Origin of the sequence: Natrinema hispanicum (assembly GCF_900111485.1) — an archaeon.
Taxonomy (GTDB): domain Archaea; phylum Halobacteriota; class Halobacteria; order Halobacteriales; family Natrialbaceae; genus Natrinema; species Natrinema hispanicum_A.
On the sequence record NZ_FOIC01000012.1, the window covers coordinates 1 to 56,408 of the forward strand.

At 64.0% G+C, this 56,408-nt stretch carries 55 protein-coding genes and 1 pseudogene (1 of these 56 running past the window's edge); 28 read left to right on the plus strand and 28 right to left on the minus strand.

What is annotated here, in order from left to right; all coding sequences use genetic code 11:
• Positions 1-643, minus strand: a pseudogene (locus BSG09_RS11910) (Fe-S oxidoreductase); the annotation flags it as partial.
• 178 nt (positions 644-821) lie between these two features.
• Between BSG09_RS11910 and BSG09_RS11915 the strand changes: the two are divergent.
• On the plus strand, positions 822-1,412 hold the full coding sequence (locus BSG09_RS11915) for a conditioned medium-induced protein 4 (protein ID WP_092933388.1): 591 nt from the start codon (positions 822-824) through the stop codon (positions 1,410-1,412).
• Between the two features lie 278 nt (positions 1,413-1,690).
• Positions 1,691-2,377, plus strand: coding sequence for a hypothetical protein (locus tag BSG09_RS11920; protein ID WP_092933390.1), 687 nt, complete (start codon positions 1,691-1,693; stop codon positions 2,375-2,377).
• Positions 2,378-2,385: 8 nt separating this feature from the next.
• Here BSG09_RS11920 and BSG09_RS11925 read toward each other — a convergent pair whose 3' ends face one another.
• The 3 genes from BSG09_RS11925 to BSG09_RS11935 are packed head-to-tail and all read right to left on the minus strand — an operon-like array spanning position 2,386 to position 3,849.
• Positions 2,386-2,970, minus strand: coding sequence for an L-threonylcarbamoyladenylate synthase (locus BSG09_RS11925; RefSeq protein WP_092933392.1), 585 nt, complete (start codon positions 2,968-2,970; stop codon positions 2,386-2,388).
• Between the two features lie 52 nt (positions 2,971-3,022).
• On the minus strand, positions 3,023-3,538 hold the full coding sequence (locus BSG09_RS11930; RefSeq protein WP_092933394.1) for a redoxin domain-containing protein: 516 nt from the start codon (positions 3,536-3,538) through the stop codon (positions 3,023-3,025).
• On the minus strand, positions 3,538-3,849 hold the full coding sequence (locus BSG09_RS11935; RefSeq protein WP_092933396.1) for a glutaredoxin family protein: 312 nt from the start codon (positions 3,847-3,849) through the stop codon (positions 3,538-3,540). The genes BSG09_RS11930 and BSG09_RS11935 overlap by 1 nt, the downstream gene beginning before the upstream one ends.
• A gap of 112 nt (positions 3,850-3,961) precedes the next feature.
• Between BSG09_RS11935 and BSG09_RS11940 the strand changes: the two genes are divergently transcribed.
• Positions 3,962-5,365, plus strand: a complete 1,404-nt coding sequence (locus BSG09_RS11940; RefSeq protein ID WP_092933398.1) for a hemolysin family protein — start codon at positions 3,962-3,964, stop codon at positions 5,363-5,365.
• An 11-nt stretch (positions 5,366-5,376) separates the two neighbouring features.
• Here the strand turns inward: BSG09_RS11940 and BSG09_RS11945 are convergent, their stop codons facing one another.
• From BSG09_RS11945 to BSG09_RS11955, 3 genes are all read right to left on the minus strand, one after another.
• Positions 5,377-6,096, minus strand: a complete 720-nt coding sequence (locus BSG09_RS11945; RefSeq protein ID WP_092933400.1) for a hypothetical protein — start codon at positions 6,094-6,096, stop codon at positions 5,377-5,379.
• 246 nt (positions 6,097-6,342) lie between these two features.
• Positions 6,343-7,533 (minus strand): inorganic phosphate transporter, encoded by a 1,191-nt coding sequence (locus tag BSG09_RS11950; RefSeq protein WP_092933402.1) that lies wholly within the window; start codon positions 7,531-7,533, stop codon positions 6,343-6,345.
• 86 nt (positions 7,534-7,619) lie between these two features.
• The gene (locus BSG09_RS11955; RefSeq protein ID WP_092933404.1) at positions 7,620-8,342 is read right to left on the minus strand and encodes a DUF5828 family protein; all 723 of its coding nucleotides are present in this window, start codon (positions 8,340-8,342) and stop codon (positions 7,620-7,622) included.
• A gap of 237 nt (positions 8,343-8,579) precedes the next feature.
• On the opposite strand from BSG09_RS11955, the gene upp reads away from it, so the two are divergent.
• Entirely contained in the window at positions 8,580-9,257 is a 678-nt protein-coding gene (gene upp, locus BSG09_RS11960; RefSeq protein WP_092933406.1) for a uracil phosphoribosyltransferase, read from the plus strand.
• Positions 9,258-9,372: 115 nt separating this feature from the next.
• Here upp and BSG09_RS11965 read toward each other — a convergent pair whose 3' ends face one another.
• Positions 9,373-9,582 (minus strand): YgaP family membrane protein, encoded by a 210-nt coding sequence (locus BSG09_RS11965; RefSeq protein ID WP_092933408.1) that lies wholly within the window; start codon positions 9,580-9,582, stop codon positions 9,373-9,375.
• Positions 9,583-9,805: 223 nt separating this feature from the next.
• On the opposite strand from BSG09_RS11965, the gene BSG09_RS11970 reads away from it, so the two are divergent.
• The 3 genes from BSG09_RS11970 to BSG09_RS11980 are packed head-to-tail and all read left to right on the plus strand — an operon-like array spanning position 9,806 to position 14,043.
• Complete coding sequence (locus BSG09_RS11970) at positions 9,806-10,759, plus strand: TAXI family TRAP transporter solute-binding subunit (RefSeq protein WP_092933410.1); 954 nt, start codon at positions 9,806-9,808, stop codon at positions 10,757-10,759.
• 36 nt (positions 10,760-10,795) lie between these two features.
• Positions 10,796-11,341, plus strand: coding sequence for a DUF1850 domain-containing protein (locus BSG09_RS11975; protein WP_092933412.1), 546 nt, complete (start codon positions 10,796-10,798; stop codon positions 11,339-11,341).
• Entirely contained in the window at positions 11,338-14,043 is a 2,706-nt protein-coding gene (locus BSG09_RS11980) for a TRAP transporter permease (protein WP_092933414.1), read from the plus strand. The genes BSG09_RS11975 and BSG09_RS11980 overlap by 4 nt, the downstream gene beginning before the upstream one ends.
• A gap of 46 nt (positions 14,044-14,089) precedes the next feature.
• On the opposite strand, the gene BSG09_RS11985 is transcribed toward BSG09_RS11980, so the two are convergent.
• Complete coding sequence (locus tag BSG09_RS11985; RefSeq protein WP_092933416.1) at positions 14,090-14,704, minus strand: IMPACT family protein; 615 nt, start codon at positions 14,702-14,704, stop codon at positions 14,090-14,092.
• Positions 14,705-14,882: 178 nt separating this feature from the next.
• Between BSG09_RS11985 and BSG09_RS11990 the strand changes: the two genes are divergently transcribed.
• Positions 14,883-15,293 carry a DUF7522 family protein gene (locus BSG09_RS11990; RefSeq protein WP_092933418.1) on the plus strand — a complete coding sequence of 137 codons (411 nt, stop codon included), beginning with the start codon at positions 14,883-14,885 and terminating at the stop codon, positions 15,291-15,293.
• Positions 15,294-15,387: 94 nt separating this feature from the next.
• On the opposite strand, the gene BSG09_RS11995 is transcribed toward BSG09_RS11990, so the two are convergent.
• The gene (locus BSG09_RS11995) at positions 15,388-15,891 is read right to left on the minus strand and encodes an amino acid-binding protein (RefSeq protein WP_092933420.1); all 504 of its coding nucleotides are present in this window, start codon (positions 15,889-15,891) and stop codon (positions 15,388-15,390) included.
• Between the two features lie 150 nt (positions 15,892-16,041).
• On the opposite strand from BSG09_RS11995, the gene BSG09_RS12000 reads away from it, so the two are divergent.
• Positions 16,042-16,782 carry a hypothetical protein gene (locus BSG09_RS12000; protein ID WP_092933422.1) on the plus strand — a complete coding sequence of 247 codons (741 nt, stop codon included), beginning with the start codon at positions 16,042-16,044 and terminating at the stop codon, positions 16,780-16,782.
• Positions 16,783-16,803: 21 nt separating this feature from the next.
• Here BSG09_RS12000 and hisB read toward each other — a convergent pair whose 3' ends face one another.
• Complete coding sequence (hisB, locus tag BSG09_RS12005) at positions 16,804-17,391, minus strand: imidazoleglycerol-phosphate dehydratase HisB (protein ID WP_092933424.1); 588 nt, start codon at positions 17,389-17,391, stop codon at positions 16,804-16,806.
• Positions 17,392-17,655: 264 nt separating this feature from the next.
• Here hisB and BSG09_RS12010 point away from each other — a divergent pair, with 264 nt between their 5' ends.
• On the plus strand, positions 17,656-17,922 hold the full coding sequence (locus tag BSG09_RS12010; RefSeq protein WP_092933426.1) for a hypothetical protein: 267 nt from the start codon (positions 17,656-17,658) through the stop codon (positions 17,920-17,922).
• Positions 17,923-18,096: 174 nt separating this feature from the next.
• The gene (locus tag BSG09_RS12015; RefSeq protein WP_092933428.1) at positions 18,097-19,593 is read left to right on the plus strand and encodes a TrkH family potassium uptake protein; all 1,497 of its coding nucleotides are present in this window, start codon (positions 18,097-18,099) and stop codon (positions 19,591-19,593) included.
• A gap of 80 nt (positions 19,594-19,673) precedes the next feature.
• Here the strand turns inward: BSG09_RS12015 and hisA are convergent, their stop codons facing one another.
• Positions 19,674-20,426 (minus strand): 1-(5-phosphoribosyl)-5-[(5-phosphoribosylamino)methylideneamino]imidazole-4-carboxamide isomerase, encoded by a 753-nt coding sequence (gene hisA, locus BSG09_RS12020; RefSeq protein ID WP_092933564.1) that lies wholly within the window; start codon positions 20,424-20,426, stop codon positions 19,674-19,676.
• A 117-nt stretch (positions 20,427-20,543) separates the two neighbouring features.
• Between hisA and BSG09_RS12025 the strand changes: the two genes are divergently transcribed.
• From BSG09_RS12025 to BSG09_RS12040, 4 genes are all read left to right on the plus strand, one after another.
• Positions 20,544-22,406, plus strand: a complete 1,863-nt coding sequence (locus BSG09_RS12025) for an SLC13 family permease (RefSeq protein ID WP_175542195.1) — start codon at positions 20,544-20,546, stop codon at positions 22,404-22,406.
• Positions 22,407-22,493: 87 nt separating this feature from the next.
• The gene (locus BSG09_RS12030; RefSeq protein ID WP_092933430.1) at positions 22,494-23,675 is read left to right on the plus strand and encodes an inorganic phosphate transporter; all 1,182 of its coding nucleotides are present in this window, start codon (positions 22,494-22,496) and stop codon (positions 23,673-23,675) included.
• Between the two features lie 218 nt (positions 23,676-23,893).
• Positions 23,894-24,283 carry a ferredoxin Fer gene (gene fer / locus BSG09_RS12035; protein WP_092933432.1) on the plus strand — a complete coding sequence of 130 codons (390 nt, stop codon included), beginning with the start codon at positions 23,894-23,896 and terminating at the stop codon, positions 24,281-24,283.
• Positions 24,284-24,524: 241 nt separating this feature from the next.
• A complete protein-coding gene (locus tag BSG09_RS12040) occupies positions 24,525-25,526 on the plus strand; it encodes an A24 family peptidase (RefSeq protein WP_092933568.1) in 1,002 nt (333 codons plus the stop codon).
• Here BSG09_RS12040 and BSG09_RS12045 read toward each other — a convergent pair.
• The 3 genes from BSG09_RS12045 to BSG09_RS12055 form a co-directional block, all read right to left on the minus strand.
• Positions 25,521-25,724, minus strand: a complete 204-nt coding sequence (locus tag BSG09_RS12045; RefSeq protein WP_092933434.1) for a hypothetical protein — start codon at positions 25,722-25,724, stop codon at positions 25,521-25,523. The genes BSG09_RS12040 and BSG09_RS12045 overlap by 6 nt on opposite strands.
• 83 nt (positions 25,725-25,807) lie before the next feature.
• On the minus strand, positions 25,808-26,227 hold the full coding sequence (locus BSG09_RS12050; RefSeq protein WP_092933436.1) for an HIT family protein: 420 nt from the start codon (positions 26,225-26,227) through the stop codon (positions 25,808-25,810).
• Positions 26,228-26,692: 465 nt separating this feature from the next.
• Complete coding sequence (locus tag BSG09_RS12055; protein WP_092933438.1) at positions 26,693-27,373, minus strand: uracil-DNA glycosylase; 681 nt, start codon at positions 27,371-27,373, stop codon at positions 26,693-26,695.
• Between the two features lie 118 nt (positions 27,374-27,491).
• Here BSG09_RS12055 and BSG09_RS12060 point away from each other — a divergent pair, with 118 nt between their 5' ends.
• The 3 genes from BSG09_RS12060 (at position 27,492) to BSG09_RS12070 (ending at position 33,407) form a co-directional block, all read left to right on the plus strand.
• Positions 27,492-27,722, plus strand: a complete 231-nt coding sequence (locus tag BSG09_RS12060; RefSeq protein ID WP_092933440.1) for a hypothetical protein — start codon at positions 27,492-27,494, stop codon at positions 27,720-27,722.
• A 92-nt stretch (positions 27,723-27,814) separates the two neighbouring features.
• Entirely contained in the window at positions 27,815-31,021 is a 3,207-nt protein-coding gene (gene ileS / locus BSG09_RS12065; RefSeq protein WP_092933442.1) for an isoleucine--tRNA ligase, read from the plus strand.
• Between the two features lie 304 nt (positions 31,022-31,325).
• The gene (locus BSG09_RS12070) at positions 31,326-33,407 is read left to right on the plus strand and encodes a CARDB domain-containing protein (RefSeq protein ID WP_092933445.1); all 2,082 of its coding nucleotides are present in this window, start codon (positions 31,326-31,328) and stop codon (positions 33,405-33,407) included.
• 36 nt (positions 33,408-33,443) lie between these two features.
• Here BSG09_RS12070 and BSG09_RS12075 read toward each other — a convergent pair whose 3' ends face one another.
• The 4 genes from BSG09_RS12075 to BSG09_RS12090 all read right to left on the minus strand — a co-directional run bounded on the left by BSG09_RS12075 (position 33,444) and on the right by BSG09_RS12090 (position 36,475).
• Positions 33,444-33,908 carry a heme NO-binding domain-containing protein gene (locus tag BSG09_RS12075; protein ID WP_092933447.1) on the minus strand — a complete coding sequence of 155 codons (465 nt, stop codon included), beginning with the start codon at positions 33,906-33,908 and terminating at the stop codon, positions 33,444-33,446.
• 102 nt (positions 33,909-34,010) lie between these two features.
• Complete coding sequence (locus tag BSG09_RS12080; RefSeq protein ID WP_092933449.1) at positions 34,011-34,868, minus strand: ribose-phosphate diphosphokinase; 858 nt, start codon at positions 34,866-34,868, stop codon at positions 34,011-34,013.
• Positions 34,869-34,958: 90 nt separating this feature from the next.
• Positions 34,959-35,480 carry a hypothetical protein gene (locus BSG09_RS12085; RefSeq protein WP_092933451.1) on the minus strand — a complete coding sequence of 174 codons (522 nt, stop codon included), beginning with the start codon at positions 35,478-35,480 and terminating at the stop codon, positions 34,959-34,961.
• Between the two features lie 119 nt (positions 35,481-35,599).
• Positions 35,600-36,475: an HVO_0234 family beta-propeller protein gene (locus tag BSG09_RS12090; protein WP_092933453.1), complete on the minus strand. Its 876-nt coding sequence runs from the start codon at positions 36,473-36,475 to the stop codon at positions 35,600-35,602.
• Between the two features lie 179 nt (positions 36,476-36,654).
• Here BSG09_RS12090 and glmM point away from each other — a divergent pair, with 179 nt between their 5' ends.
• The gene (glmM, locus tag BSG09_RS12095) at positions 36,655-38,031 is read left to right on the plus strand and encodes a phosphoglucosamine mutase (protein ID WP_092933455.1); all 1,377 of its coding nucleotides are present in this window, start codon (positions 36,655-36,657) and stop codon (positions 38,029-38,031) included.
• A 42-nt stretch (positions 38,032-38,073) separates the two neighbouring features.
• On the opposite strand, the gene BSG09_RS12100 is transcribed toward glmM, so the two are convergent.
• From BSG09_RS12100 to serA, 6 genes are all read right to left on the minus strand, one after another.
• The gene (locus tag BSG09_RS12100; RefSeq protein ID WP_092933457.1) at positions 38,074-39,573 is read right to left on the minus strand and encodes a glycosyl hydrolase family 28-related protein; all 1,500 of its coding nucleotides are present in this window, start codon (positions 39,571-39,573) and stop codon (positions 38,074-38,076) included.
• Between the two features lie 2 nt (positions 39,574-39,575).
• Positions 39,576-39,719 carry a hypothetical protein gene (locus tag BSG09_RS20840; RefSeq protein WP_175542196.1) on the minus strand — a complete coding sequence of 48 codons (144 nt, stop codon included), beginning with the start codon at positions 39,717-39,719 and terminating at the stop codon, positions 39,576-39,578.
• Positions 39,720-39,771: 52 nt separating this feature from the next.
• Positions 39,772-40,443 (minus strand): DsbA family protein, encoded by a 672-nt coding sequence (locus tag BSG09_RS12105; RefSeq protein WP_092933459.1) that lies wholly within the window; start codon positions 40,441-40,443, stop codon positions 39,772-39,774.
• 96 nt (positions 40,444-40,539) lie between these two features.
• The gene (locus BSG09_RS12110; protein WP_092933461.1) at positions 40,540-41,718 is read right to left on the minus strand and encodes a DUF7118 family protein; all 1,179 of its coding nucleotides are present in this window, start codon (positions 41,716-41,718) and stop codon (positions 40,540-40,542) included.
• 3 nt (positions 41,719-41,721) lie between these two features.
• The gene (gene hisI, locus BSG09_RS12115) at positions 41,722-42,090 is read right to left on the minus strand and encodes a phosphoribosyl-AMP cyclohydrolase (RefSeq protein ID WP_092933463.1); all 369 of its coding nucleotides are present in this window, start codon (positions 42,088-42,090) and stop codon (positions 41,722-41,724) included.
• Between the two features lie 93 nt (positions 42,091-42,183).
• Complete coding sequence (gene serA / locus BSG09_RS12120; protein ID WP_092933465.1) at positions 42,184-43,770, minus strand: phosphoglycerate dehydrogenase; 1,587 nt, start codon at positions 43,768-43,770, stop codon at positions 42,184-42,186.
• 129 nt (positions 43,771-43,899) lie between these two features.
• On the opposite strand from serA, the gene BSG09_RS12125 reads away from it, so the two are divergent.
• The 3 genes from BSG09_RS12125 (at position 43,900) to BSG09_RS12135 (ending at position 45,657) form a co-directional block, all read left to right on the plus strand.
• Positions 43,900-44,355, plus strand: coding sequence for a universal stress protein (locus BSG09_RS12125; protein WP_092933467.1), 456 nt, complete (start codon positions 43,900-43,902; stop codon positions 44,353-44,355).
• 41 nt (positions 44,356-44,396) lie between these two features.
• Positions 44,397-45,062, plus strand: a complete 666-nt coding sequence (gene serB, locus BSG09_RS12130) for a phosphoserine phosphatase SerB (RefSeq protein WP_262488525.1) — start codon at positions 44,397-44,399, stop codon at positions 45,060-45,062.
• 199 nt (positions 45,063-45,261) lie between these two features.
• Positions 45,262-45,657 (plus strand): hypothetical protein, encoded by a 396-nt coding sequence (locus BSG09_RS12135; protein ID WP_092933570.1) that lies wholly within the window; start codon positions 45,262-45,264, stop codon positions 45,655-45,657.
• 96 nt (positions 45,658-45,753) lie between these two features.
• On the opposite strand, the gene metX is transcribed toward BSG09_RS12135, so the two are convergent.
• Both metX and BSG09_RS12145 read right to left on the minus strand, forming a co-directional pair.
• Positions 45,754-46,962, minus strand: coding sequence for a homoserine O-acetyltransferase MetX (gene metX, locus BSG09_RS12140; protein ID WP_092933471.1), 1,209 nt, complete (start codon positions 46,960-46,962; stop codon positions 45,754-45,756).
• Positions 46,959-48,356 (minus strand): O-acetylhomoserine aminocarboxypropyltransferase/cysteine synthase family protein, encoded by a 1,398-nt coding sequence (locus BSG09_RS12145; protein WP_092933473.1) that lies wholly within the window; start codon positions 48,354-48,356, stop codon positions 46,959-46,961. The genes metX and BSG09_RS12145 overlap by 4 nt, the downstream gene beginning before the upstream one ends.
• A gap of 158 nt (positions 48,357-48,514) precedes the next feature.
• Between BSG09_RS12145 and BSG09_RS12150 the strand changes: the two genes are divergently transcribed.
• Together BSG09_RS12150 and BSG09_RS12155 are read left to right on the plus strand one after the other, a co-directional pair.
• The gene (locus BSG09_RS12150) at positions 48,515-48,853 is read left to right on the plus strand and encodes a DsrE family protein (protein WP_092933475.1); all 339 of its coding nucleotides are present in this window, start codon (positions 48,515-48,517) and stop codon (positions 48,851-48,853) included.
• Between the two features lie 91 nt (positions 48,854-48,944).
• Positions 48,945-50,174 (plus strand): MFS transporter, encoded by a 1,230-nt coding sequence (locus BSG09_RS12155; protein ID WP_092933477.1) that lies wholly within the window; start codon positions 48,945-48,947, stop codon positions 50,172-50,174.
• A gap of 307 nt (positions 50,175-50,481) precedes the next feature.
• Here the strand turns inward: BSG09_RS12155 and BSG09_RS12160 are convergent, their stop codons facing one another.
• On the minus strand, positions 50,482-50,886 hold the full coding sequence (locus BSG09_RS12160; protein ID WP_217650122.1) for a hypothetical protein: 405 nt from the start codon (positions 50,884-50,886) through the stop codon (positions 50,482-50,484).
• Between the two features lie 267 nt (positions 50,887-51,153).
• Here BSG09_RS12160 and BSG09_RS12165 point away from each other — a divergent pair, with 267 nt between their 5' ends.
• The 4 genes from BSG09_RS12165 to BSG09_RS12180 all read left to right on the plus strand — a co-directional run.
• Positions 51,154-51,573, plus strand: coding sequence for a PPC domain-containing DNA-binding protein (locus BSG09_RS12165; RefSeq protein WP_092933481.1), 420 nt, complete (start codon positions 51,154-51,156; stop codon positions 51,571-51,573).
• A gap of 1 nt (position 51,574) precedes the next feature.
• Positions 51,575-55,192, plus strand: coding sequence for a DNA polymerase II large subunit (locus BSG09_RS12170; RefSeq protein WP_092933483.1), 3,618 nt, complete (start codon positions 51,575-51,577; stop codon positions 55,190-55,192).
• A gap of 216 nt (positions 55,193-55,408) precedes the next feature.
• Entirely contained in the window at positions 55,409-55,747 is a 339-nt protein-coding gene (locus BSG09_RS12175; protein ID WP_092933485.1) for a TFIIB-type zinc ribbon-containing protein, read from the plus strand.
• 432 nt (positions 55,748-56,179) lie between these two features.
• Positions 56,180-56,408: the 5' portion of an MFS transporter gene (locus tag BSG09_RS12180; RefSeq protein WP_217650123.1), read on the plus strand. 1,001 nt of this gene lie beyond the right edge of the window; only the first 229 of its 1,230 coding nucleotides appear in the window; it begins with the start codon at positions 56,180-56,182; its stop codon lies beyond the right edge, outside the window.

Sequence of the window (56,408 nt, forward strand, 5' to 3'; positions counted from 1 at the left end):
CGTCGAAGCCAAGCGCCATCCCGTAGGCGACGAAGCTGACGACCTCGTGGTCCGGAATTCCGGCGCTGTAGACGCGCAGCCCCTCGAGCAGGAAGCCACCGATACCGAGGGCGAACAACGTCCAGATGAACAGATCGTCCTCGAGAGAGGTGTGGCGGTCCCAGAGACGGTGATTGCGGACCCAGTAGCGCCGGTAGAGGGCCATGCCGATGCCGACGACGAACAGCAGGCCCATCGCATCGACCATGAACTGGTAGGCGAGATAGAAGTCACCGTTCCAAAATGAGAGGCCGAAGAGTTTCTTCGCAGCGTACTCTTCGACCATCAGGATGGAGGTCGCGATAAACAGCGTCAGGAACCCCCAGAGGATAAACGAGTGCATCAAGCCGCCGTAGAGGTCTCTGTTGAACTGCTTCTCGTTCGAAAGCACGATCTTGGCCGCGCTTACGACACGGCGTTGTAGATCATCGACACGAGGGAACGACTCACCATCGCCCTGTGTATACCGGGCGAACCGCTGGTAGACACCGTAGGTGAAGACGGCAACCGTAACGAACGCAAGGAAATAAAACACCGCGTACTCGACACTGGTGATTCCCCAGTATGTCTCCCTTGCGACGTCTGCCTGTGCTAACGTATTCATGCACAATGAGGTGGGTGGCTGTGACTTAATTCTTGTTACACTCGTAGCCGATCCCGTTGCAGTCTTGCGGAAATTCCATCACTATTTTTAGTTTATAACATCGGTCTGCGTTCGACTACCCGTTCTCAACGTTATCTGGCAACAGGCTTAAATAGACTCCCGTCGGGAGTGTCCACCCATGAACGAGAAAACTGAGGAACTCCGTGATATCTTCACCGACGTGACCGACGGCGAGGACACCATCACCGAATCACAGGAGGATACCCGCGGCTCGCTCGAGCGAGACGAGCGATCGGACGAAGAACGCCTCCGCAGCGTCGTCCAGCAGATGCGCGAGCGCTACGCGTTCGAGACGCCGCTGTCCGACGACGAGTTGATCACGGTCGCACGAGGGTTCTACGACGACCGAACCGACGCCGACCTCGCTGCCGAGTTGGCGGTCCACGAAGACGTGATTTTCGACGCGCGGCTGTCCTTGCATCTCATCGATGAGGACGACGCCGACGAAATCGACCTCGCGGTGATCCGCGATCGCGAGGAAGACGACGCGGCGCTCGCCGCAGAATACGACGTTAGCGAGTCTCAGATCCGTCGGCACCGCCGCGTCGCCGAGGCACAGACCCAGTCCCGAACGGCCAACGACCGCTACCGCGACGAGTTCGACAGCATCCTTGCCGACGCCGACATCACCGAGCGCATGACCACTGACGTCCGCGAAGACGGCCTCGAGGACGCGACGGAGGGCATGGAAACGGACGTGGACTTCTAGAACCAACCTTTTACCCTGCGGTCTGCCGCGAGCGAGGCGTTTCGCGCCTCGCTCGCAGCGTCCCTCGGTAAAATCTCGAGAGAGCGAAGCTCTCTCGGACCTCGCGGGAGCTTCGCTCCCGCTTAGGGTTGATCAAAAGCACTCTTCCCTCCGTTCCGCTCACTGCGTTCGCTCCACATCGGTCGTCGGCCCGCTCGCTCCCTTTAGTCGCTCGCGGATGCAACTCTGTTCTTTCACCTACGCGAGCCTTTATATAGGAAAGCGGGACCAGACGGCCCATGACCCAAACCCATGTCGCGTTCAGCGACCTCCGAACCGCCGCCTACTGTGCGCGAAAGTGTTACTATCAGCGCGCGCTGCCGGCCGAAGAGCGCGAGCCACCGCCGGAAGTCGAGGCGATCCGCGCACTCGAGCCTCGCTATGAATCCCTGCTTGAGGCCTCGCCGGATGCCCTCGCGTCGGAGCCGATCGCCATCTCGCCCGGTCGCTACCGCGAGCGGCTGGCGGCGACGAGACAGCGCCTCGAGGACACAGGCGACTGGGAACGGCTTCGGAATCCCGACGAGCGGGACGTGTTCGCGACTGGCCGCCACTGTCGTGGAATCGTTCACAAGGTGCTCGCTGACCCGCTCGAGCCGGTGGTGCTTTCGTCGGGTGCGCCGCCCGAAACCGGCGTCTGGCAATCGCAGTCGGTTCACGCGGTCGCGGCTGCGAAAGCACTCGCCTGGGAGCATCAAGAATCGGTCGAGCGAGCCTGGCTCGAGTATCCTGCCTACGGTGTGATCCGGTCGCTCGACATGACGACCAGACGGAAAGCCCAGTATCGCAGCGCACTTCGGACGGTGCGCGAGTTGGACGGGCCACCGCCGCGGACGACGGCCCGTTCGAAATGCAACGCCTGTGAGTTCGCTTCGGAGTGTGGGGTCAAAACGCGGACCTTGCGGTCACTGCTGGGACTCGGCTAACGGGTCGATCAGTGCGTCTCGAGCCAGGTCTCGATTTCGTCGGCTTGCGCGCCCCGGCGGTGGATCGTCGCCGACGAGACGTCGACGACGGTACTCTCGGTGCCGTCCGTTTCGCCGCCGTCGAGAACGACTGCGGCGGCCTCGCGGATCTCGGGATCGAGGTCGCCGGGTTCCCGGACGCTCGGTCGACCGCTCACGTTCGCGCTCGTCGCCGTAATCGGCGTGCCGGCGCGCTCACAGAGTCTGAGCGCGATGGGATGATCCGGCACGCGGACCCCGACGCGGTCGCGACCCGCGGTGAGTTCGTCCGGGACACTCTCGCGTCGCCGACAGAGGACCGTCACGGGTCCGGGCAGAAACGTCGCCATGAATTGCCGTTCCCGTTCGGTCGCGCGGACGTACTGCAGCGCCGACGGCACCGACGGCACCGCAAACGACAGTGGCTTCGATCGATCGCGTCCTTTCACCTCGAAGACCCGCTCGACGGCGTCGGGCTCGAGTGCCGCCGCGCCGAGGCCGTAGACGGTCTCGGTGGGGTAGACGACGAGATCCCCGGTGTCGATCGCCTCGGCTGCACGGTCGAATTCGCTCATTCGATTCGAACTCGGCCGATCTCGAGCAAAAAGCTGTCGCTCGGGGCTGTGCTCACTTGAGACCGAGGTCGGTCTCGAGGTGGTCGTAGTCGGGGAACTCGGGCCAGTCGGTGGCGACCCACGCACTCTCGACGGTGCGAGCCGCATCGATCGCGAAGAAGGCGATACGGGGTTCGCTGATGCCGGTCATCCCGTCGAGGTCGTGGGCGATGCCGTAGGACTCGGCGACCTCGTTTCCGGGATCGGCAAAAAACCGGAAGGGGTAGTCGTTGTCCTCGAGAAACCGCGTGACTTCGTAGGGAGTCGAGGCCGTGAGGCCGACGACTTGACCCACACGCTCGTCCCAGTCGCGGGCCGTGAGTTCGTCCCAGACGTACTTGGCGAGAAAGGAGCCCGTCATCGGCGTGAACACGAGGACGGTCGGCCCATCGTGCTCCTCGACGAGCGCTGCGAGCGATCGGTCCTCCCAGAACTCGTCGGTGACCAGCGGCCGAGTGAATGCGGGGGCGGAGTCGCCGGGTTCAGGATGGTCTGCTGGGCCGAGATCGACGACGTCGAAGCCGAGCATTAGTCCCCACCTCCTGCACTCGCTGCGGCTGCGTCGGGACGGTCGGCGTCACTGTCGCCGTAGGTCGTCTCGAGATAGCCGACGATGTTTTCGCTCTCGGCCATTGTGACGCCGGTAGTGGCGTCGACGATGACGGGGACGGTCCGAACGCCGGCGACGCGTTTGACGACGTCCCGGTCGGAATGCATCGGTTCGACGAACCGCGATCGGTAGTCGAGATCGTACTCGCCTAACAGCCGGGCGACCCGCTCGCAGAACGGACAGCCCTGCAGCCGGTAAAACGTAATCGGTGGCTCGGCGGTCTCACTCATGGGCGAATGTAGCGCCAACGACCGGGTAAACGTGTCGTCGGCGGCGGCGATGGCCGTTAGTGATCCTCGAATAGGAAACTGTTAACCGATTCAGGGATAAGGCTGTATATCAATGGCGTTGTCTCCGCCCCTCGAGGCCGTGTTGGCTGTCTATGAGGTCCCGCTGGTGGGACTCGAGATCGATCAGTCGGTGGTGACGATCCTCGGAGCGCTCGCCCTCGTCGGACTTGTTGGTCTCTCAGCGTTCTTCTCGTCATCCGAAATCGCGCTGTTTTCGATCCCGAAACACCGCGTGGAAGGAATGGCCGAAGACGGGATTCCTGGCGCAGAGCGCGTGAAGGCGCTCAAGGAGGACCCGCATCGGCTGCTCGTGACGATCCTCGTCGGGAACAACATCGTCAACATCGCGATGTCGTCGATCGCGACGGCGATCCTCGGGTTGTACCTCGGTGGTCTGACGGCCGTGACAGTTGCCACGCTCGGGATTACCGCTGTCGTCTTGCTGTTCGGCGAGAGCGCACCCAAGTCCTATGCGGTCGAGAACACCGAATCCTGGTCGATTCGCGTCGCCGGGCCGCTGAAAGTCGCCGAGAAGCTGATGTTCCCGCTCGTCGTCCTCTTCGATTATCTCACCAGACAGATCAACCGACTGACCGGCTCGACGGGGGCAATCGAGACGCCCTACGTCACCCGCGACGAGATTCAGGAGATGATCGAGTCCGGCGAGCGTGAGGGCGTCTTAGAGGAAGAAGAACACGAGATGCTCCAGCGGATATTTCGATTTAACAACACGATCGTCAAAGAGGTCATGACGCCACGACTGGACATGACGGCCGTCCCGAAAGACGCCGACATCGACGAAGCGATCGAGACCTGTATCCAGAGCGGCCACGCTCGCGTACCGGTCTACGAGGGCAGCCTCGACAACGTGCAGGGAGTCGTCCACATCCGCGATCTCGTCCGCGATCTCAACTACGGCGAGTCCGGCACCGACGAACTCGAGCTCGCCGATCTCATCCAGCCGACGCTGCACGTTCCCGAGTCGAAAAACGTCGACGAGTTGCTCTCGGAGATGCGCGAGAACCGGATGCACATGGCGCTCGTCATCGACGAGTTCGGTACCACCGAGGGACTGGTGACCATGGAGGACATGATCGAGGAGATCGTCGGTGAGATCTTAGAGGGTGGCGAGGAACAGCCGATCGAGGCGATCGACGAGGATACTGTCCTCGTCCGTGGCGAGGTCAACATCGAGGACGTCAACGAAACCCTCGAGATCGATCTGCCCGAGGGCCAAGAGTTCGAGACGATTGCCGGCTTTATTTTCAACCGCGCAGGTCGACTCGTCGAGGAGGGCGAGGAGATCACCTACGACGGTGTCCGCATTACGGTCGAGACCGTCGAGAACACGCGGATCATGAAAGCGCGACTCAAGAAACTGGCGGTGCCCGACGACGACGCTGCAGCGGAACACGACGAGACAAATCCGGTGGAGATCGACGAGAACAATACGTAATCGCGTCGCGGTTACTGCTCCCCGTTGACGATCGCTGCGACATCGCGTGCGACTGCGGGCGGGACGACGAGTCGACGCGGCCCTTGGACGTACTGTCCGCCCGGCTGGGCGTAGCGAAGCGACAACACGGCGGCATCGCCGATCGGGCGAACCGAGACGTCCTCGATCACCGCGAGATCGATCGCCTGTTTCGGCTCGTAGAGGTAGATCGTCTGCGCGTCGCGGTCGAACGTGCCGACCGACTGCAGAAACGAGGCCAGCACGAGCGCGACGAGCGCAAGCGGGAGTAACAGTGTGACCAGCGCGGTGAATGGGCTGGCACCGACAGCTAGCAATTCGTTCTGTGAGATGTATCGGCCGATACCCAGCAGCGAGCCGATAATGATTCCCATCACAACAGTGCCGACGGCAGCGTCCATTGCCCGATCCAGGCGTGTCCCCGACGGGACATCGCCCGGGAGCCACTCGAGATAGCGCTCGGGCTCGTCCGTGGCGGCGAGTGCGAGGACCGTCGTGGCCAGCGCTGCGAGGAGGGCGATGACGACGATGCCACCGCCGACTCCGCTGGCCATTCGGTACAGCCGCCAACTGACGACGATACTGATCGCGGCGAAGAACGTGCTGACGCCGAAGGTCCAGAGCAGCCGAACGGTACGCGAAGTGTTCGCGTCACGTCGCCACTGGACCGCATCGTCGGGGAGTTCGGTGCCGTCGACGGCGTCCTCGTCCATACTCGATGTCACGACCCGTCGTGTAAAGACCGTTCGATGTTGCTTGATACTACCGGACAACAGTCAGTGACTACTCGATCGCGTCTCGACGGCTGTCGCTGTCGGCGACAGCGTCTCGAGTGCGATCGATGTCTGCACCGTTTTATCCGGCAGTATGAGGACCGCATCCGATCTGCTGTCAGTCAGTGCCGGTGGGATCGCGACCCGGCCTGCGATTGCCCCGGGTAATTGGGACAGCAGCCCGTCTCACAGCAGGAGTGCGCTGACAGCGGTGTAGCCGACGTAGGCGACGACGATCGAACCGGCGAGCGAGCCAACCCATGCGAGGACGGTCACTCCCATCTTGCGAGCGCTGACGCCACCGCCAGCGCCGGCCGCCGCGTACCCGCTGCCGATGATCGCGCTGACGATGATCTCGTTGAACGAGACCGGGATACCGAAGAACACCGCGGCCTGTGCGATAATAAACGAGGGGATCAGCGCCGCGATCGATCGGCGCGGCCCCAGCGAGGAGTAGTCCTGCGAGATCGCCTTGATCATCCGCGGTGCACCGGTCCACGACCCGAGCAGTAAGCCAAAGCCGCCGCCGACGAGCATCGCGAGCAACGGTAACTCGAGTTGGTTCGTGAGCGGAATCAATGGGCCGATCGCGAGCCCGACCTGACTGCCGCCGGCCGAGAAGGCCACGAGGCCGCCGAGGACGAGTAGGAAGTGCCGTTCGCCGCGTTCGGTTCCGTTGCCGAGATCGAGCGCGATCGCGCCCGCCCACAGCGACGCGATGAGCAGCGTGGCCACAGCGGTACCGGCAGCCGCGGGGACGGGGAGCGACCTGCCAGATACCTGTGCGATCGATGCGCCGCCGGCCCCCGAGCCGAGGATCGCGAACTCGATGTTGGCGACGATCGCGCCGACGATGGCGGCCAGCCCGATCACGAGGTGTTCCTCTGCGATCGCGTCGGCCCGCAGGGCTCGAGCGACCGCGTACGCGATAGAGCCGCCGACGAACGGCGTCAGCACCCAGAGGGTGGCGATCTCGGTGTATTTCGCCCACGCTGGGTCGCCGCCCATGGCGAGGCCGGTCCCGATGACCGCGCCGGTGACGGTAAACGCCGTCGCGATCGGATACCCCGTGAATATGCCGGTCGCCACCAGCGCAGCCGCGATGAGCAAGGCGAGCGTGGCGGCGGTCGACGACAGTGTTACCCCACCGATGAGTTCGGTGCCGACCGCCTCGGAGACGTTTGCCCCCTGCAACACCGCGCCGGAAAAGCCAAGCAACCCGACGAGAAAGCCCGCTCGCATCACCGAAATCGCGTTTGCGCCGACTGCCGGGGCAAACGGTGTCGACCCGCTCGAGCCGGCACCGATCGCCCAGGCCATGAAGAGACTCGCGACCGCGGCCACGGCGAATGCGCCGGCTGTAGCGATATCGACCATCTACTCCCTTCCTATTGGATGTTCCTACAAGTGTGTGCCGACCTTCGGCTGGCGGTAGGGGCTCGCTGTCTCTTGTGCCGACGCGGTCAGTTCGTCGTCGACTTGGAGTTGTCGTCGGGTTCGGGTGGGGGCTCTGCGCCTTCGATGGCCTCGGCAGCGTCGGTATCTTTCTCGACTTCGACGTGCCAGCGGTCGATCTCGTCTTCGTACTCGGCGAGGCGATCGGAGACGGCCTCCTTGAGGGTGTCGTCGTTGACGTTGATCTCGAAGACGAACTGCTCGCCGTTGTCGGCGTTGCGTGCCGACTGCTGGATGTTTGCGCTGACGAGTTCGTTGTCGAAGTAGTATGGTGCGAGTTGGGTCATCACGTTCTGGTAGACCGTGTCTTCGACTCGTCGTAGCGCCTTGCGCCCTGCGGAGTCGGCCGCTCGCGCAACGTAGTCGATCGACTCCTTCCAGGTGTCGACTGCTGCCCCGGCTTCGTCCTCCTCGAGTTGCTCGTACGACTCCGACAGTTTCTCGCCGGCAGTCTTGATGTCTTCGTCGGGACCTTTCCCGGCCTTTTCACCCTTGCCCTCTTCGACGCTAGCCTGATCGGCCGTCTTCTCGCTGACGTCCGACTCGAGGGTCTCGTGGGCTTTTGGACGCCACTCGTCCCACTCCTCGAAGGCTCCAGTGTAGTCCGTGTCGGCGGCCTGTTCGGAGGCGTGGACATCGATCTCCCGAAGCGCGCGCGTGATGCGTTCGCCGTGTTCGACGATGTCGCCCCAGTCACCGCGAACCTTGAATCCCGAGATACTCTCTTCCATTCGGCTGGCCGACTGATAACGTGCGAACGAGTATAAACTTCTCTGCCGGCACCTGTCAGGGTGACAATGGCCTTGTTCTCGTTTATCTGGACTCGAGGCCCGCACCAGCCGTGGGGACATGACGGATCACCCATCGTCGAATGCGATCATGTCTCTCGTGACCGGTAGCCGAGGGGATCGGTGTGAGGCTTGTGGCTGATCGATACTGTGAACTATCCGGCGAGTGGCTGTACGGGTATGCCGATTGAAGACCGGGATGATGCCTATCTCATCACGCACGCACTGGCAAAGGATACGCTCTCGCGCCTGCGCGACGTCGAGACCGAGCAGGTCAGCTTCCGGAAGGGGCTGGTCAAACTCGGTCGGATCTGTGGCTACGAGATCATCGACGGGCGGATGGAAACCGAGTACGTCGAGATCGAGACGCCGCTCGAGTCGACGATGGGCGAGCGCGTCAAGGGACTTGACAACGTCGTCATCATCAACGTCTTGCGCGCTGCGACGCCGTTCGTCGAGGGCTTGCTGAAGGCGTTCCCGCGGGCACGACAGGGCGTCATCAGCGCCAGCCGTGACGAAGAAGCTGGTCGCGAGGAGGACGGCTCGTTCCCTATCACGGTCGACTACGTCAAACTGCCCGAGATCACCGAGGAAGACACGGTCATCATCGCCGACCCGATGCTCGCAACGGGAAGCACGATGTGTACCGTCCTCGAGCATGTCATCGAGAACTCACCAGAACCCGAGAACCTGATCGTTCTCTCGGCCGTGTCTGCCCCCGAAGGCCTGCTCCGTGTCGGCGAAGAACACGACGAGGCCGACCTGCTGACGGTCTCGATCGACGACCGCCTCGACGACGACGGCTTCATCGTTCCTGGTCTCGGCGATGCCGGCGACCGGGCGTTCCGGACGACGTGAGCCGCTTGCGCGCGCACTCTCACTGAACGGGAACCCGGACTTTTGATGATCGTCGTCAATCGAACTGCGATGAGCGACAGCGTCGTCGATCCGGGCTCGAGTGTCCGCTCTTCTACTACGGTGCCGTGTCGCAGGTATCGACCCTGAGCAGTGCGTTTACCGGGCAGCGCTGGATGACTGCGGTGGCGAGGCGGTCACTACCGGCGACGAACGCGAGCGTCTCGGGCGTCCGCTGTCGGGTTCGATAGCCGACGACGAGGTGTTCCCTCGCGAGACGCACACGGCCGGCCCGGTCGATTCCACAGCCGTTCCTGTCCCTGCGCAGTCGAACACGACGAAGTCGAGTCTAGATTCCTTTGCCTTCGTTAGGACCAGTCGGATCCGATCGCTACCGACAGTCAGAATACTAATTATATATCTTATATCATGTGATTTGGATAATATTGGTGAGCAAACATTTGTTAGTTGTCCATAACTGGCAACAAATGTGGAAATATGACCCTTTAAAATTGATAATGCATAAATAGCCTCGCTATTATCGTGGAAGTATGTCATACGATCTCAACAGACGACAATTCGTGACAGCAGCAGGTGCTGTCGGTTTGACGGCACTCGCCGGCTGTAGCGGCAGTGACAGTGGAGGCGGAAACACTCTCTCGTGGCACGCTGGTGGCACTGGCGGCACGTACTACCCACTCTCGAACAACTTCAAGACGATCGTCGAGGACAACACGGACTACTCGCTGCAGGTACAGTCGACCGGGGCGAGCCTCGAGAACGTCGGTAGCCTCAACCGCGAGGATGCCGACTTTGCGCTGATCCAGAACGACGTCGCGTACTTCGCGGTCAACGGTACAGGCCCCGAGGACCTCCAGGGCAACCCGATGGAAAACATTCGCGGCGTCGCAACGCTGTATCCCGAAACGATCCACGTCATCACGCAGGCCGATTCGGGAATCGAGACGATCCAAGACCTCGATGGTGCGACGATCAACACTGGCGACGCGGGCAGCGGGACGCAGGTCAACGCGTTGCAGATCCTCGAGACCGCCGGTATCGAGGAAGGCGACTTCACCGAACAAAATACCGACTTCGATACGGCGACAGACCAGATTCGCGACGGCGACATCGATGCAGCCTTCGTCGTCGGCGGGTGGCCGGTCGGCTCCGTCGAGAACCTCGCGACCAGTGCAGGTATTTCACTTGTCGAAATCTCCGGCGAGACGCGTGAGAACGTGATGAACGACGCTGAGTGGTTCGCCGAGGACTCGATTCCCGCCGATACCTACAACGGCATCAGCGAGGCCGTCGAGACGGTGTCGATGCAGGCGATGATTGCGACCCACGACGGTGTCGACGAAGCGGTTGTCGAAGCCGTCACGACGGCGATCTTCGACAACGCCGATGCCATTGATCAGAAGTCCGAGTTCATCACTGTCGACTCGGCACAGGACGGCATGCCGATTGACCTTCATCCGGGCGCTGCGGCATACTTCGGCTAAGCCAAACAGCGCAACCACCTCCGTAATTTATCGACCGTGAATCGCCCACCGTACCGCTATCTGGCTGTTATCGTGGCCGTCCTCGTACTGGTTGGAGCAACAGCAACCGTTACATCGACTGCGTCGGCACAGCGAACGCTCGTCGTCACCGATGCAGACACCGGCGACGAGCTGCTTTCGGTGCCGGTCGACGATGGCGACGTCGTGACGCTCTCGTACACTCACAGCGTCGAGAAGACGACCGTCGAAGATATCTACGTCGTCGACGGGACTCAGCTCCGAATGGATCGAATGGTGTTTCATTCACACGGTGCTGGCCTGCCGTCGGATGCACCGATTAAGACGACCGAGGAGGGACTCGTCCTCGAGTTCGACAAATCGTACGACGAAGTCGGCGTCGTTCCGGGCTGGATCGCCGGACACGAACTCATCGTCGACAGTGAACGTTACGACTTGGTCTCGCTTTCCGATGACGCAGTCACCCTCTCGGTAACCGAGCGCACGCTCGTCGACGAGCTCCGCCAATCTGCGGCCCGAGCTGTATCGATAGACGAACCGAGAAGTTCACACATGATACCATGAGTACAGACACACAGGACGCGGAGTCTCTTTCGAACGAAGAACAGGACGAATTACTACAGGAGGTCGAGCGAAGTCGCTCTCATCAGGGGCTATCGGCTGCATTCGTCGCCCTGATCGGCATCACGTTTTCGGCGTTCCAGATGTGGATCGCAGCCCGCAGCTACCAGTTCAGCGCGACACTGCCGGGTATCGGGACCGTCGAAATCGCGTCGCTCCAGCCGTTGCAGGTGTACACGATCCACGTCACCTTCGCGCTCGTCCTCGCGTTTCTGTTGTTCCCGGCGAGCACCGGCGACGGATTCGTTGCCCGCCGTCTCGGCGCAATCGTTCCCGCCGTCAGCGACCGACTCGGTCCGGACAGCCCCGTCACGCGGGCCGTCGAACGACTCCGTGACGGCGTCCGGTGGGCAGCTATCGACCCGAGCCTGCGTCGGATCACACCGCTCGACGCCTGTCTCGCCGTTATCTCGCTGCTCCCGGCCTACTACGTCGTGACCTCGTACGACGAAATCCAGCGGCTGGCGACCTTCGGTATCCAATCCGGTGCGCCACTCGGCGAGGCCGTCCCGCCACTCGAGCCACTCGCCGCCGTGCTGACCATGATCTTGCCACTCGAGGGGCAGTCCGGCGCGTTCTTGCTTGGCGCGCTCGGCATTCTGCTCGTGCTTGAGGCGACGCGCCGGACGCTCGGCGTCGTGCTCATGTCGCTGATCGCGTCGTTCATCGTCTACGCCCGCTGGGGGTATTTCATCCCGAGCGATTCGGCGATCGGTGCGCTGGCGATCCAGCCCGACACCTGGGCAAGCATCGTCTACGACCTCTGGTACACTACGGAAGCGGGCATCATGAGCACGCCCGTTTCCGTCAGCGTTCGCTTCATCTACATCTTCATCCTCTTCGGGGCCTTCCTCGAGATGAGCGGTGCCGGTAAGTGGTTCATCGATCTTGCGTACTCGATGACCGGCACCAGAAAGGGCGGCCCGGCGAAAGCGAGCGTCGTCTCGAGTGGCTTCATGGGGATGCTCAGCGGCTCGTCGATCGCCAACACGGTGACGACGGGCGCGTTTACGATCCCGCTGATGAAACGCTCTGGCTACTCACCCGAGTTCTCGGGGGCAGTGGAGGCGTCGGCCTCCTCTGGCGGCCAGGTTCTTCCGCCCGTGATGGGCGCGGCCGCGTTCCTCATCGTCGAGTTCACTGGAACGGCGTACTCTGACGTGATCATGGCCGCGACCCTGCCTGCGATCGCGTTCTTCTTCGGGATGTGGGTCATGGTCCACTTCGAGGCGGTCCGTGGCGGAATCGGCGGCCTCGCGCGTGGGGAACTCCCCGACGGCCTCGCGAAGTTCCGCGCCGGCTGGTTCTATTTGATTCCGCTCGTCCTCCTGATTTACTTCCTGGTCATCGCTCGCCTGTCGATCAACCGCGCCGGCTGGTATACGATCATCGCCATCACCGCGTTGATCGCCGTCGTAGCCGCCTACGACGAGCGCAGCCGTGTGCCGCTGCTCGGTTCGATCGCCGCGATCACGCTCGCTCACACCGCCGCCTTCGCGACCTACGGCGTCGGCCTCGTGAGCGCGGTGCAGGTCCTGCTCGGCCTCGAGTCGGCGGCCAATCCGTACGCGCTCGGTGCCGCAGCGGGCGCTGCCACCGCGGATCTCGGATCGATCGCGATCGCCGTCAGCACCGTCTTCCTGTTCGCTCGGCCGCAGGCGAACGCACCGCTGCTCGAGCTTGACGACTCGATCGACGAGTCCGCACGTCGGTCTGCGGCGTCGCTCGGTCGCCCGTCGCTCGCCGACAACGCCGGCTACCGCTTCGGGACGTTCGTCCTGAAATCGATGGACTCGGGCGCACGAACCGCGACCACAGTCGTCATCGCCGTCGCGGCCGCGGGCGTCGTCCCCGGCGTGATCAGCGTCTCCGGGCTCGGTCCGAACCTCGCAGCGCTTATCGACGCCGTCAGCGGTGGCTCGATCCTGATCCTGCTTGCTCTGACCGGTGTCGCCGCGATCATCTTCGGAATGGGGATGCCCACGACCGCGATGTACATCATCCTGGTCGCGATGCTCGGCAGTCCGATGGAGGATCTTGGTGTCTGGGTCGTCGCGGCTCATCTCTTCGTCCTCTACTTCGGCCTAATGGCTGACGTCACGCCGCCGGTCGCCGTCGCCGCCTTCGCCGGCGCGGGCGTCGCCAAAGCAGATGAACTCAAGACTGCGACCGCCGCGTTCCTCCTCTCGTTGAACAAGATCCTCGTCCCCTTCGCGTTCGTGTTCTCCCCGGGCATCCTGCTCGCACGGAACGTCAACGGCCAGTGGGGTCTCATCGGCTGGAGCGACGTTACGGAGCTTCGCTTCTTCCTCCCCGAGGTCGTCGTCCCCATCCTCGGGATGTTCCTCGGCGTCTACGCGCTCGGGGTCACGATCATTGGCTACCAGTACTCGTCGGTCAGCGCTGGAACACGCACGCTGTACGCGATCGCTTCGATCCTCCTGATGGTGCCCGAAGTGCCGCTGCTCGTCCTCGAGGGCGCACTCGCACTTGCCGGCGTCTCCGTCGGGCTCACCGGCCTTTCGGCGACGCTCCTGCTTCGCGTGCTCGGCCTGGCGATCCTCGTCTCGCTGTCACACCGCAACTACACGCGACTGTCCGGGACGGACCTGGAATCCGCCACGCCGAACCCGAGCGAAGCGTAACGCACTCGTCGCGTTTCAGTTCGCGCTCACCGTGAGTGGCCGCGGCTCACTCGAGATCGGCCCGGCCGCTCGTCGCACTGCGAACCCGATCGCAAAACGCCTCTGCGTCCGCACGTGGGACGCGGACGTCAAACTGCACGTCGGCCTCGTAGTCGGCGTCGAACTCGTAACCCTCACTTTCTAAAATCGAGCGAACCGTTCCCGAGTCGTCGTAGTCGACGGTGATCGACAGCTGCTCGTGTGGCTGTTCTTCGACGACGCCCGCCGCCTCGACGGCCTCTTTGACCGCCCGGGAGTAGGCCCGGACGAGGCCGCCGACGCCGAGATTCGTCCCGCCGTAGTAGCGGGTCACGACGACCGCACAGTTCTCGAGTTCTTGCTGGGTGAGCACGTTCAGCGCCGGTTTGCCGGCCGAACCGGAGGGCTCGCCCTCGTCGCTTGCGTACTCCCGGAGGAAGTAGCCCTCGCCGTCATCACCGGTCCGCACGCGATAGGCGGGAACGTTGTGGGTCGCATCGGCGTACTCCTCGCTGACGGCGTCGATAAACGCCTCAGCGGCGTCGACGGAGTCGACCGGCCGAACGTGGCCGATGAACTCCGAGCCCTGAACGACGAACTTGGCGGTGGCAGCGTCGGCGACTGTCAGATATGCGTCGCTCACGGGCCGTCACCTCTCGAGTCGGCTTCCCCCTGTCGGTGCTCGAGACTGGCCATAGCGACACTTTTCCGGCCGGTGAAAAGAGCCCGTCGGTCCCCTCGTCTGGCGGCTGTAGATGGGCTGCCAGGTATGTTTCGCCCCGACCAGTACGTTATTATTTCTCTATGCGGTGTGTGGGCACATGGAAAGCGAGGCGATCGATTCCCAACTCGCGGACGAGCTCCGAAGCGTCTGCCGGACGACGGTGGGCGACGAACTCCGTAGTATCACGTACTTTACGGAGGATGTCGTCGAGCAACTGTATCTGCGCTCGGATCTGGAGCGAACGGCCGACCTCGTCGGCTTTGCCGACCACGAACGGCGGGGCTTTCACTCGCAGTCGGCCTACCGCAATACGCAACTCGGCGAGTATCAGGCGACGATTCGGCTGTTCGAAAACGGCTACCTCTCGCGGGTCATCCGGGGACCATACGGCGTCTGGGTGACGACCGACGCCATGTCGATCGACCGCTTCGAGGAACTGACGAGCGCGCTCGAGACAGTGCTTACCGACTTCGCGGATGTCGCCGACGCCGAGGCTGCCGACGACTGAGACGGACGCCTGTCAGTCAGTGCCAGTGTACCCACAACCCGTCCTGCGGGCGGGCCGGGACAGCGGGACAGCAGACCGTCTGAGCGACTGGCGGCTACTGTAACTCGATCTTCCGGACGAATTCGAGGTCGCGGAGTTCGGTGATGACATCGCCCGGGAGTTCCTCGTCGGTAATCAGGTAGAGGCGGGGTTGGTCGGTGAACTCGGGGTCTTCGCTGATCGTCTGGCGGATCGAGATCCCGTTGTCGGCGAGCGTTCCCGTTACCTCGGCGACGATCCCCTCTTGTTCGGCGTCGTCAGGCGTGATCGTCAGCACCGTCAGATCAAGCACTGGCGCAAGGTCCATTAGACTCGGCACTTGCGAGATGTTCTGGAAGATACGTCGGAGTTCGGGATCCTCGAGGATGACGTCGGTCGTCGAGTCGACGACCCGTCGATCGATGCCGATCTCGCGGGCAATCCCGGTATTCGGAATTTCGATGCCGCCAGAGACGACGCGCCCGTCGTCGTTGACGGAGAACCCTCGCTCGAGCAGCAGGCGGATCACGGCCTGCTGACTCGGCGACCCCTCGAACTTCTCCATGATCTCGTCGAACATCCGTTATCACCCCTACGAGTGCGTGGGTATAATGTCCGGCGATCGATCGTGCGCGTGGCCCCACCGCGACGGGTCGTGGTCACAGCCGATCCCGTGTCGACACCGGCGTCTGACGGATGCTTTTAGAACTCGGCCACGTGATCAGTCAGTATGCGCGAACTTCGGACCTGTGACTTCTGTGCCGCCGACGCCGTCGGCACGTTCGAAATCGTCCCGCCCGAACTCGAGCCGACGGAGGCCGAACAACGCCGCGTCGTCTGCTGTCCCGATTGCCGGGATCGACTCGAGACGCTGCTCGAACCGCTGCTCGCCCGCCTTGGGATCACGGATTCCGACGCGACCGATGACAGCCCACCCACACACGGCTCGGTCGTCACCGCCGCCGACAGCGCGACGACCCGGTCTCGCCCCGCGTCGGCGAACTCGAACGCGACCGTCACGGACGTTCCCACCGACGAGACGGCCGCTCCCGACGTGTCAGAAGCAGATCCTGCCGACAACGAGGCCGATACGGACGTCAGCGAATCTGACACAGACGCTGATGAGTCCGATCCGAACGCCGACGAAGCCGACGAAACCGACGCGGACGCGCCGACCCTCGAGGGCGGTATCACGCTCGAGCGCGACGACCAACCGGACGACACCGGCTCAGAAGCTGCGGACGCGGCCGCCGGTGCCGACGCGTCACCCTCGTCGGCGAGCCCGCCACGGGCCTATCGCAAGGTCATTCGACTCCTCCGAAACCGCGAGTTCCCCATGCAGCGACGTGCCGTCGAGGAACTGGCTGCGGGTGCCTACGACCTCGAGAGCGACGAAGCCGAAGCGATCGTCGAGTACGCGATCGATGACGGCGAGTTCGTCGAAAACCGAGGGGAACTGCACCGTCCGTAACACAGCGGCGGTCGCGAGCCGCTACAGCGTGCCCTTCGTGCTCGGCGTTCCTTGCCGTCGCTCGTCGATCCGGGTCGCATCGTCGAGGCTCCGGGTCAGCGCCTTGAACAGCGCCTCGACCTCGTGGTGGGCGTTCTCGCCGCTGACCTCGAGGTGAAGCGTCAGGCCGGCGTTCATCGCCAGCGACTCGCCGAAGTGACGCGCCATGTCGCTGGTAAAGTCGCCGATCTGCTCCTGAGAGAACGTCCCGTCGAAATAAAAGCGCGGCCGGCCGCTCACGTCGACGACGGCGCTTGCGACGGCCTCGTCGAGGGGCACTTTCCGGTCGGCGTACCGGACGATCCCAGAGCGATCGCCCAGCGCCTCGTCGAACGCCTCGCCGAGGACGATCGCCACGTCCTCGACCGTGTGGTGGTCGTCGACCTCGAGGTCGCCGTCACACTCGACCTCGAGATCGAACAGGCCGTGTTTGGCGAACGACGTCAGCATGTGATCGAAGAAGCCGATACCGGTGTCGATCGCGGCCGTCCCGGTTCCGTCGATCGTCAGCGTACACTCGATCGACGTCTCGGCCGTCTCGCGCGTGCGGGTCGCCGTTCGCTCGCTCATGTCGAACGCATACCGCCCCCGATACAAGGGGGTTCCGCTCGCTGCCCAGTGACGCCGGTTCGGACCTTTTTCCTCTTCGTTTGACACTAGTTCAAGAAGAACTCTCAAAATCAGTTATAAAATGTCTGGGCGGTTCTTACACGGTATAAAAACATTAGCTCGATTACAACATTCACGTAAAACGGACCGAAACCGCGCCAATCTTCGACCCGTTATATGGGCCCTGTGGTGAATGGTGTGTTCAAGAAGAGGTGCTCCGTCTCGATGTCAAACTCCCCCGTTTCGAACGACTCGATCGCCCCGTCAAGCCCTGAGCCGGAGGCCAAGCGCGATCGGTCGAACTGGATCCTCCGTTCGCTCAAGGGCCCAACGCAGTTTCTCTCGTTCTGGGCCGCGATCGCGCTCCCGTTCGTCCATCTCCCACTGCTCACACAGGGGCTCGGTGATCCCGACGTGACGCTGGCATTTTTCCTCTTGCTCGCCGCCAACGTCTTTGCTCTCTACGTCGGTCACGGATACAAACAAGAGTGAACCGGTCGTCTCTCGGTCAGTGCCGGCCGGCCGCGACTGTCCTGCGGTCCCGCCGGGACCCAGTGACAGGAACCCGTCTCAGTTTCGGCCGTGTCGGCACCCAGTGACAGTCGTCCAGCTGCGTCGTCTCCCCACTCCGAACTGTTATCCTATCCGCCGTCGACATATCGGTAGATGGCGCTTCGCGTCGATTGGCGCTCGAGTTGTAGCCTCGCCGGGACAGTCCTCAAGTGGCTCTCGGTCCCGACGGTCGCGCCGCTTGCCCTCGCCATCGTCGACGGGGACGATCCGCTGCCGTTTCTCGTCATGTTCGCCGTCACCGTCGTCCTTGGGACCGGCCTTGAGTCACTGACCGACGACCGCGAGATCGACCAGCGGGAGGCCTTTTTGATGGTTGCGCTGACGTGGCTCGGTGTCGCGCTGGTCGGGGCGATCCCGTTTCTCGTCGCGGGGACGGGCGTGTTCGCACGGCCGGTCAACGCCGTTTTCGAGAGCATGAGCGGCGTGACGACGACTGGCGCGACCGTGATCGCGGACTTTGGGGTTCACTCCCGGGCGCTCTTGCTCTGGCGGGCGCTCCTCCAGTGGCTTGGCGGCCTCGGAATCCTGATCGTCGCGATCGGCCTGTTCTCACATCTACTCGTCGGCGGTGCCCAACTGATGGAGACCGAAACCCAGACTCGAAGCGTCCACAAACTCCATCCCCACCTCGACCAGACGGCTCGTCTCATCTGGGGACTCTATGTCGGATTGACGGTCCTGACGACGGTCGTGCTCTTCGCCTTTCACCTCGCCGGCCTCGCACCCGAGATGGACCTCTACAACGCCGTCGCACACGCCCTGACCAGTGTCTCGACTGCGGGTTTCTCGCCACAGCCCGATAGTATCGGCGCGTTCTCGCCGCTCGTCCAGTGGACGCTCATTCCCGTCATGATCGTCGGCGCGACCAACTTCGTGGTCCTGTATGCCGTCACACAGGGGAATCTCCGTCGGCCGCTCGAGTCCGCCGAGTTCCGGTTTTATATCGGGATCCTCACGTCGATTACGACGATCGTCATCGCCACCCTCGCGCTCGATCCCGATATTGCGATGGGGCTCGAGCCGACGCTTCGCCATGGCCTGTTCAACGTGGTGTCGATGGTGACGACGACGGGCTATGCCTCGGCGAACTTCGACCTCTGGTCGCCCGGCGCGAAACACATGTTGTTTCTCTGTATGTTCACTGGCGGGATGGCCGGCTCGACGACGTGTTCGATCAAGTCGCTGCGCTGGCTGGTGGTCCTCAAGGCGTTCCGCCGAAACCTGTTTCTGGCCGTTCACCCGGACGCCGTTCGGCCGCTTCGACTCGACGAGACGGTGGTCGACGAGGAGACTGTCCGTGACGTCTTTACGTACGTTACTCTCGCGCTGGTCATCTTCTTCCTGCTGACGGTCGTCATCGTTGTCGACGCCGCCCGCGTCGGCTCTCCCGTCAACGAGTTCGACGCGCTCGGGGCGGCCGCCTCGATCTTTCTCAACATCGGTCCCGCGTTCGGCGTCGCCGGTCCGTTCGACAACTACCTCGCGTTCTCGCCGCTGACCCGAACCGTGATGATCGTCATGATGTGGATCGGCCGCATCGAAATCGTCCCCGTGCTCGTCCTGTTGACTCCCGAGTTCTGGGAGCGCTAAACGCCGGGGCTGTCGATGGTCCGCTCACGGTTGCACTGCGACCACTGAGCGAAGCGTCCCGCTCGAGCCACTAGTCCCGTCTAGTCGTCTCCCTCGATCGCAGCTTGTGCTTCGTCGAGCGTGAACGCGCCCTCGTACAACGCGCTGCCGACGACGACTGCGGCGGCACCGGTCTCTGCAAGCGCTCGGACGTCCGCGAGCGTCGCGACGCCACCGCTGGCGATCACGGGGATATCTGTCGCGTCGACCAGTTCGCGGACGGGCTCGGTCGCGACGCCCTCGAGTTGGCCCTCGACGTCGACGTTCGTAAAGAGGATCGCGGCGGCCCCGAGGTCGTCGTAGCGTTCGGCGGCCTCGACCGGCGAAATCTCCGCTCCTTCGGTCCAGCCTTCGACGACGACTTCGCCGTCTTTCGCGTCGAGGCTGACGACGACGCTGTCGGGATATTCCTCGCTGATCTCGGCGACGATCTCGGGGTTCTCGACCGCCGCGGTGCCGAGGATGACCCGATCGACGCCGCGCTCAAGAAGATCGACAGCGTCGTCGGCGGTGCGGATCCCACCACCCAGTTGTGTCGGGACGCCGACGGCCTCGATCACCGCATCAATGGCGTCGGCGTTCGCGCGCTCGCCCTCGAACGCGCCGTCGAGATCCACGAGATGCAGCGTCTCGGCACCGGCGTCGATCCACCGCTGGGCGGCCTCGACGGGGTCGCCGTAGGTCTTTTCGGTGCCACGTTCCCCCTGAACGAGTTGGACGACCTCGCCGTCCTGAACGTCGACTGCCGGGATCACCTCGAACTCTTCGCGCGCGTCGTCGGCGTCGGTGTGCATACTCGAGTGCGCGAGGCCGGCGCGAGTAAAGGCGACGGTTTCGCCGACCGCCATCGCCGCGACACTGTTCCTACTCTCGACAGAATCGTTACAAGTGTGGTCGGTGTCGGTCGCCCTATGCCGATGTCGGCGTGCGATTTTATCGCACAGACGACTGTCTCTCAACCCGACCTGACGACGGACGCGCTCGTCGTCTTTGGCGTCGTCGGCCTCGCACTCGTGCTCTTTCTCACCGAGCGCCTGCCCATCGACGTGACTGCGATCCTGTTGATCGTGAGTTTGGTCGTGCTCGAGCCCTGGACGGGTGTCGATCCCGCGACCGGCATCTCGGGCTTTGCGAACGAGGCGACGATCACCGTGCTGGCGATGCTCATATTGAGCGGTGGCATCAGCCGAACTGGCCTCGTTCAGGAACTCGGCCGGCGGATGGCTGGGTTCGCGGGCGACAGCCTTCGCAGGCAACTGTTCGCGACCGTCGCCGCGACCGGCCCCGTGTCGGGGTTTTTGAATAACACGCCGGTAGTCGCCCTGCTGGTGCCGGTCGTCACAGACGTTGCGAACCGCGGGAACACGTCGCCGTCGAAGCTGCTCATCCCGCTGTCGTACGCCTCACAGATGGGCGGGATGCTCACGCTTATCGGCACCTCGACGAACATCCTCGCCAGCGACGTCAGCGCACGCCTTGGCTCTCAGTACCCCGAACTGCACCGATTCTCGATGTTCGAGTTCACGAAGCTCGGCGTGATCGTCGTCCTCGTCGGCTCGCTCTATCTGATCTTCGTCGGGCACCGCCTGCTTCCTGAGCGCGTCCCGCCGCGGGCCGACTACCTCGAGGAGTACGACGTCGAAGATTACGTCGCCGACGTCGCCGTCGTACCGGGTTCCCCGCTGGTCGGCCAGACGGTCCGCGAGGCGACCGCCATCCTCGGGTCCGATGTCGACATCGTTCAGGTCGTCCACGACGAGGCCCGATCGGTCGCGCCCCGGCAGGCAACCCAACTGGCCGAAGGCGACGTCCTTGTCGTCCGGACCGACCGCGACGCTATCGCGACGCTCGAGGGCGTCGAAGGGGTCGAGCCGGTCGGTCGCGCAACCGCCGTCGACGACCTCGCAGCGCCGGCCGAGGCGGGCATCATCACGGAACTGGTCGTCTCGCTCGACTCGCGGCTCGTCGGCGAGCGGCTCGATCCCGAGGCCTTCCGCGAGGAGTTCAATGCGGCCGTCCTCGGCCTTCGCCACCATGGCGACCTCGTCGCTGACCGCATCGTCGGCACGCGCCTCGACGTCGGTGACACGTTGCTCGTCCAGGTCCCGCCGGACACGCTCGACCGGCTTGCCCGCCGCGACGACGTGATCGTCGCGCGCGAGCCACCCCGACCCGAGTATCGCGCGGACAAGGCCCCGATCGCGGTCGCCATCATGATCGGCGTCGTCGCCGTCGCCGCTCTCGAACTCTACCCGATCCTCATCGCCGCGCTCGCCGGCGTCGTCGCGATGGTCGTCACCGGCGTCTTAGAGCCCAACGAACTCTACGACGCCGTCGAGTGGGACATCATCTTCTTGCTTGCTGGTGTGATTCCATTGGGGATCGCGCTCGAGAAGACCGGCGGCGCGGCGTATCTCGCCTGGCTGGTCGTCCAGTCCGCGGGGTTCCTGCCGACGATCGTCGTGCTGTGGCTGTTCTACGTTCTGACCGGGCTGCTCACGGAGGTCATCAGCAACAACGCCAGCGTCGTCCTCCTGCTCCCGGTCGCGGCGGCCGCGGCGACGGGCATCGGTGCGAACCCGTTCGCGTTCGTGCTGGCGGTGACGTTCGCCGCGAGCACTGCCTTTCTCGGCCCGATCGGCTATCAGACGAACCTCTTCGTCTACGGCCCCGGCGGCTATCGCTTCAGCGACTACGCGCGGATCGGCGCGCCGCTCCAGCTCGTGTTGTCGATCGTCACCGTCCTCGGGATCGCGGTCTTCTGGGGCCTCTAATGGGAGGTTCGAATGCATCCTCGAGCGAGCGCTGGTGGCTCACCGAAACAGTCGCGCTTTTAGGCGCGGACTGCGTGACTCTCGGATGTGCCGGAAGTACTGCTTATCGTAGGAATACTCACCGCGGTTTTCGTCGGCTACAACATCGGCGGATCGACGACGGGCCCCGCGTTCGGACCCGCTGTCGGCGCGAACGTAATCACGAAGGTGATGGCTGCCGGGCTGATGTCGATTTTCTTCTTCCTCGGAGCCTACACCATCGGTCCGAAGGTCGTCACCACGCTCGGCGAGGAACTCGTCACTGACACCGCCATCTTTACGCTGCGGTCGAACGTCGCCGTGCTCTTCTTTATCGGCGGCGCACTATTCATCGGCAACTACGCGGGCGTCCCCGCCTCGACGTCGATGACTGCGGTCGGAGCGATCGCCGCACTGGGGATGGCGACCGGCGAACTCAACTGGGACGTACTCGGCGAGATCGTCGTCTGGTGGGTCGTCGCGCCGATCGTCGGCTTCTGGGTGGCTGGCGTGGTCGGGCGATACTTCTACCCTCGGATCAACGCCTGGGTCGCCATCGAGGAGAAAGAGGGCGGCCGACCGATGGTCTCGGTCGATCGATCGGGACTTGCCCCCCGGCTCCAGTTCGGCGTCGACGCCGATCGCCGGGAGATCACCGGTGCGTTGACCGTCGTCGCCATCGGCTGTCTGATGGGCTTTTCCTCGGGAACGAGCAACATCGCCAACGCGATCGCGCCGATCTACGGCACCGGCGACGTCGACATGACAACGCTGATCCTGATCGGCTCCGCAGCGGTTGCCGTCGGCTGCTTTACGATCGCCCGACGCACGCTCGATACGCTGGGCAATGACATCACGAACCTCCCGCTGACGGCGGCGATCGTCGTCGCCGTCATCAGTTCGGGAATCGTCGTCGGTCTCTCGTCGATCGGCGTCCCGGCGAGTTTCGTCGTCATCGCGACCATGAGCATCGTCGGACTGGGTTGGGGCCGGGCTACCCGGACGACGACGCTGTCCGATGCCGCTCGCGGCGAGGAGACACCGGTCTCGGTCGGCGCGCTGACTGCCGAAGAAACCGGCGAACGATCCCCCGAGATCGGCGAGGAGGAACCCGAGGACATCCCGCAGGCATCGGACCTGTTCGATCCCTCGACGACGGCACGGGTCATTCTCATGCAAAACGTCGTGCCGGCGATCTCGACGGTCGGTGCCTATCTGACGTTCCGGTTCCTGCCGATCTTCGGGTTCTGATCGGAGCCGGCCGGGACGTGATCGACACCGTGCGTCCGAACCCGGCGATCATTGTAATCAACTGGTCGTCCGTGAGACGGATTCTCACTTTCCCCGTAGTTCCTGCTTTCGTTCACCGAGTCCTGTCTGTCTTGGGTTCGAATTAGTCGATCCTGACTCAAAGACGATTGAGGTCTGAACAGCAAGCTATACCAGTACGGCGCTCGAACCGTGAAGTGATGCCCACGGTAGAATACCTCAACTACGAAGTACTGGACGACCAGGGCTGGGACATGGACGACGACGACCTCTTCGAGCAGGCCGCTGATGCTGGCCTCGGCGAAGAGGACTACGGTACGCTCGACGTCGCCGAGGGCGAATACATCCTCGAGGCGGCCGAGATGCAGGGCTACGACTGGCCCTTCTCGTGCCGCGCCGGTGCCTGTGCAAACTGTGCAGCAATCGTCAAGGAAGGCGAGATCCAGATGGACATGCAGCAGATCCTCTCCGACGAGGAAGTCGAGGACAAGAACGTCCGTCTGACCTGCATCGGCTCGGCCGAGACCGACGAGGTCAAGATCGTCTACAACGCAAAGCACCTCGACTACCTGCAGAACCGCGTCATTTAAACGGCACGCACCGCGTCGCGTGACGGCTGCCCCGCGTCGGGGTAGTTTCTTGTTCACTGAGTTCTACTGCGTAGCCTGTCGTCTCACCATTTAAACGCAACCGTGCGGTGACGATCATCATTGCGTCTCTGATCGCCGAATCGCGGTTACGAGCCACTCCGATTGGTCTGCAATTGTACAACGGCTGGTGCGTTCCCGACAGGCCGAAAACGTAACGGCACCGCGCTCGAGAGTGCCCTACGTGACGCTCGCTGGCACCGTGGCGACGGGTCCGGATCTCCTTCGACTGCTCGTCGTCCCGGTCTTTGCCTGGACCGCTGTCCGCGACCTCGCGACCAGACGGATCTCGAGTAGCGTTTGGATCCCGCTGTCCCTTCTCGGGACCGCGGCGCTGGTCTGGGATGGCTGGATCGCCTGGAACGCTGGCCAGTACGCGTGGAGCTATGAGTTCCTGCTGCCGACAGCGATCAGTCTGGGGCTGGTCGTTCCGATCGCCTACCTGTTCTGGTGGATCGGCGGCTTCGGCGGGGCCGACGCGAAGGCGCTGCTCGTGTTGGCCGTCTGCTTCCCGACGTTTCCCGAGTATACGCTCGGGTCGTGGACGGTCCCGCTCGAGACACCGCCACTCGGGGCGTTTTCGTTTACGATCCTGACGAACGCCGTCCTCGTCGGGGTCGTGTTGCCGCTGGCCCTCGCTGTTCGCAACGCGGTCGCGGGCCGGATCGCGCCGGTGATGGTCATCGGCTGGCCGATCTCCTGGGAGCGGATTCCGGACACGCACGGCAGTCTTCTCGAAACACCGACAGGACGTACCCGTCGCGGGCTCGACCTCGACGCCCTGCGGATGTACCTCCGCTGGCGTGGCCTCTCGCTTGCGGACCTGCGTGAACACCCCGATCGATACCGCGATCCGGCGACGCTGCCCGCGGAGCCAAATCCGCCGACCGACGGGGCCGTAAGCGCGGACGTCTCGGTCCGTGGCGATGGCAGGACACTCGAGTCTGATGGCGACGACACCTTGCCGACCGCCGCCGACGATCCGTGGGGTGCTGCGGCCTTTCTCGACGACATCGACGGCTCGGCGTATGGGACGACACCGGAGACGCTTCGGGATGGACTCGAGGTGCTCGTGACCGAAGAGACGGTCTGGATCTCGCCAGGCACGCCGTTTCTCGTGCCGGTATTCGCCGGGCTGGTGATCGCGCTCGGCTATGGTGATCTGTTACTGGGGACGCTGCTATAGAGTGCGCTCGTACAGCGGGACGACCACCGTCCAGACGAGCACGAACGCCGTTCCGACGCCGATCAACGCCAGCCACGGCTCGCCGCTGCCGGTCGGGGGCCCACTCGCAAGGAGGAGGAACGTCCCTACAAAGAGCAGACACGAGACGAGGACGCTGCCCAGCTCGAGGGCCGTGGCGATCAGCTCGGCGAGAGTCATACGCGATATGTCCAGTCGGACGGTAAAAACGTCACGGCACTTGTGTATCGACCCGATCGCGAACGCTGACGAGCGTGGCCAATTCAGGCTCGAGATTCGATATCGGCGGCGACGTCGTCGAGTTCGTCATCGGCAAGGTCGGGTCGCTGGCCGAACATGGCGTGGATGGGACCGTCGTCGTCGTCCTCGAAGCGGGGAACGATGTGGCAGTGAACGTGGGGCACTTCCTGGCCTGCGGCCTCGCCGTTGTTGAACGCGACGGTCGTCGCGTCGGCATCGACAGCGTCCTCAACGGCGGGGACCATGCGGTGGATGGTCGCGTAGAGATCCGTTGCGATGTCCTCGGGCACGTCGTTGACTCGTTCGTACTCGTCTTTCGGGATCACCAGCGTGTGTCCGGGAGCCAGCGGATTCGCGTCCAAAAACGCGACCGTGGTCTCGTCTTCGTAGACGATTCGCGCTGGGATCTCTCCCTCGACGATCTGACTGAAGATCGTACTCATACGCCAGTGTGTGTCGCCTCGCCGTATGAAGGTTTCCCGAGCGCGCTCGAGACTCGCTCACCGCTGGCGACGGTCGTCGAGACGCGATCGAGTAGCTGCGGACTCGTCTCGCGGTCTCATACGGGTTCTATACCCATGTCCCGGCACAATCGTACGACGGGTTGGGCCGGAAACGACTGACAGCAGTCCGTATCAGGGCATGCGAAACGGCGTGTATCCACACGTCCGACATTCGAACGTGTGCTGGTGATTCATGAGCTTGCCAGCACATTCCGGGCAGGTGTAGGCCGTTCGCGCGAACTTTTCGCTGGAAGACATGGTATGTGGTACCGCATGACGGTATATTAAATCTGCCCGTTGTATGATACTACCGCGAGTGAGGACTCTAGAGACGGTTATATACTCAATATGGCGGCGAGCACGACTCGAGTCGCGAGGAATCGAGGCTGGGGCGGGCTGAGACGATCACGCACACAGCCCGTCGATCGTCTCGCGGATCGCCGTGCGGTACTCCGTCGGCTCGTATCCCAGTCGGCCGATCCAGACGTCTTGGTACGATGGGTGGAGAATCGGGACGAGCCACACGTCGAGGCGCGCACACCACACCGGCTCGAGCACGCTGTCGAGAAACCCCTCGAGGTCTCGTCCCTCAGCGGCGAGGACGCTCGTCGTCGCGTGTTTGCCGGTCGCGAGCACCACAGTCGGGTCGATTGTCTCGAGTTCGGCCAACAGATGCGTTCGACAGGTCGCCCGCTCGTCGGCCGTCGGTTCGCGGTTCGTGGAGGGATCGTCGGGGTCTGCGGGAAAGCACTTGACCGCGTTCGTATAGTATGCGTCCTCGTCGTAGCCGAGTCGCTCGAGCAGCCGGCGGATGCGCCGCCCGGAGTGACGCGAGGTGTAGGCCTTGCCGGTCCAGTTGCCGCCTCGCCATCGCTCCGCGTCTGGGTTCCCGTAGCCGGGTGCCTCGCCGACGACGACGATGTCGGCGTCGCAGTCGCCGGTCCCCCACGAAATGCACTCGCGAGCGTCGGCGAGGGCAGGACAGCGCGAACAGTCGGCTGCGAGGACGTTGCGACTGGTCGGATAGACTGGTTCGCCGGCTTCCGAGTCGGTGTCGCCGTTGGTGTCAGCGTCGGACGCGGGCACGCTCGAGCGTCCGTCGCCGAGGCAGTAATGGGAGTCGGTTCGGCGCGACCATGGTCGTGTGATCGCGTCGCACGCGAGGGGACAGGTTTACCTTGGCTGGGTGGCTACCTGCGTGCTAATGACATCGATCGGTCCGGAACTGCTCACGGAATCACTCTCGCTGCTCGTCTACACCGTCATCGCCGGCGTGTTGACGGTCGGCGGTGCACTCGTCGAACAGGCCAGCCTCCAGCATCTCGGTGCCGGCGAGGCGATGATCGCGCTGTGGCTGGCTGCCCTGGGCGGCGTCATGCTCTATGCGGGCGTGTACGGGCTCGGCTACCAGAAGGTCCTCGCGAAATACGTCTAAGCGATCACGACTCGGGTTTGTGTTGACCAGCGGGGCGCGGCGGAACCCGCAATATCGATTCCTCTTTACTGCCGGAGGCGATTAGGTCGGATATGAGCAGGTTCGGCGAGGTCGACGACCAGTACGACCCAGACGAACTCGAGCAACGGGTTTTCGAGTACTGGGACGACGTCGACGCCTACGAGCAGACGGTCGAGCACCGATCGGACGGTGAGTCCTTTTTCTTCGTCGACGGCCCGCCGTACACGTCGGGGTCGGCGCACATGGGAACCACCTGGAACAAGTCGCTGAAAGACGTCTACCTGCGATACCTGCGGATGCAGGGCTACGACGTCACGGATCGGCCGGGCTACGACATGCACGGGCTGCCGATCGAGACCCGCGTCGAAGAGCGCCTTGGCTTCGAGAACAAGAAAGACATCGAGGAGTTCGGCGAGGAGAACTTCATCCAGGAATGTAAGGACTACGCCAACGAGCAACTCGAGGGCCTGCAGTCCGACTTCCAGGACTTCGGCGTCTGGATGGACTGGGACAACCCCTACAAGACCCTCGAGCCGGAGTACATGGAAGCGGCCTGGTGGGGCTTTTCGAACGCCGCCGACCGCGGCTTAGTCGAGCAGGGCCACCGCTCGATTTCGCAGTGTCCCCGGTGTGAGACCGCCATCGCGAACAACGAAGTCGAGTACGAGGACGTCGAGGACCCCTCGATTTACGTCAAATTCGATCTCGCCGAGCGCGAGGGCTCGATCGTCATCTGGACGACGACGCCGTGGACGATCCCCGCGAACACCTTCGTCGCGGTCGACGAAGAGGGCGATTACGTCGGCGTCCGCGCCGAGAAAGACGGCGAGGAGGAACTCCTCTATCTCGCCGACGCGAAACACGAAGAAGTCCTGAAAGAGGGCCGCTACGACGACTACGAAGTCGTCGAGGAACTCTCCGGCGAGGAGCTCCTCGGCTGGTCCTACGAGCATCCGCTCGCAGCGGAAGTCCCCGACCACGTCGACGCCGAGGGCGTCTTCGAGGTCTACGCTGCCGACTACGTCGACACCCACGGTGACGGCACTGGCCTCGTCCACTCCGCGCCCGGCCACGGTGAAGTCGACTTCGAGCGCGGCCGCGAACTCGGCTTCCCGATCTTCTGTCCGGTCGGTGGCGACGGCGTCTACACCGAAGAAGCTGGCAAGTACGAAGGCCAGTTCGTCAAGGACGCCGACGACGAAATCACCGCCGACCTCGAGGACAACGGCGCGTTGCTGGCTTCCGGTACCGTCCACCACAGCTACGGCCACTGTTGGCGCTGTGACACGGGCATCCTCCAGATCGTCACCGACCAGTGGTTCATCACGATCACGGATATCAAAGACGACCTGCTCGAGAACATCGAGGACAGCGAGTGGCACCCCGAGTGGGCTCGCGACAGCCGCTTCCGTGACTTCGTCGAGGAAGCGCCGGACTGGAACGTCTCTCGCCAGCGCTACTGGGGCATTCCGCTGCCGGTCTGGACGCCCGAAGATCGGGACGACGACGAGGATATGATCGTCATCGGCACTCGCGAAGAACTCGCCGAGCGCGTCGATCAGGACGTCAACCCTGACGAAGTCGACCTCCACAAGGACACGGTCGACGACCTGACGATCACCGAGGACGGCACCACCTACACCCGCGTTCCCGACGTCTTCGACGTCTGGCTCGACTCCTCGGTCGCGTCGTGGGGCACCCTCGATTATCCCTCGGACGACAGCCAATTCGACGAACTCTGGCCCGCTGACCTGATTCTCGAGGCCCACGACCAGACCCGCGGCTGGTTCTGGTCCCAGCTCGGGATGGGCACCGCCGCACTCGGCGAAAGCCCCTATCAGGAGGTCCTGATGCACGGCCACGCGCTCATGCCCGACGGCCGCGCGATGAGCAAGTCCAAGGACATCTTAGTCGACCCCCACGAGGCGATCGACCGCCACGGCCGAGACGTCATGCGGCTATTCCTCCTCTCGAACAACCCGCAGGGCGAGGACATGCGCTTCGACTGGGACGGGATGCAGACGATGGAGAACCACCTCCGGACGCTGTGGAACGTCTTCCGGTTCCCGCTGCCGTACATGCGTCTGGACGACTTCGACCCCACCGAAACGACGCTCGAGGACGTTGACGATGCCCTCGAGCCCCTCGACGAGTGGGTGCTCGCCCGACTGCAATCCACGAAAGCCGAGATGACCGCCCACTTCGAGGACTTCCGCCAGGACAAGGCCGTTGATGAACTCCTTGAGTTCGTCGTCGAGGACGTCTCCCGGTTCTACGTCCAGGCCGTCCGCGAGCGCATGTGGGACGAAGCGGACAGCGCCTCGAAGCAGGCCGCCTACGCGACGATCTATCGCGTGCTGCGAGAGAGCGTCGCCCTGCTCGCGCCGTACGCCCCCTTTATCAGCGAGGAGATCTACGGCACGCTCACCGGTGAGGACGGGTTCGACACCGTCCACATGGAAGATTGGCCCGACGTTGACGAGCATTGGGAAGATCAGCAACTCGAGGAGGACGTTTCCCTCCTCCGCGCCATCGAGGAAGCCGGTGCGAACGCCCGCCAGCAGGCGGGTCGCAAACTCCGCTGGCCGGTCCCGCGTGTGGTCGTCGCCGCCGACGACGAGCGCGTCGTCGCGGCCGTCGAGCGACACACCGGCCTGCTCGAGGAACGGCTCAACGCCCGTGAGATCGAACTCGTCTCGCCGGAGGACCGGTGGGGCGAACTCCAGTATAGCGCCGAGGCCGACATGAGCGAACTCGGCCCGACCTTCGGTGGTCGCGCCGGTCAGGTCATGAATGCACTCAACGAGGCCCGGATCGACGAGCCAACGCTCGAGAACCTCGAATCTGCCGTCGCGGATGTCCTCGAAGACGACGAGGAACTCGAGGAGTCGATGGTTTCGTTCGTTACCCAGACGCCCGACGACATCGCCGGTACTGCCTTCGGCACCGACGGTGACGACCGCGGCGTCGCCTACGTCGACGCCTCCCTGACTGATGACATCGAAAGTGAGGGCTACGCTCGCGAGGTCATCCGCCGCGTTCAGGAGATGCGCAAGGATCTCGATCTCGACGTCGAAGAGCGGATCGCACTCGACCTCGCAATCGACGACGACCGCGTCGCCGACCTCGTCGCCGAGCGCGCGGACCTGATCAACGAGGAAGTCCGCGCCGACGAGCGCCGCACAGTCGAGGACGGCCACCGCAAGGAGTGGGATGTTGACGGTGTGACGATGGAGATTGCGCTCGAGGCGCTGGCGGCTGCTGAGGCCTCGGAATAGAACTGCCGAGCGGTGCGAGGGCTGAGCGACTGCGAAGCCCTCGGAAGCGAACGGGGAGCAAAGCGACCCGTGAGCAGCGAGGCAGCTTTTTGGTCCAGATTTTTGCGTGAGCGGTCGCGAGCACTGCGAGCGATCCGAACGGAAAAAGGTGGATGCAGAGATCGCACTCGAGGCGCTGGCGGCTGTGGAAGCGTATGAGTAGCGACTCACAGCGATTCGGTTTGATTTGCACTGGTTCGGGAGAGCAATCTTGACAGCCACGTTGCCGTAACTGTCTTGCGCGCTGACTGACCAGCAATGGGTAGTGAGTTCTCGAGTCCCCGCCCTCGCGTTTGTTGTCGTGCTCGTCTGTAGCCTGCCAGCCGGCGTCGGTATCCTCGAGCCGGCGCAGGCAGCTGCACCCACTGAGGCCGCCGATCCCGGCGGCGACGTGGTCGTGGGCCCCAGTGAGACTCTGCGTGCGGTCGGAACCCGGACGAGCGCCGAGGACGTGTTCGACCGCACGACCGTTCTCAGACATCGCCCCGACGACCCCGACGTATTCGAGACGGAAACGACGTTTCACGTCCCCGACGCCGTCACCGAGTTCGAGATCGGGCTCCAACAGGGTGCGACCGTCGAATCGGTGACGGGCCTCGAGCGGACGGGCGAGCGGACCTACGCGTGGACCGGCGCGACCGACCGGCCGACGATCCGCTACACGATGCCGGCCGACCGGCGGGGCGGGACGTACGGAACGCGCTCGTCGGAGACGGGATACACGTTCGTCGACACCGGCGACTGGGGGATCGTCGCGGTGCCATCGCTCAATGTCTCCCTGCGACGGACTGACCCGGTCGGCATCGAGGAGACGGTAACCGTCGACGGCCCGGGCGCGACCAGCGGCGACATCGCCGTCTTCGGCGACGTAACGACCTACGAGCGAGCGACCGATGGCGGGACGATCCGACTGGTCGTCCCCGACGTGGCACGGCTCGAGGAGTCGCCGGACGCGATCCTGGCGGCATTGGCGGACGCACGCAACAGTCTCGCGGTGGGGATGCGACGCGACGAGGTGGTCGTGATCGCAGCACCGACCGGGGCCGATTGGGGGCCACGCGGGATTCAGTACGGCCGCGCCGATGCGTGGGTCGTTGCCGACGCCACGCTCGATGAGCCGAACCCGGCCTGGCTTCACGAGTACGTCCACGTCCGGCAGCGCTTCTCGAATGCGGCGACCGACACCACGCCGAAGACGGCGTGGCTTATCGAAGCCCAGGCCGACTATTACGCGGGGCTGCTCGCCTTCGAGCGCGGTCGCACTGCCTTCGACGACTTCAGCGCCCTCCTCGAGCGCGGCGAGCGATCGCCGTACGCCGACGGGGTGTTGGTCGATCGCTCGACGTGGGCAGATCCGAAGACGGACTACGCAAAGGGAGCACTCGTCTACGGCGAGCTCGACCGCCGACTGCGGCTCGCGACTGACGGCGACCGGACGCTCGAGGACGTTTTCCGCTCGTTGAACGCTCAGGAGGGCAGAATCACCGAGGTTGACTTCCTGCAGACGCTCGAAGAGTACGGCGGGGCTGACGTCCGGGACGCTGCCGAACGATACACCCAAACCGAGGCGACGCCCGAGATGTGGACCCGGAGCCAGCACGCAGCGGCCTTCGACCAGCCGGTCGCGGAGTTTGAGTCCGAGTTGGAGACGGACTCTCTCGAGGTGGCGGGCCGGGAGTGGCCACGGTGGAACGCCTCGGGGTCGACGGGAACTGCCGATGAAGCTGGCGACGTGATCGCGGTCCCAGCCGGTAAACAGGTATCCCTGCCGGTCACGGTCACCAACGTCGGCAGCCGAGCCGGTGCGTACGATGCGACGCTGCAGGTCGACGGCCGCCCGGTCGACACCCGCCGGGATCGACTTGCAGTCGGCGAAACGGCACAGAACCGCCTCTCGTGGACGCCGGCCGAGCCTGGCGCGTCCACGCTTCGCGTCGGCTCCGAGCGGCTGACCGCCGTCGTTCGCTCGGATGCGAGCGTGACCGTCACCGACCTGCACGTTTCGCCCGAGCGCGTCGATTCCGGCGAGCCGGTGACGGTGACTGCGACGGTCGAGGCTGCCGACGAGCGCCCGGCAGCGGCCGTCCTCGAGTTCCGGACCGTCGAGGGTATCGTCGCCGAGCGTCCCGTGGCGCTTCGGGTCGGGGAGTCGACGACGGTGGAGGCGGATCTTCGGTTCGACGAGGTGGGCCGGTACCAGATCGCGGTTGGTGACCGAACCACTACCGCGCGCGTCGGCAGTGGGCCGGCCGCGGCGATCGAGACGGTGCCCGGCTTCGGCGTTCCGGCTGCGCTCGTCGCGGTCGCGATGCTCCTCATCGTCGCAGTGCGATCGCGCCAGTACTGACGGGAAGCAATAGGTGGCCTCGGGTCCGTTTCGTCGTTACTCGAGATCGACGCGGAACCGACATTTGTCGGCTTCGTCGTCGACACAGGCTGTTTCGGTGACGGTCGCGTCGCCGTCGAACGCGGCGACGACTCCTTCGAGAACGCCGTGGGCCATGCCACAGTAGGTGGTGTCGCGGTGGGTCTCGTAGGTGACGACCCCGTGATCGAACTCGTGGCGGGAGGAAATCGCAGGCAGCGACACGTCATCGGTAGCGGTTTCGACATCGTCGTAGACTCGCTCGAGTTCGGCGAGCAGGTCCGACGCCTCCCAGTCGGGGCTGACGTGGGCGCTGAACGTCGAGAGAAGGTCGGGTGCGAGCGTGCGGCCGACGTCGCGTTCGATCGCGCGTCTGTCCTGGGTGGCCATCCCCGATAGCGTCTCGAGGATGGCGTCGATCTCGGCGTCGTCGGTTTGGTCGACGACGTACTCCTTGAGGGTCTTGTGGACGAGTCCGTGCATTGATACGCTCGTGCAGATTCCGCCGCAGTTCACACAGCCGATACCGCACCGTGTGAAACGCTAACCGCTAGGCCACGTGCGGGCGAGTACTTACCCGTTTACTCACAGGTGCGATGCGATCGCCGGCGCGACCGAGACGGTGCTGACACCGCGCTCGATGGTGTCGGTGCCGTAGATCGCTTCGACGCCAGCCCGCGAGAGCTTCGTGACGGCGTTGCGAGCCAGCAGCGGGTGGACGCAGGTGATAAAGACGCGGCCGACCGATCGCTCCCGGAGGACGCCGACGGCTTCGCTCATCGTCGAGCCCGTCGCGATGATGTCGTCGACCACGACGACGTCGCGATCTGCCACGTCGACGTCGCTCGGTGTGATCTCGACGTCGGTGCCGGAGTGGCGCACCTTCTCGAAGTAGTCGGTCTCGCCCGCGCCGTAGGCATTTTGGACCGTCTCGGCGAGGTCGATCGCGCCCGCGTCGGGCGAGAGGAACACCGGGTCCACGAGGTCGCCGGGTAAGGGCTCGGCCAGTCGGCCCGCGGCGTCGACGGCCGTCGCCGTCGGCTCGAAGAACTCACAGACTGCCTCCTCGTGGGGATCGACCGTCAGCACCCGGTCTGCGCCGGTCGAAATCGCCCGCGCCACCGCGCGCGCGGAGATGGGATGACCCGGCTCGAACGCCTTGTCCTGCCGGCCATAGCCCATGTACGGCAGGACGGTGACGACCTCCTCGACGCCAGCCTCGCGGACGGCATCCTGCAACTGGAGTACCTCGAGGTGGGCGTCGCTCGAGACGGTCGAGGCGACGATGACCGCCCGGTCGGGCTCTGCGTCGGCGACGCCGGGAGCGGCCGCGAGCAGTTCGCCGTCGGGGAAGCTGTCGTACTCGACGGCGGCGAGCGGTTCATCGAGCTCACGAGCGAGTGCTGCGGCGAGTGCCTGAGACGTGGATCCACTGACGATCATAGTCGGTGGCACACTCCGGGGGCTAAACCAGCTTTCGTTCTGTGTTGCGTTCGCCCCTTGCGTGTCGGCCTCGTCGGTCGGTGCGAGTAGCTACGCGTCAGTGTCGCCGTCGCTCGTGTCGTCGCCACTGCACGGACCGCTGCTCGTATCGCTCAGGACCGTCAGTTCCCCGTTTCGATCGACCCGGACGAAGAGGTTCAGACACGACGGCTCGTTCCAGTCGGCCGGCGTCACCTCGACCGGCTCGCCCTGATCCAGTCGCACCGTCACGCGGAACTGCCCCGGTTCGGACGGCCAATTTCGCTCGAGGGTTGCCCCGCCGCCGGCCGCGAGGTTCTCGGTCGCCCACGATTCGATCGTCCGGTCGAACTCGACGATGACGTCGACCGTGTGGGCTGTACTGTCGAGGTTGTCGACAGTGATGTCTCCGAGGAGCGTCCCGCCAGTATTGACCGTCGCGCTCCCATCGGCCCCGTCGTTGCCAGCGGATTCGTTATCTTCGCTCCCATCGGTTCCATCCGTTTCGTCGCCGCTGCCCGTACAGCCGGCGACAGCACCGGTACAGACGGTGCCGGTCGCAGCTAGCAGCCGTCGTCGTGAGAGATCGCTCATTTATTGACGGCTGTCATTCAGCATCGTTAACTCTTGTATACTCCGTCTCCGCTCTCTCTGGGAATGCGACGCTCGCGTGTTGGTCGCCGGTACCGCTGCGAGAACCAACTGTGGTGGGTCTACTGCCGCTCCGGTCGCACAGCAAGCCCCGACACGTCCCTGACGCCCAACGCTCGCGTCCGCCACTCCCCGTCGCTCCACGCGAGGAACGTCCCCTCGTCCGTGACGGCGTAGGTCGTCTCGCCGTAGCCGACGCCGACGATCTGTTCGCTCGAGCCGTCGATCGCGTGCCACTCGTCGGCAACGAACTCGTAGACGCCGTCTGCGGCGACCGCGTGGGCGCGGACGAGCTCGCCCCGCTCCGAGCGCGGATCCGCGGCGACGGTCTCGAACGCGCACTCGAGCACGGTCATCCAGCCGTTGCCGAGTTTGTAGAGGCCGTCTGCGGTGGCCGCGAGTGGCACACCGGCAGCCGAGACGTCACGCACGCCCGACAACCCGGCGTGTGCGAGGCCATCGTCGCCGACCCGATAGACGCCGTCGGCCGTGCCGACGAGATCTTCGTCGATCGCTCGCACCGCCGTCTCGAGGTCGTCCGAAAGCGTCGTCCACTCGTCGGTCCCGGCTGTGCGACGCGCGACGCGACCGTCCGGCCCGGCTGCGAGCACGTCGTCGCCATCGAAGCCGACGGCGACCGCCGGGCCGAAGCCAGTCTCGACGAACGACTCGTCGTCGGCCACGACCGGCGCGTCACCCTCGCGGTCGGACGTGGATTCCGCCTCGAGTGCGAGGACGCGAACGTCCTCGGCCGTCGCGACGGCGATAGCGTCGGGGCTCGCTGCGACGTCTCGAGCACCACAGCGTTCACAGAGGCCGAATTCGCCGACGGTGTCGCCGGCGACCCGGACGCGAACGACGCCCATCGCGCTTGCGACGTAGGCCGTAACCGCCCCTTGCCGATCGCCGTAGACGCGTTTTTCCTCGATCGATTGCATACAGGAACGTGACAGGGATGGCCCGAAAACGTTCCGCCCTCATCTGGACGACTATCAGTTCGCGCCGACACACCCCAATCCGCCATGTGGGTACGCCGGGAGCCAGTGACAGCAGCCCGTCTCAGCCTTCGGATCGAGTTGCGGAATCCCTTTGGGGAGTCCGCCCGGACTAGCGCGTGATGCAAGTCTTCGGATCGAGTGGGACGCGGGGCGTCGCCAACGAAGAGCTGACGCCCGCGTTCGTCCTACGCGTCGCGAAAGCGGCGGGGACGACCTGGGGTGACGGCCACGGTGGGGACCGAGTCGCGATCGCTCGAGATACCCGCTATACGGGGCGCATGCTGGCCGATGCGGCCGCCAGCGGGCTCGCGAGTACGGGTGCCGACGTCGACCGTCTCGGGGTCGTCCCCACGCCGGGGGCACAGGCCTACGCCGAACGCGAAGGGGTGCCGGTCGTGGTCATCACAGCCTCGCACAACCCACCCCAGTACAACGGCGTCAAACTCGTCGGGCCCGACGGTGTCGAACTCTCAGTCGCCGCACTCGAGGAGATCGAAGAAACCCTGCTCGCCGAATCGTTTTCCGTCGCCTCGTGGGACGAGACGGGGCGCGTTCGCGAGATCGACGGTGTCGGCCGGGCATATGTCGACGAACTCCTCGCAGCGACCGACCGGAAGACGATCGCCGACGCCGACCTCACCGTTGCACTCGATCCGGGCCACGGTGCGGGTTCATTGACGAGTCCCGAATTCTTCCGGAAACTGGGCTGTCGCGTCGTCACCGTCAACAGCCAGCCGGACGGCCACTTCCCCGGCCGCGACCCAGAGCCCGTCCCCGACAACCTCACCGATCTCGGCCGACTCGTCCGCGCGACCGACGCCGATGTCGGCGTTGCCCACGACGGTGACGCCGACCGGGCGATCTTCTTCGACGAAGCCGGCGAGTACGTCGAGGGTGACGCCACCCTCGCCGCGCTCGCGGCTGCCGAACTCGAGGCCGGCGACACGGCCGTCTCGGCGGTCAACGTCTCCCAGCGCCTCGTCGACGTCGTCAACGACGTCGGGGCCGATCTCGAGCTCACCCCGATCGGCTCGACGAACATCATCACCCGCATTCAGGAACTCACGGCAAACGACAGCCACGTGCCGATCGCCGGCGAGGGCAACGGCGGGATCTTCTTCCCCGACTACCGGCTCTCGCGAGATGGGGCCTACACGGCCGCGCGCTTTCTCGAGTTAGTCGCCGAGAAGCCGGTCAGCGAGCTCGTCGCGCCCTACGACGGCTACGTCAACGTCCGACACAACGTCGAATACGAGTCGACAGCCGAACGCGACACGATGCTCGATGCGGCGGCCAACCAGGCCCAGGCTGCCGACGCCGACCTCAACACCCGCGACGGCTACCGACTGGATTACGGTGACGCGTGGGTGCTCGCCCGTCCCTCCGGCACCGAACCGCTCGTCCGGATCTACGCCGAAGCCCGTGATGGAAATCGCGCCGAAGCTCTCGCCAGCGATATATACGAGGCGCTGGCCGCTGCGAAAGCCGACGCGTAACGCCGGGTTCCGTTGCTCGAGTCCGTGCGGTCGACACCCTGATCACGACGAGGCCCACTCCCGAAGCTCGCCGTCGACGACGACTTCGTCCCCAACGTCGTCGAACGTGACGCCGCCGTAGGCGACGCGACTGTCAGGGCCGACATAGAGCCCCACAGTACCACAGTCGGCCGCTCGAGCAGTGGTAAGCGTTGCGTCGACGTTCTCCCTGAATCGGAACGATTGATGGTCTGCGCCCGTCGCGGTTACGGTGCTCAATTTCAGGTCGGCCATATCGTCGAAGATAATCGCGTTCGTAAACGGGCCGTCGACGGTGACGTTTGCTATCGCAGCGCCGTCGAATCCGGCCGCGTACAGCCCCGAGCCGCTGGCGATGTCGCTGTCGGTGGTTCTAATCGTGACGTTGTTGATCGTCAACCCCTGACGGCCGTCCTCGATTTCTCCTAGCGTGATCCCTCGTGCGTTCTCGAGACACGAGACGCGGTCGATCGTCAGATCCACGATCTGCTCGTCCGGATCGGCTCTGATCGCCGTATACTCACAGCCGGTGATCTGGCCGTCCGTGATGGTGAGCGATTCGTTCGTCCCGCGGTGAAGGTGGATGCCGTAGTCGGGGTCGTTCGATGGGGCGATCTCGAAGTTCGTGAGGGTGCAGTCTCTGGTCGGCGTCCCGTCGTCCGCGACGAGCGCGTCGGTGCTGCCGTCCCAGACGCTGTTCCAGCTCGTATCCGGCTGTTGACTGTCGAACTGCACTGGCGCATCTGACTCACCCTCGCCGCCGCGGGTCGCCCAGTAGCCGTCGATGACGACGTTTTTCGACGACACGACGTCGATGTGGTGGTAGTAGATGCGGTCGCCGTAGATCCGCTCCAGCCGGACGTTTGCCGCGTGGGCAGGCATGATGCCCGTCGACTCCGGCGAATCGATTCGGACGTTGCAAACGCCCCAGTTCGACGCGCCGTCGTATCCCGGCTCGTCGTAGCCCATATTCGAGAGCAGTGCCCGCCCGTTCTCACCGTCGGGACGGATCCCGACGAGGACGGTCGAACGGCCCGCACCGAGCACGATCGTGTCGTCGCCGATCAGTGGCGTCCGCTCGAGGAGATAGCGCCCGGGCGGGAAGTACACGATCCCGCCACCGGCGTCGGCGACGTCCTCGAGGAGGTCGTGGACTGCCTGACCGACGGCGGTCTCCCCGTCGCCTTCGATGCCGTGGGCCTCGACGTTCCACACGGGGGTCTCTTCGGTGCGAGCGTGGGCGAACTGGGCTGCCTCGAAGTGGCTCGTTCCCGGTACCGGCTGCTCGTCGCTTCCGCGGCCGCTGAAATACACCCAGTCGTCGCTCGCGGCGTCCCAGCGCCAGGTAATTCCTTGATCGGTCGCGTGGTACAGTTCGTCGTCGTACTCGCCAGTTGCCGGTCGCTCGCTGATCGGCCCGTGGACGATCGCATGCGCGTCGATCGCCTCGACTGCGTCGGTGTGGTCCCACTGTTCGCCCTGCTCGTACGTTCCCAGTCCGAGACGCGGCGTGTGATCGACCATGGTTACTCACTCCCGTATGCGTCTCCGTACGTCGTTCCGTACCCGGAACCGGATTCGACGGCCGCACTGTTCGCACAGCCTGCAAGCGTGAGCATTCCCGACGTTGCGATGAGGACGTCCCGTCGTCCCGGTCCTGAATCGTTCATGCTCTCTGACTCGTCTTCCGCCGTATAAACTACCTGTTAGGCGGCCGACTGCTTAGTTGGTGTCCGCGAGTTGTCCGTCGATCGCGGCGCTGACGGTATCCCACGCATAATTCTCGAGGAGTTCGCCATCGACGAAGACTGCTGGCGTTCCGGGCACGCCGCGGTCGTCTCCCGTCTGTTTGTCTGCCTCGACGACCTCGCGGTACGCCTCTTCTTTGGCCGCTGTGGCGACCGTACAGCCGTCGACGCCGTTGTCGTCGGCGACCTCGCGGATGAACTGGTAGCCGTCCTCGATGAGCCGGGATTGCTGCTCGTAGATCCCCTTGGCAAAGGAAAAGAACGTCTCGGCGTCGGTCCGATCCTGTACTGCGCGGGCGGCCGAGGCAGCACGCCACGACCAGTTTTCATCGACGGGGATCGGATAGTCGAAATAGCGATAGCGGATCTCACCGGGCTCGATGTAGGTCGATTCGATCTGTGGATAGACGTCATTAGTGAACGTCGCACAGTGTCCACAGGCGAAGTCCTCGAAGACGTCGACGGTGACGGAGGCGTCTTCCGGACCCAGTGCGGGACGGGGCAGCGAATTGACCGTCTCGACTTCTGTGCCGTCGCAGTCGCTGGGAAACGAGCCGCCGCCGGAACCGCCGAGACAGCCGGCCGTCGTCGACAGCGCGATCGTTCCACCGAGTGCAGCGAGGGTTGACCGCCGCGTCGTTCGCATAGTCGTGCGAACGGCCCAGTGTCATATATACGGTGCCGTTTGCGGGCGCGGTTCCACGGGGGTATCCCCTGTCCAGTCGCGCCTGCCGGGTCGCCCTCACACTGGATCGTCGACGGCCAGTGCATCCTCGAGTCGCTCCTGTTCGGCCTGCAGCGTCTCGAGTTCGTCGGCGACGCGGCCGTCGGCCAGCCGCTCGCGTTCGGCGGGCGAGAGCTGATCGACGGCCCGGGCTGCGGTCTGCAGACGGTCGTAGTCGGGATCGGTCGCGAGCAGCCGCACCTCACGTAAAGCTGCGACGACGTCCTCGTCGGCGATTCGCGCGACGAACGGCTGATACTCTCGCGTCCGGGCTTGCAGGGCACCCGCAGGCTCGGGCGGCCAGTCGATCGTCAGCGGTTCGGCGTTGATCCCTTCGAGATACGTCTGCTGGGTCGCGACGTTGCGTTTGAGTTCGTCAGCGCTCTCGACGTAATGCGAGAGCTTCGAGCGTGAGTAGTCGGCGTACTCGAGCAACTCGGGAATCGTATATTCGCCGGCCGGATTCTCGCGGACGTACGCCGCCAGGTCGTCGGGTGGGCGCTCGTAGCTCACGAACGGGTACCACCGGCTTCGCTCGAGCAGGGCGAACACCTCGCGAGCGCTGGTCTCGAGGCGATACGCTCGAAATGCCTCGCGGATCGCCTCGTTGTAGCGTTCGATCGGCTCGCGGAGTCGCTCGACCGGGGCGTCGAGATCCGCGTCCGCGAGTTCGAGCAGCCGCTCGCGTGTGTCGATCTCGTCATCGATCGTCCGCAGTCGTTTGCTCGCGGCTTTGCGGGCCTCCACCAGTGCTTCGCGGGCAGCCTCGCGTTCGTCGAGCATGTCTGCGTATTTTGCTGCCGGTTCGAGGGCGTCGCGAGCCCGCTCGAAATCGGCTTCGCTCAGCCGGCGTTTGTCGATCGCCTCGAGGGCGTCCTCGAAGGACTCGTATTCGGGGAGGTCTTCGTCGAGTCCGGAGACCAGCCCGTCGAACTTGCCCTCGAGTTCGATGTATGCCTGAAAATTCTCCTTGCCGGTCCCGGTCGCGCGGTCGACGTAGTCCTCTAACAGGTCGGTCGCGGTCCGATACGCGGTGGCGACCGTCTCGACGGTGTCCGCGTCGTGATCTGCAATCTGCGCGTTGATCGTCTCGAGGCGGTCGCGGGCGTCCTCGAGGGCCTCGAGCGGTGTCGGGTCGTCGTCGCGACTGTCGGCGGCATCGGAGCGGGCGTCAGAGGGCGGGACGCGCTCGCTCATCGGTTACTCGTAGACGGTGTCCGGGTCGAACACTTGCTCGCCGACGTTCTCTCCCTCGATCGTTCGGTAGAAACACGACCGGTGGCCGGTGTGACACGCCCCGCCTTCCTGGTCGACCAGATAGAGCAGGGTGTCGGCGTCACAGTCGACGCGAATCTCCTGAACGGCTTGGACGTGGCCGCTCGTCGCCCCTTTCTCCCACAGCTCGTCGCGGCTTCGCGAGTAGTAGTGAGCGCGACCGGTCTCGCGAGTTCGCTCGAGCGCTTCTGGCGAGACGTAGGCAAGCATCAGTACCTCGCCGGTGTCGGCGTCCTGTGCCACGGCGGGGACGAGGCCGTCCTCACCGAAGTCGACTGCAACGTCGTCGTCCATACTCGAGACGTTGGTCGTCCGAGCGATAGGTCTTTTGCCGCCGGGAGCGCGAGCGGCGAAAAATAGCGCGTGCGTCGCGTTCGTCGTCCGTCGTTAGTTCTGGCCGTTCAGCGTGATGTCGCTGACGCCGATGACACGCTCGTCGTCCTCGAGTTCCGCTTTCGCTTCTGCGGGAACCTCGCTGTCGACGTTGTAGACGGTCAGGGCCTCGCCGCCGATGGTCTCGCGGGCGTTGAACATACCGGCGATGTTGACGTCGTGGTTGCCCATCACGGAGCCGATGAGGCCGATGACGCCGGGTTCGTCGGTGTTGCGCGTGATGACCATCCGGCCGTGGGGGATGGCGTCGACGCGGTAGCCGTCGATGCGGACGATGCGTGGGTCGTCACCCGCAAAGAGGGTGCCGTCGACGGACACGTCGTCGTCGTCGTTGCTGACGGTCACGGAGATCAGGCTCTGGAAGTCCTCGGCCTGGCGGGTCTTGGACTCGGTGACGTCGACGCCCCGGTCCTCGGCGATCTGCGGTGCGTTGACTGCGTTGACCTGCCACTCGAGGGGTTCGAAGACGCCCTTGAGTGCGCTTGCGGTGACGAACTCGACGTCTTCGTCGGCGATCTCGCCCTCGTAGACGACTTCGACGTCCTCGATGCGGCCCTCGAGCAGTTGCGCGGCGACCTTGCCGGCGGTTTCGGCGAGGTCGATGTAGGGCTCGACACGGGGGAACGCGCTCTCGTCGATCGAGGGGGCGTTCAGGGCGTTGGCGACCGGCTCGCCGGCGATTGCGGCGTTGACCTGCTCGGCGGTGGAGGTCGCGACGTTCTCCTGGGCGGCCTCCGTCGATGCGCCGAGGTGGGGCGTGACGATGACGTCGTCGTGCTCGAGCAGCGGCGAGTCCTCGGAGAGTGGCTCCTCGGCGAAGACGTCCAGTGCCGCGCCAGCAAGCGTGCCGTCCTCGACCTTGGCAGCGAGTGCGTCCTCCTGGATGATGCCGCCACGGCCGACGTTGACGATGTAGCCGTCCTCGAGGAGGTCGAGTTCCTCTTCGCCGATCATGCCCTCCGTCTCGGGGGTCAGCGGCGTGTGGATGGTCAGGAAGTCAGCGCGCTCGAGACATGGCTCGAAGTCGACAAGTTCGGCACCGAGGCGGCCGGCGCGCTCCTCGGAGATGTAGGGATCGAAGGCGACGAGGTCCATCCCGAGCGAGTCGAGCTTTTTGGCGACCTCTTGGCCGACGCGGCCGAGGCCGACGATGCCGAGGGTCTTGCCGTTGAGTTCGGCACCGAGGTAGTCGCTTTTGGCCCATTCGCCGTTTTTCAGGCGGATGTGTGCCTGTGGGATCGAGCGGGCGGCCGCGAACGTCATCGCGACGGTGTGCTCGGCGGCTGCGCGCACGTTGCCCTCGGGAGCGTTAGCGACGATGACACCTTCGTCCGTGGCGGCGTCGATGTCGATGTTGTCGACACCGATGCCCGCTCGACCGACGATAACCAGTTCCTCGGCGGCCGCGAGGACCTCGTCGGTGACTTCGGTCCCGGAGCGAACGATGAGCCCGTTGGCGTCCGAGACTGCCTCGAGGAGGTCGTCTCCCTCGAGTTCGTAGCCCGTTTCGACCTCGTGGCCGGCGTCTCTGAGTACGTCCAGACCCGCATCCGCGATCGGATCCGTGACGAGAACCTTCATGTGCGAGCAAACCGTGCGGAGCACGTAAACCCTTCCGTTGTCGCGCCCGGTGGCAAAATTTGTCTCCATTCTCTCGAATGTTGTGAGGTACCACCTACCATTATCCGGACGACGCACGTACGGTCGGGCATGTACGAGCGCATCCTGTTGCCGACCGACGCGGCGGAGGGGACCGAACTCGCTATCGACCACGCCGTCGCCGTCGCCGATCACGCTGGGGCCGAGCTTCACCTTCTCTATGTTGTCGACAGCGACGTCTACAGTTCCTACAGCGGCGACGAGTACGTCCACGAGTTCGAAGGGTTAGAGGCCGCCCTCGAGCAGGTCGGTGAAGCGGCCCTCGAGTCGGCCGCCGAGGCAGCCGCGGAGGCGGACGTCGAGACGACCACGGTCGTCAGACACGGCGATCCCCACAAGCAGATCCTCGAGTACGCCGACGAGGCGGACGTCGACCTGCTTGTCATGGGCTCGAAAGAACGATCCGGTGAGTACCGCCAGCTGCTGGGTAGCGTCACGGATCGTGTCGCGCGGTTGGCTTCGCGGCCGGTGACGATCGTCAAGACGCCGGTCGACGGCGAGGAGTAGTCGGTCACGATCGCGAGTCGAAACCTGAACTGGTTTATCCGGTGACCCACAAGCGGCGAGCAATGACAGTCGTCGCTTTCGACTTCGATGGAACGCTTTCCGACTCCGAAATGACCGTCCTGCTCGGTGACCGCTGTGGCGTCGCCGATGACATGGCCGAGATCACCGAGCGCGCGATGAACGACGAAATCGGCTACGCCGAGAGTCTGCGCTCGCGTGCGTCCCTGCTCGAGAGCCTCCCCAAAGCAGAGGCCGAAGCGGCCTTCGACGAGGTCGTCCTCCGCGAGGGAGCCGCCGATCTCATCGAGGAACTGAACGACGCCGGCGTCACGACCGCCATTCTCACCGGCGGATTCGAGCGCGGTGTTGCGGCCGCCCTCGAGCGTGAAGGCGTCTCCGTCGACCACATCGTCTCGAACCGGCTGCCGATGAACGGTGACGAGCTCACCGGCGACGTCGAGGGGCCGCTGATCGAGGGCACCAAAGACGACGCGCTCGAGGACCTCGCCGACGACGTCGGCGTCGACCTCGACGAAACCGTGGCGGTCGGCGACGGTGCAAACGATCTGCCGATGCTCAAGGTCGCTGGCCTCGCGATCGGCTTCGAACCCAAACCGGCGGTCGAACCCCACTGTGATGTCGTCGTCACGTCGATGGACGAGGCCCGCGAGACGCTGATCGAGGAGACCGTCCTCGCCGAGCCCTAATCGGCCAGGACCAATGCTGAATTAGGCCGCCTACTAGGGAGTTGTGGCCCCGCGACGACGGTTCGATGTGTCGCTCCCGTCGTCGCTTCCCGTTCTACTCACGGTTTCAGTTATATTCCCAGTGTTCACTGACTGTCAGTGCTAACTGCCCATTTCCCGACCGAGAGAGTTTTAACTCACAACTGAGTAAGCGACTATGATGATGTGGCAAGACCTCGTATTCATGATTGGGAGCAGCCTTTCGATCGTTTTCCTCGCACCAACGCTCCGTGACTCGAGTGCGCGTGTTCCCCTCGGCACGAGCCTGCCGTCGATGGGAATCGGCTTCGTCTATGCGACGACGTTTTTCACGCTTGGGATGAGCTTCTCCGCTGCGGGCGCGCTCGCGGCTGGGACCATGTGGTCACTGATCGCGCTGTTCCGTTCGCCACAGGGTGTCTCGATGAAACTCGTCGCGCGTGAAAACCTCGCCCTGTTCGTCGCCGATCTGCAATACTGGCTCGACCGTCGCCGCTCCGGTCGGCCGACCACCGAACAGTACGTCTCGTTCGATCACGGGTCCTCGAACGCCTATGGACAGGGTAACGGCCGCTAATTCTCTTTTCCGATCGTACTGACCTGGCGTCGCTTGACTACCCGTCGGCCAATAGCAGAGATACCAGCGCCAGCAGCGCAGGGCCTCGAGACCCGATTACCTCGAAAACAGGCTCGTGTGAACCGGCGCGAACTCCCCTGTTTCGTCGGGTTGTTCCGGGGCCGTGTCGGTAATCGAGCTGCCGCCGAGGCCGTCAGCGAGCAGATCCGACAGCGGCGGCCCGACGGTTTCGGGTTCGACGAGGAAGGCGTCGTGGCCGTGGTCGGACTCGATCACGTGGTGGGCGACATCGACGTCGGCCTCGCGTGCCGACTCGGAGAGTGACTCGGCCTGTTCGACAGTGAAGTGCCAGTCGCCGGTAAACGACAGCACGAGGAGTTCGCCCTCGAAGGCCGCCAGCGCGTCGGCGTCGGACTCATAGCCCGCCGCGAGGTCGAAGTCGTCCATCGCGCGCGTCATGTAGAGGTAGCTGTTGGCGTCGAACCGATCGGTGAACTTGTCGGCCTGATAGTCCAGATAGGACTCGACCTCCCGATAGGGGAAGAAGGCGGCCGCGGGGTCCGGCGGTTCCTCGCGAACGGTTTCGCGACCTGCCGATCGGCGGCCGAACTTTCGGCCCATCGAGGCCTTCGAGAGGTACATGATGTGGCCGATCTGGCGGGCACGAGCCAGTCCCGCTTCGGGCTCGGGGCCGCCGTAGTAGTGACCGCCGTTCCAGTTGGGATCGGACGTAATTGCCCGTCGGGCGACGGTATCGAGCGCGAGACACTGCGGATCAAGTTTGGCGGCGGTGGCGACCGCGCCGGCCCGTTCGACGTCGTCGGGATACCGTCGTAACCAATCGAGGACGTTCATGCCGCCGACGCTGCCGCCGACGACGGCGTGGAGCCGGCCGATTCCCAGTTCGTCCAGCAGTTGGCGCTGGGCGCGGGTCCAATCACCGATCGTGACTGGCGGGAAGTCGGTGCCGTAAGGCTCGCCCGTCTCCGGATTCTCGCTTGCGGGCCCGGTCGTCCCGTAACACGACCCGGGCGTGTTCGCACAGATCACGTAGTACTCGCTGGTGTCGACCGCCTTCCCGGGCCCGACGACGTCGCCCCACCAGGCGCGGGCCTGACCTGCGGTCTCGTCGCCGGCGTCCGGCCGGCGGGCAACGTGGGCGCTGCCAGTGAGTGCGTGACAGATCAACACCGCGTTATCGCCGGTAAAATCGCCGTAGGTCTCGTAGGCTACCTCGAGGCTGGGGATCGACTCCCCGCACTCGAACTGGAACTCGCCGAGATCGATCGTATCTTTCGTTGTCATCGTGTCTCACCATCCGATCGACAGGCTCGCGTCGCGGCTTCGATCGCCTGCTCGAGGTCGGCTAGAATGTCTTCGGGATCCTCGATCCCGACCGACAGCCGGATCAGGTCCTCGGTGACGCCAGCCTCTTCCCGTTCCTCGGGCGAGAGCTGGCCGTGCGTCGTGCTCGCCGGGTGGATCACCAGCGTCTTCGCGTCGCCGATGTTCGCGAGGAAGGAAGCCAACTCGACCTCGTCGCAGAAGGTCTTGCCCGCTTCGAACCCACCGCGAGACTCCGTCTCGCGTGCAGACGAGTGTGACTCGTCGACCCCCTTGAGTCCGAAAGCAACCATCCCGCCGAAGTCCTCGAGATACTGCGAGGCGTTGTCGTGGGTCGGATGATCCTCGAGACCGGGGTGGGTGACCCAGGCGACGTCCTCGTGGTCATCGAGGTACTCCGCGACGATGGCGGCGTTCTCACAGTGTTTCTCGACGCGAAGTGGCAGCGATTCCAGTCCCTGCAGTGTCTGCCAGGCGTCGAAGGGAGACTGCTGGTTGCCGAGACTGCGCAGCGAGCGGAAGCGAGCGGCGGCGGCGAAGGGTGCATCCGAGAAGTCCCGCGAGAAGTCAGTATCGTGGTAGGCGTGGTTTTGGCCGGCAATTTCGTCATATCCGTGCTCTCCCCACGGGAACGAACCACCGTCGATCAGGACGCCGCCGACGGTCGTTCCCGAGCCGTGGAGCCACTTAGTCGTCGATTCCCAGACGACGTCGGCCCCGTGCTCTAAGGGTCGACACAGTGCCGGCGTCGCGAACGTGTTGTCGACGACCAGCGGCACGCCGTTGTCGTGGGCGATGTCGGCAACGCGCTCGAAGTCCGGCGTCACGAGCGAGGGGTTGCCGATCGTCTCGACGTGGACGAAGGCGGTGTCCTCGTCGATCGCCTCCTCGTAGGCGTCGTACTCGAGGGTGGGAACGAATTTCGGCTCGATGTTCCGGCGCGTGGCCGTCTTCGAGAAGTAGGTGGATGTCCCGCCGTAGGTGTCGGTCGAGCAGACGATGTTGTCGCCCGCCTCGGCAAGGATCAGCACTGCAGAATCGAGCGCGGCCATGCCGCTGCCCGTCGCGACCGCGCCCGCGCCGCCCTCGAGTGCAGCAAGGCGCTCCTCGAGGACCGTAACGGTCGGGTTGGCGATCCGAGAGTAGATGTAGCCGTCGTCCTCTAAGGCGTAGCGGTCGGCGGCGGTGTCAGCGTCTTCGAAGACGTAGGAGGTGGTCTGGTAGATCGGTGGTGCCCTCGCGCCGGTCGTCGGATCGGGAGACTGGCCGGCGTGGACGCTGCGCGTGCCGAGCCCGCGCCCGCCACGCTCGGCGTCGGAGTCGGCCTCGTGCCCGTCGCTCGCGTCGTCGCTCATGTTTAGTATGCATACTGCTCCATCCTCATATGCGTCGCAGTAACGGCAAAAACAGCAGACTAGAGAATAACTCTCATTCACCGTCGGCCAGCGCCGCTCCGGGAGCCGTTTCGTCTGCAGGCTCAATCTCTATTGAAAGACAAGCCGGCTGTCAACGTGTGCAGACCGTTTTCCACCTCATCGCTGCCGATCCACAGCAACAACAGACGGCGCTCACCATCGCTGAGAACCTCACCGAAGACGACTCGGTCGAGATCGACGATATCGCAATCGTTGCGCAGGGTGACGGAATTGAGCCGCTCACAGCCGGCGGAGATGGCAGTGATATGGTTGAATCGCTGCTCGAGAGCGGTCTCTCAGTCAAAGCCTGCAGTAACACCCTCGACCTGAAGGACCTCGCGGAGTCTGATCTCGTCGATGGCGTCGAACCCGTCCCCTCCGGCGGCGGTGAACTCACACGACTCCAGAGCGAGGGATACGCCTACATCCGGCCGTAGCGTCGGTCACACTGTGGCTCCCGGCGGTCGACACGACGTCACGCCGAAGTAGAACGGACGCTTCATAGGCCCGTAGCGTCAACGACTGTCCGTGCACTCGAGCGACCGCGATCGGATCGTCCTCGCCGTCCTCGTCTTCGCGGTGTTGTTCTCGCAGCTACTGCTCTATCCGGGCGTGTCGACGCTCGTCGCGACGCTTGGGGCCGACGAGACGACCTCGGCCTTTGCCGCAAGCGCGCTCGACGCGAGCATGTGGTTTCTGATCGCCGAGTTCGCCGCCTATGTCGCGTTCGTCGGCGTCTGGGGAATCGTGAGCGATACGACCGGCCGGCGGACACCGTTTATCGTCGCCGGCGCGATTGCCGGCGCGGTCGGCTACGCTGCTCTCGCCGCCGTCCCTACGCTGGGCTCGATCCCCTTCGCGGGCGTGCTCGCTCTTCGCGTCTTCCAGGGGGCGATGACCGTTGGGGCGTTCTCGCTGACGATGACGATGCTGATGGACCTAGAGGGCGGGCACGGCCGGAACATGGGCGCGGCCGGAATCGCCATCGGCTCCGGGGCTGCACTCGGCGCGCCAATCGGCGGCCAACTGACCGAGCTCGATCCGCGCGCGCCGCTGGTCGTCGCCGCCGGCTTGCTCGTCTGCGTGAGCCTCGCCGTCTCGCGCGTCGACGACCGGACGCCCGACACGCGCCGGACCGCTCGCGCGCTCATCGACGGGGTTCGCCGGCAGCCGACGCTTTCCGTCCCGTACGCCTTCGGGTTCGTCGACCGGCTCACGGCCGGCTTCTTCGCGCTCGTGGGGACGCTGTACTTCCAACAGCAGTTCGGCCTCGACGCCGGACTGACCGGGCTCATGTTGGCGTGCTTTTTCGCGCCCTTCGCTCTCCTGCAATACCCCATGGGCGCGCTCTCGGATCGGATCGGGCGGACGATCCCGATCGTCGTCGGCTCGCTGTGTTACGGCGTCGGCATCATCGCCGTCGGTGCTGCGCCGTCGATCCCGACCGCCGCGATCGCGATGATCGCCGTCGGCGTCCTCGGCGCGTTAGTCGCCCCCGCGACGATGGCGCTGGTCTCCGATCTGGCCGACGAGAGCGAGCGCGGCCTCGCCATGGCCGGGTTCAACCTCGCCGGCAGCCTCGGCTTCCTCGGCGGCTTCCTCCTCGGTGGCACCGTCGCCGGCCGCTATGGCTACGATATTGCCTTTCTCGTCGTCGGCGGCCTCGAGATCACTATCGCCGTCGTTACGGTCCCGATTTTCCTGCGACTCTCGCTCGAGACCGATCGGGTTCGCTCGAGCGGCCGTGGTGACGCCTGATACAGACGTTCATATTATAGAATTGACCATAACAAAGAGGACTCCGTAGTGAACGGTAAGTACTGCTAAATTAGTTATCGATCAGTCTCAGAACAGTGAAAATGATCAGGATGAGTGGGAGAATATACACAAGGAGAATAGCAACTGTCCCTAGAATCATATTAATTGCACCGCCTCCTCCTGAGCTTGTTTGTATGTAGACTAGTATGACAAACCAGAGTGTTACTAACTGAATAACCGGTATATCGTCCATCTCCTATCAATCAAAAACAATTTACCTAACAAGGTATTTTCGATAAGGACACGTTCAAACGGCCCACCTTCGCGTCAGGGTTCCTGACGGAGTAATATCAAACGTCAGACCACCACCCTCACTCTCGTCACCCGGATAGTAGTGGAAGCTGTCTTGTTCTGTTAGACCACCATCGTCTCTGAAGAGGCTGTACTCTATAACATACTGCTGTCGTTCAGCAACGTCTTTACGGACAGTTTGCTCGTCTGGCTCAACACTGATCGATCCTGAGAACACCCGGGCTTCGCCTCTGGAGAGGTCTCCATCTGTTCGTGAAAAGGCCATTTCGATTGTATAGGGACTCTCGGACCGGTTAAAGACGGTCACGGAGAGCATCGGGGGATCAGAGAGCAGCCCCGTACATCCAGCAAGCCCCGAGCAGAGCGGAATCGTGCCCGAAACAACGGTACGACGTTTCATACAATAAATGTCTGTTCAATCAATAAGTAATTTTAGAGGTGTTTGTCTGCCCATCAATACAATTAAAACAATCCATCTGTGAGTCTTTTTGTGACACGCTCACGGATACCTGTTAGCCCGTTTTGACGCATCCATGTCGTGTGGGTGCGCCAAGACGCAGTGATAGCAGACCGTACGAACGCCGCGGCGGACTGCAACCCATCAACGGCCGTGGTAGTCTTGCGACGCGACCGGTGGGCTTTTTCTGCCGGCCGACACAGTAGCGGTATGCACTATCGCGCCGTCGAGACGACCGACGAGTACGTCGCCCGCCTCGAGACGGGTGCCGACTGGCGGGCCGAGATCGAGTCCCTCGCCGACGCGGTCGACGCCGATGCCGCCTGGTTTACCGCGCTCGGCGCGGTCCAGGACGCCGAACTGTGGTTCTACGATCAGGACGAGTGTGCGTACGAGCCGATCGAATTCGACGAGCCCCTCGAGGTCGCGAGCTGCGTCGGCAACGTCTCGCTGCTCGAGGACGAGCGCTTCGCGCACACCCACGTCGTCCTCTCCGGGCCCGACGGCAACGCGGTCGCCGGCCACCTGAACGAGGCGACGGTCTGGGCCGGCGAGGTCCACATGCGCGTCTTCGATGAGCCACTCGAGCGCGAACACGACGAGACGACCGACCTCGACCTCTGGCTCTGACATGCGGGCGGAAGACGAACGCTACTTCGAACGGCTCGAGTCCCAGTTAGACGATGCGTTCGACGTGGCCGAGCGAGCCAAACGACGGGGTGGCGATCCGAAACCCGAAGTCGAGATCCCGACCGCACGCGACATGGCCGACCGCGTCGAGAACATTCTGGGCATCGACGGCGTCGCCGAACGGGTCCGCGAACTCGAAGGCGAGATGAGCAGGGAAGAAGCTGCCCTCGAGCTCGCGGAAGATTTCGCCGAGGGCCGGGTCGGTGACTACGAGTCGAAAGCCGGTAAGGTCGAGGGGGCGGTTCGCACTGCGGTCGCTCTGCTGACTGAAGGTGTCGTCGCCGCGCCGATCGAGGGGATCGACAAGGTCGAAATCCTCCAGAACGACGACGGCACCGAGTTCGTCAACGTCTACTACGCCGGCCCGATTCGCTCTGCGGGTGGGACCGCACAGGCGCTGTCGGTACTCGTCGCCGACTACACCCGCGCGCTCGTGGGGATCGACCAGTACAAGGCTCGAGACGACGAGATCGAGCGCTACGCCGAGGAGATCTCGCTGTACGACAAGGAGACCGGCCTCCAGTACACGCCCAAGGACAAGGAGACGAAGTTCATCGCCGAGCACATGCCGATCATGCTGGATGGAGAGGCCACCGGCGACGAGGAGGTCTCTGGCTTTCGCGACTTAGAGCGGGTCGACACCAACAGCGCCCGCGGTGGGATGTGTCTGGTCCTCGCGGAGGGGATCGCGCTGAAAGCGCCGAAGATCCAGCGCTACACCCGAAACCTGGATGAGGTCGACTGGCCGTGGCTGCAGGATCTCATCGACGGGACCTACTACGACGACGCTGCGGATACGGACGACGAGGGGAGCGACACGGATGCGGACGCGGACGACGAGGGAGACGGCAACGAGGAAGACGCAGCCGCCGACGGAGACGATGCCGCGGACGACGAACCCGAGGGCCCCCCGCGCGTCGAGGAGTCGACGAAGTTCCTCCGCGATCTGATCGCCGGTCGGCCCGTCTTCTCTCATCCCTGTGCAGAGGGCGGCTTCCGGCTGCGCTACGGTCGGGCGCGCAACCACGGCTTCGCGACCGCCGGCGTCCATCCCGCTGCGATGCATCTGGTCGACGACTTCCTCGCGACGGGGACCCAGATCAAGACCGAACGCCCTGGGAAAGCCGCGGGCGTCGTCCCCGTCGACTCCATCGAGGGGCCGACCATCAAACTCGCGAACGGCGACGTTCGGCGAATCGACGACCCCCAAGACGCCCTCGAGATCCGCAATGGTGTCGAGAAGATCCTCGATCTCGGCGAGTATCTCGTCAATTACGGCGAGTTCGTCGAAAACAATCACCCACTCGCGCCCGCGTCCTACACCTATGAGTGGTGGGTGCAGGATCTCGCGGCCGCCGGTGCGGACGTCCAGGCCTTCGAGGACGATCCCCGGATCGATCTCGAGTTCCCCGACGCCGAGGAGGCCCTCGAGTGGACCGCGGAATACGACGCCCCTCTCCATCCGGAGTATACGTACCTCTGGCACGACCTGTCCGTCGACGCCTTCTGTATGCTTGCCGAGGCCGTCGCTGACGGTCGGATTCGAGACGAGACGCTCATCCTCGACTATACCGAGCCGGTCCGCGACGCGCTCGAGACGATCGTCATCGAACATCGCCAGCGCGAGAGCGAGGGCCACATCGAGATCGACGACTGGCGGCCGTTCGTCCACACGGTCGGCTGTGAACCCCGCCAGACCGTCGCCGACGGCGCGACGCTCGAGCCAGAGCAAGCGCCAACGGTCGAACTCGAGCGCACCTGGACTGACGACGACCTCTCCGAACGCGCGCGGACGTGGGGACACGAGGCCGCGGGCGACAACGCCATCGAGGCGGTCAACGAGGTCGCTCCCTTCCAGGTTCGCGAGCGGTCCCCCACCCGGATCGGCAACCGGATGGGCCGCCCCGAGAAGTCAGAGCGCCGTGACCTGAGTCCGCCCGTCCACACGCTGTTCCCGATCGGCGAGGCCGGTGGCGCACAGCGTAACGTCGCCGACGCCGCCAAACACGCCGAGACGATGTCGGACACCCCCGGCGTCGTCGAACTCCAGATCGGCCGCCAGTGCTGTGAGACCTGTGGCACGGAGACGTTCAAAAACCGCTGTCCCGACTGCAACGAGCGGACGACGCCGGACTATCGCTGTCCTGACTGCGACCAGCGCCTCGAGCCCGACGACGCCGGCCGCGTCGAGTGCGATCGCTGCGAGCGCGAGGGAACCTGCGTCGAGACCCGCGAGATCGACGTTCACGATGAGTTCCGGAGCGCCCTCGAGTCGGTCGGCGAACGCGAGAACGCCTTCGAGATCCTGAAAGGTGTCAAGGGACTCTCCTCGCAGAACAAGGTCCCCGAACCGATCGAGAAAGGGATCCTGCGGGCGAAACACGACGTGAGCGCGTTCAAAGACGGCACCGTTCGCTACGACATGACCGACCTGCCGGTCACGTCAGTTCGGGCAAGCGAACTCGACGTCGACGTCGGCCAGCTCCAGGCCCTTGGCTACGAGGAAGACATCCACGGCGAACCGCTCACTCACGAGGACCAGCTGGTCGAACTCAAAGTGCAGGACATCGTCCTTTCCGACGGTGCGGCCGAGCACATGCTCCAGACCGCCGACTTCATCGACGACCTCTTGGCACAGTATTACGGCCTCGAGCCGTTTTACGAGTTCGAGGACCGCCAGGACCTCGTCGGTGAACTCGTCTTCGGGATGGCACCGCACACGTCGGCAGCAACTGTCGGACGTGTGATTGGCTTTACGAGCGCGGCGGTCGGATACGCGCATCCGTACTTTCACGCCGCGAAACGAAGGAACTGTGACGGTGACGAAGATTGCGTGATGCTGCTTCTCGACGGACTTCTCAACTTCAGTAAGTCTTTTCTGCCAAACCAGCGCGGGGGGAAGATGGACGCCCCGCTGGTCATGTCCTCGCGGATCGACCCCTCCGAGATCGACGACGAGGCCCACAACATGGACGTCGTCTCCCAGTACCCCCGCGAGTTCTACCTCGCGACCCGCGAGCAGGCCGACCCCGAGGACGTCGACGTCGAGATCGCCGAGGACACGCTCGGCACCGACACCGAGTACACTGGCTTCGAACACACTCACGACACCACCGACATCGCGATGGGCCCCGATCTCTCGGCGTACAAGACGCTGGGCTCGATGATGGACAAGATGGACGCCCAACTCGAGCTCTCACGGAAGCTCCGGGCGGTCGACGAGACCGACGTCGCCGAGCGGGTTATCGAGTACCACTTCCTGCCGGACCTGATCGGGAACCTGCGGGCCTTCTCACGTCAGGAGACGCGGTGTCTCGACTGCGGCGAGAAGTTCCGTCGGATGCCCCTGACCGGCGACTGTCGCGAGTGTGGCGGCCGCGTCAATCTCACCGTCCACAAGGGCTCGGTCAACAAGTACATGCAGACCGCGATTCAGGTCGCCGAGGAGTACGACTGTCGCGACTACACGAAACAGCGACTCGAGGTCCTCGAACGGTCGCTCGAGAGTATTTTCGAAAATGACAAGAACAAGCAAAGCGGGATCGAGGACTTCATGTGACCCGATCTTTTACGCTGCGCCCCTGACTTACAGCCACCTGCCACGCTGTTCTTGTTCGTGTGTCATACCGTGCGCTCGGTCGCTTGCGGAACAGCAACCGCTCACACCGCGGCCAATGGCCTGCCCGCCCCCGTTGGGCGGAAGCGAGGTGTGACTCGAGCAACCCCCGCATAATGCGTGCTGTGACTTTATTCCCGTCGCCGGCGTGGTCGGTCTATGGTCAACACTGGCGAGACACCGGCATCGGAAGGCGAGGAAGCGGCCGTCGAGGCGGTTCGGAAACTCAACTTCGGGCAGACGGTCTACGACGGGGACGGTAACGAACTCGGCCACATCCGTGGCTTCGAGCAGAGTGGCTTTTTTGTCACGACACGCGAAGGTGCCGAAGCGATGAGCGTCGAACACGCTCGGTCGGGCCACGAGTTCGGCGAAGCGCACCTGATGTGGCGCTGTATGGAGTGTGGCGAAATGGGCGATATCGACGGTGGACTCCCCGACGAGTGCCCGAACTGTGGGACCGGGCGCGAAGAACTGATGTACTGGACCGAAGACTGAGCGGGCTCGAGGCGAGTCGATTCAGTCCGGAGTTGGCAGCGGCGCGACCTGAAGCGGAGACTATTGGGTTTCGCGGGGGCTGTGATGCGTGGTTTTGGATACGTCGGTAGGTACCCATTTCAAATCGACGTTCAGACGCTTTACTGTCACTGTGTGCCGGTGGACCCGCGACCGTCCTGCGGGTGTACCGGCACTGACTGACAGCAGGCTGTCTCACTCGTGGGCACTGATACTGTCGGACAGCAGTCAGTGAGAAGTCGCTCGCGAAAACCGGCTGTTGACGGCGGTGACGGCCGAATATGAGCGAGCGATCTTCAAATAGTTCTGTCCGACAGTATGACGAACGGCTCTCCCTGTTCGGTACAGCAGTATTACGAAACGCGAGAATGATCATAACACAACATCCATTCTTCCGGGATATCCATACCAGATATGGCTGTTCCGCTCCGAAATTCCGCTGATCTTCCCTCTCCGAGCGTTCTGAAATACTATCTCTACAAATCGACAAAAGCGGTTGAATTTTATCGGCCAATTATGTATCTCTTCTTTCTCGCCCAGGGACTCACCTTCACGCAGATCGCCATTCTTGAAGCGATATACAATCTGACGACGCTGCTGGGGGAGATTCCGACAGGCTATATCGGTGACCGTGTTGGTCGGC

Bases quoted from the DNA above. Each gene is read 5' to 3' on its own strand.
- BSG09_RS11925 (WP_092933392.1), bottom strand. From the start codon at position 2,970: ATGAGCGAATTCGACCGTGCAGCCGAGGCGATCGACACCGGGGATCTC.
- BSG09_RS11915 (WP_092933388.1), top strand. From the start codon at position 822: ATGAACGAGAAAACTGAGGAACTCCGTGATATCTTCACCGACGTGACC.
- BSG09_RS12085 (WP_092933451.1), bottom strand. From the start codon at position 35,480: ATGAGCGATCTCTCACGACGACGGCTGCTAGCTGCGACCGGCACCGTC.
- BSG09_RS11940 (WP_092933398.1), top strand. From the start codon at position 3,962: ATGGCGTTGTCTCCGCCCCTCGAGGCCGTGTTGGCTGTCTATGAGGTC.
- hisA (WP_092933564.1), bottom strand. From the start codon at position 20,426: ATGCACACCGACGCCGACGACGCGCGCGAAGAGTTCGAGGTGATCCCG.
- BSG09_RS12080 (WP_092933449.1), bottom strand. From the start codon at position 34,868: ATGATCGTCAGTGGATCCACGTCTCAGGCACTCGCCGCAGCACTCGCT.
- BSG09_RS12010 (WP_092933426.1), top strand. From the start codon at position 17,656: ATGTCAAACTCCCCCGTTTCGAACGACTCGATCGCCCCGTCAAGCCCT.
- BSG09_RS12175 (WP_092933485.1), top strand. From the start codon at position 55,409: ATGGTCAACACTGGCGAGACACCGGCATCGGAAGGCGAGGAAGCGGCC.
- BSG09_RS12165 (WP_092933481.1), top strand. From the start codon at position 51,154: ATGCACTATCGCGCCGTCGAGACGACCGACGAGTACGTCGCCCGCCTC.
- hisB (WP_092933424.1), bottom strand. From the start codon at position 17,391: ATGAGCGAGCGAACGGCGACCCGCACGCGCGAGACGGCCGAGACGTCG.
- glmM (WP_092933455.1), top strand. From the start codon at position 36,655: ATGCAAGTCTTCGGATCGAGTGGGACGCGGGGCGTCGCCAACGAAGAG.
- ileS (WP_092933442.1), top strand. From the start codon at position 27,815: ATGAGCAGGTTCGGCGAGGTCGACGACCAGTACGACCCAGACGAACTC.
- BSG09_RS12135 (WP_092933570.1), top strand. From the start codon at position 45,262: ATGATGTGGCAAGACCTCGTATTCATGATTGGGAGCAGCCTTTCGATC.
- BSG09_RS12170 (WP_092933483.1), top strand. From the start codon at position 51,575: ATGCGGGCGGAAGACGAACGCTACTTCGAACGGCTCGAGTCCCAGTTA.
- BSG09_RS11995 (WP_092933420.1), bottom strand. From the start codon at position 15,891: ATGTTCGACGAGATCATGGAGAAGTTCGAGGGGTCGCCGAGTCAGCAG.
- BSG09_RS11930 (WP_092933394.1), bottom strand. From the start codon at position 3,538: ATGCTCGGCTTCGACGTCGTCGATCTCGGCCCAGCAGACCATCCTGAA.
- BSG09_RS12125 (WP_092933467.1), top strand. From the start codon at position 43,900: ATGTACGAGCGCATCCTGTTGCCGACCGACGCGGCGGAGGGGACCGAA.
- BSG09_RS11935 (WP_092933396.1), bottom strand. From the start codon at position 3,849: ATGAGTGAGACCGCCGAGCCACCGATTACGTTTTACCGGCTGCAGGGC.
- BSG09_RS12160 (WP_217650122.1), bottom strand. From the start codon at position 50,886: ATGAAACGTCGTACCGTTGTTTCGGGCACGATTCCGCTCTGCTCGGGG.
- BSG09_RS11950 (WP_092933402.1), bottom strand. From the start codon at position 7,533: ATGGTCGATATCGCTACAGCCGGCGCATTCGCCGTGGCCGCGGTCGCG.
- BSG09_RS11920 (WP_092933390.1), top strand. From the start codon at position 1,691: ATGACCCAAACCCATGTCGCGTTCAGCGACCTCCGAACCGCCGCCTAC.
- BSG09_RS12145 (WP_092933473.1), bottom strand. From the start codon at position 48,356: ATGAGCGACGACGCGAGCGACGGGCACGAGGCCGACTCCGACGCCGAG.
- BSG09_RS12110 (WP_092933461.1), bottom strand. From the start codon at position 41,718: ATGAGCGAGCGCGTCCCGCCCTCTGACGCCCGCTCCGATGCCGCCGAC.
- BSG09_RS12105 (WP_092933459.1), bottom strand. From the start codon at position 40,443: ATGCGAACGACGCGGCGGTCAACCCTCGCTGCACTCGGTGGAACGATC.
- BSG09_RS11990 (WP_092933418.1), top strand. From the start codon at position 14,883: ATGGAAAGCGAGGCGATCGATTCCCAACTCGCGGACGAGCTCCGAAGC.
- serA (WP_092933465.1), bottom strand. From the start codon at position 43,770: ATGAAGGTTCTCGTCACGGATCCGATCGCGGATGCGGGTCTGGACGTA.
- BSG09_RS11945 (WP_092933400.1), bottom strand. From the start codon at position 6,096: ATGGACGAGGACGCCGTCGACGGCACCGAACTCCCCGACGATGCGGTC.
- BSG09_RS12015 (WP_092933428.1), top strand. From the start codon at position 18,097: ATGGCGCTTCGCGTCGATTGGCGCTCGAGTTGTAGCCTCGCCGGGACA.
- BSG09_RS12045 (WP_092933434.1), bottom strand. From the start codon at position 25,724: ATGACTCTCGCCGAGCTGATCGCCACGGCCCTCGAGCTGGGCAGCGTC.
- BSG09_RS12100 (WP_092933457.1), bottom strand. From the start codon at position 39,573: ATGGTCGATCACACGCCGCGTCTCGGACTGGGAACGTACGAGCAGGGC.
- BSG09_RS11970 (WP_092933410.1), top strand. From the start codon at position 9,806: ATGTCATACGATCTCAACAGACGACAATTCGTGACAGCAGCAGGTGCT.
- upp (WP_092933406.1), top strand. From the start codon at position 8,580: ATGCCGATTGAAGACCGGGATGATGCCTATCTCATCACGCACGCACTG.
- BSG09_RS12025 (WP_175542195.1), top strand. From the start codon at position 20,544: ATGCCGATGTCGGCGTGCGATTTTATCGCACAGACGACTGTCTCTCAA.
- BSG09_RS12050 (WP_092933436.1), bottom strand. From the start codon at position 26,227: ATGAGTACGATCTTCAGTCAGATCGTCGAGGGAGAGATCCCAGCGCGA.
- BSG09_RS12090 (WP_092933453.1), bottom strand. From the start codon at position 36,475: ATGCAATCGATCGAGGAAAAACGCGTCTACGGCGATCGGCAAGGGGCG.
- BSG09_RS12075 (WP_092933447.1), bottom strand. From the start codon at position 33,908: ATGCACGGACTCGTCCACAAGACCCTCAAGGAGTACGTCGTCGACCAA.
- BSG09_RS11955 (WP_092933404.1), bottom strand. From the start codon at position 8,342: ATGGAAGAGAGTATCTCGGGATTCAAGGTTCGCGGTGACTGGGGCGAC.
- BSG09_RS11980 (WP_092933414.1), top strand. From the start codon at position 11,338: ATGAGTACAGACACACAGGACGCGGAGTCTCTTTCGAACGAAGAACAG.
- fer (WP_092933432.1), top strand. From the start codon at position 23,894: ATGCCCACGGTAGAATACCTCAACTACGAAGTACTGGACGACCAGGGC.
- BSG09_RS20840 (WP_175542196.1), bottom strand. From the start codon at position 39,719: ATGAACGATTCAGGACCGGGACGACGGGACGTCCTCATCGCAACGTCG.
- BSG09_RS12000 (WP_092933422.1), top strand. From the start codon at position 16,042: ATGCGCGAACTTCGGACCTGTGACTTCTGTGCCGCCGACGCCGTCGGC.
- BSG09_RS12060 (WP_092933440.1), top strand. From the start codon at position 27,492: ATGACATCGATCGGTCCGGAACTGCTCACGGAATCACTCTCGCTGCTC.
- metX (WP_092933471.1), bottom strand. From the start codon at position 46,962: ATGACAACGAAAGATACGATCGATCTCGGCGAGTTCCAGTTCGAGTGC.
- hisI (WP_092933463.1), bottom strand. From the start codon at position 42,090: ATGGACGACGACGTTGCAGTCGACTTCGGTGAGGACGGCCTCGTCCCC.